General features: G+C 71.4%; 52 protein-coding genes and 1 tRNA gene (1 of these 53 only partly in view). 24 read left to right on the top strand and 29 right to left on the bottom strand.

Features of this window, described 5'->3' with window-relative positions:
- Nucleotides 1-22 precede the first annotated feature (22 nt).
- From mshC to ACWD26_RS23480, 4 genes are all read right to left on the bottom strand, one after another.
- Complete coding sequence (gene mshC, locus ACWD26_RS23495) at nt 23-1,252, bottom strand: cysteine--1-D-myo-inosityl 2-amino-2-deoxy-alpha-D-glucopyranoside ligase (RefSeq protein ID WP_451273053.1); 1,230 nt, start codon at nt 1,250-1,252, stop codon at nt 23-25.
- 167 nt (nt 1,253-1,419) lie between these two features.
- On the bottom strand, nt 1,420-2,307 hold the full coding sequence (locus ACWD26_RS23490; protein ID WP_451273051.1) for an SCO1664 family protein: 888 nt from the start codon (nt 2,305-2,307) through the stop codon (nt 1,420-1,422).
- Complete coding sequence (locus ACWD26_RS23485; RefSeq protein ID WP_451273049.1) at nt 2,271-2,861, bottom strand: DUF3090 domain-containing protein; 591 nt, start codon at nt 2,859-2,861, stop codon at nt 2,271-2,273. Before ACWD26_RS23485 ends, ACWD26_RS23490 begins: the two co-directional genes overlap by 37 nt.
- A gap of 96 nt (nt 2,862-2,957) precedes the next feature.
- Complete coding sequence (locus ACWD26_RS23480) at nt 2,958-3,644, bottom strand: histidine phosphatase family protein (RefSeq protein WP_451273047.1); 687 nt, start codon at nt 3,642-3,644, stop codon at nt 2,958-2,960.
- Nucleotides 3,645-3,732: 88 nt separating this feature from the next.
- Here ACWD26_RS23480 and corA point away from each other — a divergent pair, with 88 nt between their 5' ends.
- Nucleotides 3,733-4,725 (top strand): magnesium/cobalt transporter CorA, encoded by a 993-nt coding sequence (gene corA, locus ACWD26_RS23475; RefSeq protein ID WP_451273045.1) that lies wholly within the window; start codon nt 3,733-3,735, stop codon nt 4,723-4,725.
- 87 nt (nt 4,726-4,812) lie between these two features.
- On the opposite strand, the gene ACWD26_RS23470 is transcribed toward corA, so the two are convergent.
- Both ACWD26_RS23470 and ACWD26_RS23465 read right to left on the bottom strand, forming a co-directional pair.
- Entirely contained in the window at nt 4,813-5,601 is a 789-nt protein-coding gene (locus tag ACWD26_RS23470; protein WP_451273043.1) for a ferritin-like domain-containing protein, read from the bottom strand.
- Nucleotides 5,602-5,859: 258 nt separating this feature from the next.
- Nucleotides 5,860-6,915, bottom strand: coding sequence for an LLM class F420-dependent oxidoreductase (locus ACWD26_RS23465; protein ID WP_451273041.1), 1,056 nt, complete (start codon nt 6,913-6,915; stop codon nt 5,860-5,862).
- Nucleotides 6,916-7,218: 303 nt separating this feature from the next.
- Here ACWD26_RS23465 and ACWD26_RS23460 point away from each other — a divergent pair, with 303 nt between their 5' ends.
- Complete coding sequence (locus ACWD26_RS23460; RefSeq protein ID WP_451273039.1) at nt 7,219-8,202, top strand: aldo/keto reductase; 984 nt, start codon at nt 7,219-7,221, stop codon at nt 8,200-8,202.
- Nucleotides 8,199-10,574 (top strand): helix-hairpin-helix domain-containing protein, encoded by a 2,376-nt coding sequence (locus ACWD26_RS23455; RefSeq protein ID WP_451273037.1) that lies wholly within the window; start codon nt 8,199-8,201, stop codon nt 10,572-10,574. The genes ACWD26_RS23460 and ACWD26_RS23455 overlap by 4 nt, the downstream gene beginning before the upstream one ends.
- A gap of 221 nt (nt 10,575-10,795) precedes the next feature.
- Here ACWD26_RS23455 and ACWD26_RS23450 read toward each other — a convergent pair whose 3' ends face one another.
- A complete protein-coding gene (locus ACWD26_RS23450) occupies nt 10,796-11,482 on the bottom strand; it encodes a hypothetical protein (protein WP_451273035.1) in 687 nt (228 codons plus the stop codon).
- Nucleotides 11,483-11,530: 48 nt separating this feature from the next.
- Here ACWD26_RS23450 and ACWD26_RS23445 point away from each other — a divergent pair, with 48 nt between their 5' ends.
- On the top strand, nt 11,531-11,719 hold the full coding sequence (locus ACWD26_RS23445; RefSeq protein WP_005485166.1) for a DUF5703 family protein: 189 nt from the start codon (nt 11,531-11,533) through the stop codon (nt 11,717-11,719).
- 70 nt (nt 11,720-11,789) lie between these two features.
- Here the strand turns inward: ACWD26_RS23445 and ACWD26_RS23440 are convergent, their stop codons facing one another.
- From ACWD26_RS23440 to ACWD26_RS23430, 3 genes are all read right to left on the bottom strand, one after another.
- Nucleotides 11,790-12,749, bottom strand: coding sequence for a chaplin family protein (locus tag ACWD26_RS23440; protein WP_451273033.1), 960 nt, complete (start codon nt 12,747-12,749; stop codon nt 11,790-11,792).
- A gap of 132 nt (nt 12,750-12,881) precedes the next feature.
- Entirely contained in the window at nt 12,882-13,115 is a 234-nt protein-coding gene (chpH, locus tag ACWD26_RS23435) for a chaplin ChpH (RefSeq protein WP_451273031.1), read from the bottom strand.
- A gap of 218 nt (nt 13,116-13,333) precedes the next feature.
- Nucleotides 13,334-14,659: a M20/M25/M40 family metallo-hydrolase gene (locus ACWD26_RS23430; protein ID WP_451273029.1), complete on the bottom strand. Its 1,326-nt coding sequence runs from the start codon at nt 14,657-14,659 to the stop codon at nt 13,334-13,336.
- A gap of 199 nt (nt 14,660-14,858) precedes the next feature.
- Here ACWD26_RS23430 and ACWD26_RS23425 point away from each other — a divergent pair.
- The 4 genes from ACWD26_RS23425 (at nt 14,859) to ACWD26_RS23410 (ending at nt 21,047) form a co-directional block, all read left to right on the top strand.
- Nucleotides 14,859-14,946, top strand: a tRNA-Leu gene (locus ACWD26_RS23425).
- Nucleotides 14,947-15,224: 278 nt separating this feature from the next.
- Nucleotides 15,225-19,091, top strand: a complete 3,867-nt coding sequence (locus ACWD26_RS23420; protein WP_451273027.1) for a Pls/PosA family non-ribosomal peptide synthetase — start codon at nt 15,225-15,227, stop codon at nt 19,089-19,091.
- Nucleotides 19,092-19,156: 65 nt separating this feature from the next.
- Entirely contained in the window at nt 19,157-20,545 is a 1,389-nt protein-coding gene (locus tag ACWD26_RS23415; protein ID WP_451273025.1) for a M1 family metallopeptidase, read from the top strand.
- Nucleotides 20,546-20,576: 31 nt separating this feature from the next.
- Entirely contained in the window at nt 20,577-21,047 is a 471-nt protein-coding gene (locus ACWD26_RS23410; protein ID WP_451273023.1) for a YchJ family protein, read from the top strand.
- Between the two features lie 24 nt (nt 21,048-21,071).
- Here ACWD26_RS23410 and ACWD26_RS23405 read toward each other — a convergent pair whose 3' ends face one another.
- Nucleotides 21,072-21,797: a FadR/GntR family transcriptional regulator gene (locus tag ACWD26_RS23405; protein ID WP_451273021.1), complete on the bottom strand. Its 726-nt coding sequence runs from the start codon at nt 21,795-21,797 to the stop codon at nt 21,072-21,074.
- 143 nt (nt 21,798-21,940) lie between these two features.
- On the opposite strand from ACWD26_RS23405, the gene ACWD26_RS23400 reads away from it, so the two are divergent.
- Nucleotides 21,941-22,459 (top strand): gluconokinase, encoded by a 519-nt coding sequence (locus tag ACWD26_RS23400; protein WP_451273019.1) that lies wholly within the window; start codon nt 21,941-21,943, stop codon nt 22,457-22,459.
- Nucleotides 22,460-22,557: 98 nt separating this feature from the next.
- Nucleotides 22,558-23,955, top strand: coding sequence for a GntP family permease (locus ACWD26_RS23395; RefSeq protein ID WP_451273017.1), 1,398 nt, complete (start codon nt 22,558-22,560; stop codon nt 23,953-23,955).
- Nucleotides 23,956-24,233: 278 nt separating this feature from the next.
- Here the strand turns inward: ACWD26_RS23395 and ACWD26_RS23390 are convergent, their stop codons facing one another.
- The 3 genes from ACWD26_RS23390 to ACWD26_RS23380 form a co-directional block, all read right to left on the bottom strand.
- Complete coding sequence (locus ACWD26_RS23390) at nt 24,234-24,857, bottom strand: cytochrome b/b6 domain-containing protein (protein WP_451273015.1); 624 nt, start codon at nt 24,855-24,857, stop codon at nt 24,234-24,236.
- On the bottom strand, nt 24,841-25,608 hold the full coding sequence (locus ACWD26_RS23385; RefSeq protein WP_451273013.1) for a molybdopterin-dependent oxidoreductase: 768 nt from the start codon (nt 25,606-25,608) through the stop codon (nt 24,841-24,843). Before ACWD26_RS23385 ends, ACWD26_RS23390 begins: the two co-directional genes overlap by 17 nt.
- 132 nt (nt 25,609-25,740) lie before the next feature.
- Nucleotides 25,741-27,396: an FAD-binding dehydrogenase gene (locus tag ACWD26_RS23380; protein ID WP_451273011.1), complete on the bottom strand. Its 1,656-nt coding sequence runs from the start codon at nt 27,394-27,396 to the stop codon at nt 25,741-25,743.
- A gap of 244 nt (nt 27,397-27,640) precedes the next feature.
- On the opposite strand from ACWD26_RS23380, the gene ACWD26_RS23375 reads away from it, so the two are divergent.
- From ACWD26_RS23375 to ACWD26_RS23340, 8 genes are all read left to right on the top strand, one after another.
- A complete protein-coding gene (locus tag ACWD26_RS23375; protein WP_451273009.1) occupies nt 27,641-28,537 on the top strand; it encodes a DMT family transporter in 897 nt (298 codons plus the stop codon).
- A 397-nt stretch (nt 28,538-28,934) separates the two neighbouring features.
- The gene (locus ACWD26_RS23370) at nt 28,935-29,450 is read left to right on the top strand and encodes an NUDIX hydrolase (protein ID WP_451273007.1); all 516 of its coding nucleotides are present in this window, start codon (nt 28,935-28,937) and stop codon (nt 29,448-29,450) included.
- Nucleotides 29,451-29,501: 51 nt separating this feature from the next.
- Nucleotides 29,502-29,894, top strand: coding sequence for a YidH family protein (locus ACWD26_RS23365; RefSeq protein ID WP_451273005.1), 393 nt, complete (start codon nt 29,502-29,504; stop codon nt 29,892-29,894).
- Nucleotides 29,891-30,274 (top strand): DUF202 domain-containing protein, encoded by a 384-nt coding sequence (locus tag ACWD26_RS23360; protein WP_451273003.1) that lies wholly within the window; start codon nt 29,891-29,893, stop codon nt 30,272-30,274. The genes ACWD26_RS23365 and ACWD26_RS23360 overlap by 4 nt, the downstream gene beginning before the upstream one ends.
- A 125-nt stretch (nt 30,275-30,399) precedes the next feature.
- Nucleotides 30,400-30,696, top strand: a complete 297-nt coding sequence (locus tag ACWD26_RS23355; protein WP_451273001.1) for a hypothetical protein — start codon at nt 30,400-30,402, stop codon at nt 30,694-30,696.
- 127 nt (nt 30,697-30,823) lie between these two features.
- Nucleotides 30,824-31,735 (top strand): MBL fold metallo-hydrolase, encoded by a 912-nt coding sequence (locus ACWD26_RS23350; protein ID WP_451272999.1) that lies wholly within the window; start codon nt 30,824-30,826, stop codon nt 31,733-31,735.
- Between the two features lie 159 nt (nt 31,736-31,894).
- The gene (locus ACWD26_RS23345) at nt 31,895-32,929 is read left to right on the top strand and encodes a phosphotransferase family protein (protein WP_451273186.1); all 1,035 of its coding nucleotides are present in this window, start codon (nt 31,895-31,897) and stop codon (nt 32,927-32,929) included.
- 6 nt (nt 32,930-32,935) lie between these two features.
- Nucleotides 32,936-34,159: an acyl-CoA dehydrogenase family protein gene (locus ACWD26_RS23340; protein WP_451272997.1), complete on the top strand. Its 1,224-nt coding sequence runs from the start codon at nt 32,936-32,938 to the stop codon at nt 34,157-34,159.
- Nucleotides 34,160-34,396: 237 nt separating this feature from the next.
- Here ACWD26_RS23340 and ACWD26_RS23335 read toward each other — a convergent pair whose 3' ends face one another.
- Both ACWD26_RS23335 and ACWD26_RS23330 read right to left on the bottom strand, forming a co-directional pair.
- The gene (locus tag ACWD26_RS23335) at nt 34,397-34,990 is read right to left on the bottom strand and encodes a TetR/AcrR family transcriptional regulator (RefSeq protein WP_451272995.1); all 594 of its coding nucleotides are present in this window, start codon (nt 34,988-34,990) and stop codon (nt 34,397-34,399) included.
- 138 nt (nt 34,991-35,128) lie between these two features.
- A complete protein-coding gene (locus ACWD26_RS23330; RefSeq protein ID WP_451272993.1) occupies nt 35,129-35,890 on the bottom strand; it encodes an SDR family oxidoreductase in 762 nt (253 codons plus the stop codon).
- 216 nt (nt 35,891-36,106) lie between these two features.
- Here ACWD26_RS23330 and ACWD26_RS23325 point away from each other — a divergent pair, with 216 nt between their 5' ends.
- Both ACWD26_RS23325 and ACWD26_RS23320 read left to right on the top strand, forming a co-directional pair.
- Nucleotides 36,107-37,366 carry an exo-beta-N-acetylmuramidase NamZ family protein gene (locus ACWD26_RS23325; protein ID WP_451272991.1) on the top strand — a complete coding sequence of 420 codons (1,260 nt, stop codon included), beginning with the start codon at nt 36,107-36,109 and terminating at the stop codon, nt 37,364-37,366.
- A gap of 124 nt (nt 37,367-37,490) precedes the next feature.
- Nucleotides 37,491-38,810: a serine-threonine protein kinase gene (locus ACWD26_RS23320; protein ID WP_451272989.1), complete on the top strand. Its 1,320-nt coding sequence runs from the start codon at nt 37,491-37,493 to the stop codon at nt 38,808-38,810.
- Between the two features lie 20 nt (nt 38,811-38,830).
- On the opposite strand, the gene ACWD26_RS23315 is transcribed toward ACWD26_RS23320, so the two are convergent.
- Nucleotides 38,831-41,644: a penicillin acylase family protein gene (locus ACWD26_RS23315; RefSeq protein WP_451272987.1), complete on the bottom strand. Its 2,814-nt coding sequence runs from the start codon at nt 41,642-41,644 to the stop codon at nt 38,831-38,833.
- 345 nt (nt 41,645-41,989) lie between these two features.
- On the opposite strand from ACWD26_RS23315, the gene ACWD26_RS23310 reads away from it, so the two are divergent.
- A complete protein-coding gene (locus ACWD26_RS23310; RefSeq protein WP_451272985.1) occupies nt 41,990-42,592 on the top strand; it encodes a hypothetical protein in 603 nt (200 codons plus the stop codon).
- A 92-nt stretch (nt 42,593-42,684) separates the two neighbouring features.
- Here the strand turns inward: ACWD26_RS23310 and ACWD26_RS23305 are convergent, their stop codons facing one another.
- Both ACWD26_RS23305 and ACWD26_RS23300 read right to left on the bottom strand, forming a co-directional pair.
- Nucleotides 42,685-43,206 carry a hypothetical protein gene (locus ACWD26_RS23305; protein ID WP_451272983.1) on the bottom strand — a complete coding sequence of 174 codons (522 nt, stop codon included), beginning with the start codon at nt 43,204-43,206 and terminating at the stop codon, nt 42,685-42,687.
- Between the two features lie 121 nt (nt 43,207-43,327).
- Nucleotides 43,328-44,032 (bottom strand): hypothetical protein, encoded by a 705-nt coding sequence (locus ACWD26_RS23300; protein ID WP_451272981.1) that lies wholly within the window; start codon nt 44,030-44,032, stop codon nt 43,328-43,330.
- A 165-nt stretch (nt 44,033-44,197) separates the two neighbouring features.
- On the opposite strand from ACWD26_RS23300, the gene ACWD26_RS23295 reads away from it, so the two are divergent.
- Nucleotides 44,198-45,274 (top strand): RNA ligase (ATP), encoded by a 1,077-nt coding sequence (locus ACWD26_RS23295; protein WP_451272979.1) that lies wholly within the window; start codon nt 44,198-44,200, stop codon nt 45,272-45,274.
- Between the two features lie 62 nt (nt 45,275-45,336).
- Here ACWD26_RS23295 and soxR read toward each other — a convergent pair whose 3' ends face one another.
- Complete coding sequence (soxR, locus tag ACWD26_RS23290) at nt 45,337-45,843, bottom strand: redox-sensitive transcriptional activator SoxR (RefSeq protein WP_451272977.1); 507 nt, start codon at nt 45,841-45,843, stop codon at nt 45,337-45,339.
- Between the two features lie 154 nt (nt 45,844-45,997).
- On the opposite strand from soxR, the gene ACWD26_RS23285 reads away from it, so the two are divergent.
- Nucleotides 45,998-46,459, top strand: coding sequence for a MaoC family dehydratase (locus tag ACWD26_RS23285; protein ID WP_451272975.1), 462 nt, complete (start codon nt 45,998-46,000; stop codon nt 46,457-46,459).
- 105 nt (nt 46,460-46,564) lie between these two features.
- Here the strand turns inward: ACWD26_RS23285 and ACWD26_RS23280 are convergent, their stop codons facing one another.
- From ACWD26_RS23280 to ACWD26_RS23260, 5 genes are all read right to left on the bottom strand, one after another.
- Complete coding sequence (locus tag ACWD26_RS23280) at nt 46,565-47,269, bottom strand: polysaccharide deacetylase family protein (protein ID WP_451272973.1); 705 nt, start codon at nt 47,267-47,269, stop codon at nt 46,565-46,567.
- Nucleotides 47,266-47,970, bottom strand: a complete 705-nt coding sequence (locus tag ACWD26_RS23275) for a glycoside hydrolase family 11 protein (RefSeq protein ID WP_451272971.1) — start codon at nt 47,968-47,970, stop codon at nt 47,266-47,268. Before ACWD26_RS23275 ends, ACWD26_RS23280 begins: the two co-directional genes overlap by 4 nt.
- Before the next feature lie 204 nt (nt 47,971-48,174).
- Nucleotides 48,175-48,801 (bottom strand): TetR/AcrR family transcriptional regulator, encoded by a 627-nt coding sequence (locus ACWD26_RS23270; RefSeq protein ID WP_451272969.1) that lies wholly within the window; start codon nt 48,799-48,801, stop codon nt 48,175-48,177.
- Between the two features lie 113 nt (nt 48,802-48,914).
- A complete protein-coding gene (locus ACWD26_RS23265) occupies nt 48,915-49,202 on the bottom strand; it encodes a YiaA/YiaB family inner membrane protein (protein ID WP_451272967.1) in 288 nt (95 codons plus the stop codon).
- 79 nt (nt 49,203-49,281) lie between these two features.
- Nucleotides 49,282-50,433, bottom strand: a complete 1,152-nt coding sequence (locus ACWD26_RS23260) for an acyl-CoA dehydrogenase family protein (protein WP_451272965.1) — start codon at nt 50,431-50,433, stop codon at nt 49,282-49,284.
- 82 nt (nt 50,434-50,515) lie between these two features.
- Here ACWD26_RS23260 and ACWD26_RS23255 point away from each other — a divergent pair, with 82 nt between their 5' ends.
- On the top strand, nt 50,516-51,154 hold the full coding sequence (locus tag ACWD26_RS23255) for a TetR/AcrR family transcriptional regulator (protein ID WP_451272963.1): 639 nt from the start codon (nt 50,516-50,518) through the stop codon (nt 51,152-51,154).
- A 137-nt stretch (nt 51,155-51,291) separates the two neighbouring features.
- On the opposite strand, the gene ACWD26_RS23250 is transcribed toward ACWD26_RS23255, so the two are convergent.
- The 4 genes from ACWD26_RS23250 to ACWD26_RS23235 form a co-directional block, all read right to left on the bottom strand.
- The gene (locus ACWD26_RS23250; RefSeq protein ID WP_451272961.1) at nt 51,292-52,611 is read right to left on the bottom strand and encodes an MFS transporter; all 1,320 of its coding nucleotides are present in this window, start codon (nt 52,609-52,611) and stop codon (nt 51,292-51,294) included.
- Between the two features lie 168 nt (nt 52,612-52,779).
- Complete coding sequence (locus ACWD26_RS23245; protein WP_451272959.1) at nt 52,780-53,865, bottom strand: Zn-dependent alcohol dehydrogenase; 1,086 nt, start codon at nt 53,863-53,865, stop codon at nt 52,780-52,782.
- A gap of 46 nt (nt 53,866-53,911) precedes the next feature.
- Nucleotides 53,912-55,300 carry an aldehyde dehydrogenase family protein gene (locus tag ACWD26_RS23240; RefSeq protein ID WP_451272957.1) on the bottom strand — a complete coding sequence of 463 codons (1,389 nt, stop codon included), beginning with the start codon at nt 55,298-55,300 and terminating at the stop codon, nt 53,912-53,914.
- A gap of 163 nt (nt 55,301-55,463) precedes the next feature.
- Nucleotides 55,464-55,944: the 3' portion of a DUF3574 domain-containing protein gene (locus ACWD26_RS23235; protein ID WP_451272955.1), read on the bottom strand. Its footprint extends 8 nt past the window's final position; 481 of the gene's 489 nt are visible here — the last part of the coding sequence; the start codon falls outside the window, past its right edge; the stop codon is at nt 55,464-55,466.

Raw genomic sequence — 55,944 nt, 5'->3', positions numbered from 1 at the left:
TGGCCGGGCTGCTTCGGTCGCTTCACAGGGCCACGCCGAGGAGGGCGTCGACGGCCCGCGTCACCACGCCGGGCGCGCCCTCGTCCGTACCGCCCCGCTCCTGCTGGAGCGCGGCCCAGCGGTCTACCGCGGCGAGCGCGGTGGGCGCGTCGAGGTCGTTGGCGAGGGCCTCGCGGAGCTCCTCGACGACGGTGTCGGCGGGCGGTCCGTCGGGCCGGGAGACCGCGGCACGCCACCGGTCCAGGCGTGCGACGGCGTCCTGGAGCACCTCGTCGGTCCACTCCCAGTCGGCCCGGTAGTGGTGCGCGAGGAGCGCGAGCCGTATGGCGGCCGGGTCCACCCCGTCACGGCGCAGCTTGGAGACGAAGACCAGGTTGCCCTTGGACTTCGACATCTTCTCGCCGTGCAGCGCGACCATACCGGCGTGGACGTACGCCTTGGCCATGGGGAACTCGCCGGTCAGTGCCTGCGCGTGGGATGCGCCCATCTCGTGGTGCGGGAAGGCGAGGTCGGAGCCGCCGCCCTGCACGTCGAAGCCCATGCCGAGGTGGTCGAGGGCGATGGCGACGCACTCGATGTGCCAGCCGGGCCGGCCGCGGCCGAGGGAGCCGCCGTCCCAGCTGGGCTCGCCGTCACGGGCGGCCATCCACAGCATCGGGTCGAGCGGGTTCTTCTTCCCGGCCCGGTCCGGGTCGCCGCCGCGCTCGGCGGAGAGCAGCCGCATCGTGGCCGCGTCGAGGCGCGAGACCTTGCCGAAGTCGGGGTCGGACTCGACGGAGAAGTAGATGTCCCCTTCGAGCTCGTACGCGGCGCCGGAGTCCCGGAGGCGCTCGACGAGCGGGACGATGCCGGGGATGGCCTCGACCGCGCCGATGTACTGGCGCGGCGGGAGCATCCGCAGGGCGGTCATGTCCTCGCGGAAGAGGGCGGTCTCCTTCTCGGCGAGGGCCACCCAGTCGATGTCGTCGCGGGCGGCCCGCTCCAGCAGGGGGTCGTCGACGTCCGTCACGTTCTGGACGTAGTGAACCTGCCGCTTGGTGTCGAGCCACACACGCTGTACGAGGTCGAACGCGTTGTAGGTCGCCGCGTGACCCATATGGGTCGCGTCGTACGGGGTGATGCCGCAGACGTAGATACGGGCGACGGGACCGGGGTCGAGGGTGACGAGCCCATCGGTCGCGGTGTCGTGGATCCGAAGGTCGCGGCCCTTGCCAGGCAGGGCGGGGACCTCAGAAGCGGGCCAGGCATGCATGCCACGAGCCTAACCCGATCGCTGCGCGGCCAAGCGGGGTCCCTCCGGGGAGCGGCCGGGCGCCTATTGACTCGGGGGTACGCCTCGTCGTGCGGCAGCGGCTGGTATGTGGTGATCGCGCAGTTCCCCGCGCCCCTTATGGGGCGCGGCGCCGGCCAGGGGTGCCCTCAGACCGGTGGCCAGGGGATCGCCGGCCAGTCCCCGCTCGGCTCCGGGTGCCGTCCGCTCGTCAGCAGCGCGACAACCCGCTCCCGCGTGGCATCCAGCTCCGCCGCGGTGATCAACACCGACAGCTTCGCCGCCAACGCCCCGCCTTCGCCGAGCGCATCCCGCAACCGTCCCAGCACCTCGACGGCCTCACCCGTGAGCGGCTCGCCCGCCCACCCCCACAGCAGCGTCCGCAGCTTGTTCTCGACGTTGAAGGTGACGCCGTGGTCGATGCCGTACAACCGCCCCTCGGCCGCCGGCAGCAGGTGTCCGCCCTTGCGATCGGCGTTGTTGACGACCGCGTCGAGGACGGCGAGCCGCCGCAGCCGCTGATCGTCGGCGTGCACGAGGAGCGCGGTCTCCCCGTCCCCGACCTCCGCGAACCCGACGGCCTTCCAGCCCTCGCCCGCCTCCTCGCCCTCCACGAGCGCCAGCAGTTCGGACCCGGGCACGCCCTCGATCCACAACTGGCACATGCCCTCCCCGTACGGCCCGTCCCGCAGCACGGTGGGCGGCACGAGCCCCCACCCGGTCGCCTCGGACACCTCGTACGCGGCGACCTCGCGCTGCGCGAGTGTCCCGTCGGGGAAGTCCCACAGGGGCCGCTCCCCGGCGACGGGCTTGTACACGCAGGCGACCTCCCGGCCCTCGTACGAGACCGTGCAGTACAGCACCGCGTTGGAGGCTTCCCGCACCCGCCCGCGCACGGTCAGCTCACCCTCGGCCAGCAACCGGACCAGCGAGGCGGCCGACGGCTGAGCGGCCGACGGCTGGGCGGGGGACGACGGGTCGGCGGAGGCGGAGGAGGAGGTCACGCCCCGCGCCGGTATCCGTTCTGGCGCGGACATACGTGTCCCTCCGGGTCGAGCGGCAGGCTGCACAGCGGGCACGGCGGGCGCCCCGCGTTGACGACATCGAGGGCGCGCTTGGCGAAGGCCCGGGCCTGGGTGCCGGTGAGGCGGACGCGGAGCATCGGCGGGCCGTTCTCCTCGTCCTGGAGCATCCGCTCCTCCGCCTCGGCGAGGTCCTCCTCGGAGTCGGCGTCCAGCTCCACCAGGGCCTGGGCCTCGACGATCATCCGTTCTTCGTCGCCGTCCCAGGCCAGCGCCATGGTGCCGACCCGGAACTCCTCCTCGACGGGGGTCTCCAGCGGTGCCGTGTCCGACACCTCGGTGGGCGCGACCGCCGGCACGGCGGCACTGCCGCCGCTACGCCGCACGACCTCGTCGAGCAGCTCGTCCATGCGCTCGGCGAGCGCCGCGACCTGGGTCTTCTCCAGGGCCACGCTGGTGACGCGCTGCCCCGAGGAGGCCTGCAGGAAGAAGGTCCGGCGCCCGGGCAGCCCGACCGTACCGGCCACGAAGCGGTCCGGGGGGTCGTAGAGGAACACCTGACGGGACACGTCCTGTCTCCATTGGAATCGACGTCGGGACCGGCCGCGTCGGCTGCTGACTTCTTCAGCGCCGCCGCGACCGCTTCACCCTACTGCGGTTGACGATCACGGTGCTCCCGCACCGCCCCCGACGGTCGCGTCACCGCTCGGGGGTTCCTCGCGCGGCGCCAGGGAGGAGAAGTCCCCGGTGTCGCCGAGGCGGACGAGAAACGGCCTGAGTCGTGTGTAACGGATCGCGGTGATGGAACACGGTTCGACAGAGATCCGCTGGAAGAGGTCCAGATGAAGTCCGAGTGCGTCCGCGACGAGCGACTTGATGATGTCGCCGTGCGAGCACATCACATACACGGCGTCGGCCCCGTGCTCGCGCTCCACGCGCGCGTTCCACTCCCGTACCGCCTCCGCGGCCCGGTGCTGCATGGCCCGCATCGACTCCCCGCCGGGGAACGCGGCCGCCGTCGGATGCGCCTGTACGACCTCCATCAGCGGCTCGTCCTTCAGCTCGCCGAGCTTGCGGCCGGACCAGTCGCCGTAGTCGCACTCGCCGATGCGTTCGTCGGTGTGCGGGCTCAGCTCCGGCCGGGCGTCGAGGAGCGGGCGCATCGTTTCCCGGCAGCGCTGGAGCGGGCTGGTGACGACCTCGGCGATCGGCAGTCCGGCGAGGCGGCCGGGCAGCGCCGCGGCCTGCGCGGTGCCTCGCTCGTCGAGCGCGACCCCGGGCGTCCACCCGGCGAGCACTCCCTCGGTGTTGGCGGTGGAACGTCCGTGCCGGACAAGGATCAACGTGGGCATGCGGCCCAGCCTAGACGCCCGCCCGACGGCCGCTCCCGGCCTGTGGACAAGGCCCCTGTGGACAAAGGCCCTGCGAAAGGAACTCTCTGTGATCGTCGACTGTGCCGTCTACCACGACGGGCACCGCACCGAGGGCCCCGACGACCTCTCCGACGCCCTGGCCGCCGCGCGCGCCTCCGGCGGTTTCGTGTGGATCGGTCTGCATGAGCCGTCGGAGAAGGAGTTCGCCCTCGTCACCGAGGAGTTCGCGCTGCATCCACTGGCGGTGGAGGACGCCCTGAAGGCCCACCAGCGGCCCAAGCTCGAGGTGTACGACGACTCGCTTTTCATGGTTCTCAAGCCGGTCGTGTACGAGCCGGCCGGCGACACCGTCACCACCGGCGAGGTCATGGTCTTCCTCGGCCACGCCTTCGTCGTGACCGTCCGCCACGGCGAAGGCTCGCCCCTGGGCCTCGTACGCCGCCGCCTGGAGCAGGAGCCCGAACTGCTCGGCAAGGGGCCCACATCGGTGCTGTACGCGATCACCGACGCCACCGTGGACCACTACCTGGACGTGGCGACCGAACTCCAGACCGACCTGGAGGAACTGGAGGCGGAGGTCTTCTCCCCCGACGTCGGCGGTTCCCGGAACACGGCCTCGCGGATCTACACCTTCAAACGCCAGGTCCTGGAGTTCCGCCGGGCCACCGGCCCCCTGGCCGCACCGCTCGTCCGGCTCTCCGGCACCGGCAACTCCACCACGGTGCCCTTCGTCGACGACAAGGCGCAGCCTTTCTTCCGTGACGTCAACGACCACCTCACCCGTGTCAACGAGTCCGTCGAGGGCCTGGACCGGCTGGTCTCCGACATCCTCTCGGCGCACCTGGCGCAGATGAGCGTCCGCCAGAACGACGACATGCGGAAGATCTCCGCCTGGGCCGCCATGGCCGCGATCCCGACGATGGCCGCCGGGGTCTACGGCATGAACTTCGAGCACATGCCCGAACTGCGCTGGGTGTGGTCGTACCCGGCGCTGATGGCGCTGATGGCCGTGACGGAGATCCTGGTCTACCGGCTCTTCAAGCGCCGGGGCTGGCTGTAGCGCGCACGTGTACGCACGAGCTCGCCTCCGTACGCGCGCGTGGACGAACGCGGTGCCCACGCGCGCGTACGGGCGCGGCGGGCGCCGTCAGGCGAACTCGGGGGCCGCCGTCGCCGGCCCGCCCAGTGCGTCGCGGCGTTCCGGCATCTCCAGCGTGACCATGCGGCGCCAGCCGAAGACCCGCTCGTAGGCGTACACCGCGCGGATACCGGCGGCGAGGACGGCCCCCTTGGCCTTCGGCCAGCCCAGGATGCGCCCCATGCGATCCATCACGGCGAGGCTGACGTCCCGGTAGATGCCGATCTCCGAGAGGGCGCACTCGCGCAGGGTCTTCTGGATGAGACGGCCGTGTCCGGCGGCCGCGAACCGCAGCAGCTCCTCATGGGTGTAGGCGAGGTGGTTGTCCTCGTCGTCGGAGATCATCCGGACGGCCTTGCCGATCTCGGGGTGGTCCGCGAAGTACTTGCGGAGCATGACCATCTGGTCGGCTGCACGCTGTTCGGTGACCCGGCTGTGGGACAGGTAGACGATGATGTCCCGCACCGTGAGTGCCTGGTCGGCCTTGAGTTTCTCGTGCGCGAGGCCGATGCCCGCGCGCTCCAGGAGCCTCGTGTAGTCGGTCTCGGGCGGGACCTCGACGGGCTGGAGGCCGCGCTTCTTCATCAGGGCGTTGAAGATCCGCCCGTGCTTGTCCTCGTCGGCGCCATGACGTGTGATCTTGGGCGCGAGCGCGCGCTCGCTCTGCGGGACGAGCGCGGCGATGCGCGCGTTCTCCCAGCCGCCTTGCGTCTCCCCGCTGGCGGCGATGGAGCAGAACAGTCGGAACGACTCGTCGTTGTCGATGATTTCCTGGAACAGACTCTTGGCCGAAAGCATCTGAGGCACCTCTCTGCAGGGTTCCCGCAGAAAACGAGTCAAATGGGGTACCAGAAGCCAGGCAACAGCTGTGTCGGACAAATCTGCCGAACGAAGGACACCGGGGGCGGCGCCGGCGCGTAACCGAGCGGGCCGTGGCGCGTTGTCCCGGTGACGGCCGTGGCGGGGAGGACCCCCGAGCCCCCACCACGGCCGTAGTGCTTTCCGGCTCCGCTGTTCGGCGGTTCGCGTCCCCGCCCGCCTGTTGAGCCGTTCGGGTTACGCCAGCCCGGCCAGCTCCATGGCCTCCGAGCCGGCCCTGAGCGAGGCGATCCGCTCATCCAGCGTGAAGCCCGCCGGGGCGAGGGTGAGGGTGGTGACGCCGGCCTCGGCGTAGGCCTTCATCCGGTCGGCGATGCGCTCCACGGAACCGAGCAGCGTCGTCTGGTCGATCAGCTCGTGCGGGATGGCGGCCGCGGCACCGGCCTTGTCGCCGGCCAGGTACTTGTCCTGGATCTCGGCGGCCTCCTTCTCGTAACCCATGCGCTGGGCCAGCTGGTTGTAGAAGTTCTGCTTGCGGCTGCCCATGCCGCCGACGTACAGCGCCGTGTACGGGCGGAAGGTGTCGGCGAGCGTCGTGACGTCCTTGTCGTCGCCGACGGCGAGGGGCAGCGTCGGGCAGATGTCGAACCCGTCGAGGCTCTTGCCCGCCTTCTCGCGCCCCGCCCGCAGGTACTTGACGGCGGTGTCCTCCAGGTGCGCGGCCGAGGGGAAGATCAGCAGGGCGCCGTCGGCGATCTCACCGGTCTGCTCCAGGTTCTTGGGGCCGATCGCGGCGATGTACAGCGGGATGTGCTCACGTGTGGGGTGCACGGTCAGCTTCAGCGGCTTGCCGGGGCCGCCGGGCAGCGGCAGCGTCCAGTGCTCGCCGTCGTGCGACAGGCGCTCGCGCGTCATCGCCTTGCGGACGATCTCGACGTACTCGCGGGTGCGGGCCAGGGGCTTGTCGAACTTGACCCCGTACCAGCCCTCGGAGACCTGCGGCCCGGAGACACCGAGGCCGAGCCGGAAGCGCCCGCCGGAGAGCGAGTCCAGCGTCGCGGCGGTCATCGCGGTCATCGCGGGCTGCCGGGCCGGGATCTGGAAGATGGCCGAGCCCACGTCGATGCGGTCGGTCTTGGCGGCGACCCAGCTGAGCACCGTCGCCGCGTCCGAGCCGTAGGCCTCGGCGGCCCAGCACACGGCGTATCCCAGCCGGTCGGCCTCCTGGGCCACGGCGAGATTGTCCGCGTCCATTCCGGCGCCCCAGTAGCCGAGGTTGATGCCGAGCTTCATATAGACCCACCTTCCCCTTACCGATCAGTAACGTCTTTGTGGCGCCGACCCTACCTTTGCGCTCCGCTGGGAGAGACGGACGGACTCGGGGGCTGGGGTTGTTCGGCGGGTGCGGGTGGGTCGTGGTTGCGCGCGCAGTTCCCCGCGCCCCTTGAAAGCATGGGGCGCGTCCGGAGTCTTTCAGGGGCGCGGGGAACTGCGCGACCAGCCCCCACTCAGCCGCGGTCGACGAACGCGCCCCCGGAGAAATCGGTTTTCCACAGGCCCCCACGAGGCGAACCTCGGCCAGTAATGTCGGCGTTCATGGAGCAGAGGCATCTCGGCCGTACCGGCCTGCGCGTGTCCCGGATCGGGCTCGGCACCCTGACGTGGGGCCGCGACACGGACGAGCATGACGCCGCGGACATGTTGAAGGCGTTCTGGGAGGCAGGCGGCACCCTCGTCGACACGGCGGACGTGTACGGGGACGGCGAGGCCGAATATCTGCTCGGACAACTGATGGACGGACTCGTGCCCCGCCGCGACCTGGTCATCTCCACGAAGGCCGGCAGCATCCCCGACCCCGACCGCCGCTTCGACGGCTCCCGGGGCCATCTGCTCGCCGCCCTGGACGCCTCCCTCGCCCGCCTCGGCACGGACCACGTCGACCTCTGGCACATCCACGCCTACGACCCCGAGACCCCGCTGGACGAAACGCTCCAGGCGCTCGACCTGGCCGTCAGCAGCGGCCGGGCCCGTTACGCGGGTGTCTCCAACTTCTGCGGCTGGCAGCTCGCGAAGGCGGCCACCTGGCAGCTCGCGGCCCCCGGGATACGCACCCGTCTGGCCAGTACGCAGATGGAGTACTCGTTGCTGCAGCGCGGCGTCGAGCGAGAGGTGCTGCCCGCCGCACTGGACCTGGGCGTCGGCCTGCTCCCCTCCTCACCGCTGGGCCGCGGGGTGCTCACCGCCAAGTACCGCCACATCACGCCCCCGGACTCGCGGGGCGGCTCGGAACACATGGCACCCTTCGTCGCGCCCTACCTCGACGACACGGCGACCAGCATCGTGGACGCCGTGCAGACCGCGGCGGACGGCCTCGCGGTGACCCCGCTCCAGGTGGCCCTCGCCTGGGTGCGCGACCGGCCCGGCGTGGTCGCGCCCATCGTCGGCGCGCGCAACGCGCTGCAGCTCACGGGGGCATTGTCAGTGGAGAGCCTTAGTCTTCCTGACGAGATCTGCCGGGCCCTCGACGACGTGTCGGCGCCCGTGCACCGCTATCCCGATCACGACTGGAGCACGCTGTGAGCACGGAGCCCGCGACCACGGAGAAGGACGAGCCGGGGGGACGGGGCGACGGGACGCCCGCCGACGGCGCCGACGCGCCCGGCACCGCACCCGACGACCGGTCCGCCGCTCTCGCGGCGTCGCCGGAGGGCGGGGCCGTCGCGGCAGCCGGCGGGGGCGGCGGCGACGACACGGCGGGAGCCGGTGAGGGCGGCGACACGGCGGGAGTCGGCGGTGGCGGCGGTCCGGAGGCCTCCGCCGGTGCCGCGGGCGGCGAAGCGGGCGCAGGCGATGGTGAGTCGGCGGCGGTGGACGGCGAGTCGGCGGGGACCACCGAAGGCGGCGCCACCGAAGCCACGCCCGAAGTCTCCGAGGCTCAGGCCGAGTTGGCGGCTCAGCGGCTGGAGCGGGAGCGGATCGAGCGGCGGAAGGCGGAGAAGAAGACGCCGATCACGAGCGGGGCCAAGCTCAGCGGGACGGCCGCCGATCTGCTGGCCGCCGTACGGGCCATGGAGGGCGGGCAGAAGCCCACGGCCACCGCCTTCAGCGAGCCGGAGCCCGCTCCGCGTCGGCAGGCGCCGGAGCCGGTGCGGCGACCGCGGCCCCCGGCTGCCGTGCCCGGCGCGGCGGCTCCCTCGGGCGAGACCGTCGACGCGGTGCGCGCGGTGCTGACCGAGGGCGGCGCCCCCGAGGCGCTGGTGCCGCAGGTGGCCGAGGCGCTCGGCGAGGGTGCGGGCGCCCGACTGCGCGAGGATCCCTGGCAGTTGCTGCGTGTGCCGGGGGTGCGGCCGGAGCAGGCCGACGGGTTCGCGCGGGCGCTGCTCGGCGCGGAGTGCCGCCCGGACGACGAGCGGCGGGGCCGGGCAGTCACCGTATGGCTCCTGGAACAGGCGGCCGTCGCCGGGCACACGGCGCTGGAGGCTCCGGCCCTCGCCGCCGCGCTCGCCCAGCGGTCCGTGCCCGACCCCGACGAGGCCGTCCAGAGCACCGTCGCCGAGGGCGAGGCCCTGGTCTTCCAGGACGCCCTCGACGACGCCCCGCCCGCCGCCGCGCCCACCGGCACCGGACCCGACAACACCGCCGACGAGGCGGAGGAGGAGCGGCCGGTCCGGGTCCTCATCGGTCTGGAGCGTTACGCCCTCGCCGAGGAGAGCCTCGCCGACGGGCTCGCCCGCGTGGTGAACTCGCTGCCCAAGGAGGACCCGACGGACTGGGCCTCGGCGGCCGCGTCGGCGCCGCGTTCCGCCGCGGAGCTGATCCGCGCCGTCGCCGCACACGGACTCGTGCTGCACACCGGCGGCGAGGCGGCCCGCGCGGAACCGGCCGCGCTGCTCACCGCCGCGCGGGCGCTCGGACTGCGGGCGTACGCGGCGACGCACAGCGCGGACGGGAGGCGACGGTTCGCGTCCCAGCTGGGCGCCCCCGAAGGCGACGACCCCGTCGTGACGACCCTCGCCGGGCTGCTGTCCGGCGCCGAGGGGCCCGGCCGGGACGTGGACGGCGCGCTCGACCTGGACCTGCTCGTGGTCCTGGACGCGCCCCAGGTGGACGTCGAGACCGCCGCCCTGCTCGCCGAGTCGCTGCCCGACGGGGCCCGGCTGGTCCTCAGCGGCGATCCGGGGGTGCTGTGGTCCGCCGGGCCGGGGCGGGTCTTCGCGGACCTGCTCGCCGCCCGCGCCTGCCCGCAGGTCGCCTCGCGGACACCCGACCCCGGCCCGGTCGGTGAACTCGTCTCCGGGATCGGCATCGGGGAGCTGAACCAGGTCGACGCGCCCGGCAAGGAGGTCGTGATCGTGCCGGTGCGGGACGCGGGTGAGGCGGTGCACCGGACGGCGCAGCTCGTCGTGGACTCGGTGCCGAGAGCGTTCAAGATCTCCGCCGAGCAGGTGCAGGTGATCACTCCCGGGCATGGCGGCGCGGCTGGTACGCGTGCGCTGAACACCGCGCTCAAGGAGCGGCTGAACCCCGGCCCGGGCCGCTTCGGGGGGTTCGACCCGGGCGACCGTGTGGCCTACTCGCCCGCGCCGGGCCGTACGGCCCCCGGCCGCGTGGTGAAGGCCGACGCCGAAGGGCTGCACCTGGAGTGCGCCGGCGTGGCCGTGGTCGTACCGAAGGAGCGGGTCGAGCAGACCGTGCGGCACGGGTGGGCCCTGACCGCGCACCAGGCCGTGGGCCACCGGTGGCCGGCGGTGGTGGTGGTACTCCCGGGCGACGCGGCGCAGGCGCTCACCCGACCCTGGGTCTACACGGCCTTCGGCCGCGCCGAGCGTCACCTGTCCGTCGTCCACGGCGTGGAGCAGGCCCTGCCCCGGGCAGTCGCCGAGGTTCTGGCCAGGCCGCGCACCACCCGTCTGCCGGCGCTGTTGAAGGCCCAGGTGCCGTCGGCCGATTGACAGTGCCGCGGCGTGCGGCTGGCAGGGCGGTTGACGCGCCCGGACACGCCCCTGGATCGGCCCGCAGGGCCGTCTCAGGGGCGCGGGGAACTGCGCGACCAGCGACGCCCCACCCGCAGCCGCCGATCCAGCAGCCGCCGATCCAGCAGTCGCCGCTCCAGCAGTCGCCCCGACCCACTAGGCGCCCCAACCCAGCAGGCACCCCAGCCCAAAGCGCCGCGCTAGCGGTCCGCGTCCAGCGGTTCCAAGTCCTCGTCCTCCTCGAGATCCGGTTCGAGCGTGAGGTCGTCGTCGAGGTCGTCGTCCTCCGCGTCGTCGTCGAAGACCGCGCTGACATCGAACCGGCAGACGACCCTCTGCTCATCGACCTGCTCGAAGGGGGCCGCCAGCCATTCACCGGGCTCGGCCGTGTCGTCCGCGGCGGTGACCCAGAGCGTGGAGTCGCCCTCCTCCAGGCCGAACTCCTTGTGCCGGGAGGCGATCTCGTCCGGTTCGAACTCCCCGAACAGCAGACCCAGCGCCCCGTGCACCGTGTCGGCCGCGACGGAGGCGGACGGCTCCTCGGCCGCTTCCACCCGCTGGGCCTGCGCCAGCAGCCGCTGCGGCTCGACCACCGTGTAGTCCCGGCGGATCAGCACACTGAGCGCGCTGGGCTCCTCGGGGCCGGTGTACGGCGGCATGTCCTCGGTGCCGGGGATCTCGAAGGGAGTGACCTCGTCGTAGCGGTCGTAGAGCAGTTCGTCGTACTCCTCGGCGGCCGCGGCCAGCTCGTTGAACGCCTCGTAGACGGCCGGGTCGTCCTCACCCGACCGGCGTTCGACCGCGGCCAGGTGGCGGTCGAGCGCGGTCTTGACCGCCTCGGCGGCGGCGCGTACCTCGGCAGCGGTGGACTGCGCAGCATCAGACATAGTGCAGACGCTATCCGTACAGGGCCCCAGCCCGCACAATAGATACCGATGCCGGAATACGAATTTGTCGACGTGTACGTACCGCGCGGGGTCTCCCGCAAGGACGCCACACGCCTGCTGACGGACCATGCCGAGTACGGACACTGGGAGTTGGACCGACTGAGCCTGCTGCGTGATGGCAGCCGCAGGGTGCGGTTGCGCCGACGGATCATCCGCCAGGTGCGAGCCACGTGGTGAGTGGGCGGAACGGAACGGAGCGGGCCCCGCTGGTGCGGGGCCCGCTCCGTTCCGTGTGCGCCGGGCCCGGTTACAGAGCGGCGGCGCGTGCCTTGCGGTAGATCAGGGCGCCCCCGAGGAGCGTCCCCGCGCCGACCGACAGTGCCAGGCCGAGTGGCACCTCGGCACCGGTCTGGGCGAGCTGCGCGACACCGGCGGGCTGGGTGACGGTCTGCGTACCCGGGGTGTTGGTGTCACCGCCGGGGACCTCGCCGCCGGGCTTCCCGGCCTGACCCGGCTGTCCCGGCTTCGCGGGCTGCTGCGGCGAGGCCTCCTCGGAGTCGCCCGGCGGGTTCTGGTGGCCACCACCCGGGTGCTCGTGCGCCCCTCCGCCGCCCGAGTTCCCGCAGTCGTTGCCCGTGACCCCGTTGCCGACACCGACCACGTTGACGCTGTTGCCGCACACGTTGACCGGCACATCGACCGGAACCTGCACGTGGTTGCCGGAGGCCACACCCGGTGAGTTGCCGGTGTGACCGTCGGCGTGGGAACCGCCGTACGAGCCGGAGCCACCGCCGTGGTGGTCGCCGCCTCCGCCGTTGGAACAGTCGTTGCCCACGGCCGTGTTGCCGACGCCGATGACGTTGACGCTGTTGCCGCACACGTTGACCGGCGCGTTCACCGGGGCCTGCACGACGTTGCCGGAGCCCACGCCCGGTGAGTCACCGGCGTGACCGCGGGCCTGGGAGCCCCCGTGCGACGAACCGTGGCCGTCGTCGCCGTAACCGCCGTGCGCGTGCTTGCCCCCACCACCGTTGGAACACTTGTTGCCCGCCGCCGGGTTGAGCAGTCCGACCACGTTGACGGTGTTGCCGCAGACGTTGACCTCGGCCTCCACCGGCGCCTGCACGGTGTTGCCGGACAGCACGCCGGGCGAGTTGGTGGCGGAGCCCTGCGCGCCGGAGTCGGCGTGGGCGTAACCGCCCGCCGCGGCGAGGACGCCGGATGCGGCCGCCATCGTCATGAGGCCTTTGCGGGTGACCTGTCGCATTGCTGAATTACCTGCCTTAGCCCTATGTTCTGATCTTCTGTACCTTGTCGGGAGACCGATCGGCCCCGAAGTGCATGGCGCGCACTCCGGGGCCGACGGTTATTTCAGACCCTCACCGGGTGAGGCCCAACGTCACTTGTTGATGCAGGTGTTGCCGAAGGCAGGGTTCAGCAGCCCGATCACCGAGATCGTGTTGCCGCACACGTTCACGGGGACGTGAACCGGCACCTGAGCGACGTTGCCGGACGCGACACCCGGGGAGTGGACGGCGGCACCCTGGGCGCCGGCGTCGGCGACAGCCAGGCCCGCACCCGCGAGAACCAGGCCACCGGTGGCAGCCGCAGTGGCGACGACCTTCTTGATCATTGTTCCTCCTTGTTGGCAATGCGACCCCAGGTAGCGAGTCGCATCACCTGTAACGAGGAGGGAGTAATCGAGCTACGAGCTTATGGTCCGATTCACCCAACCCGGTTGACCTCCGCACGCGCTGCCGAATAGAGGAGTTTCGTTTCAGCACACAATTCCGGACAGAACAAAGGCGGTTCAGCACCGGTCGGGGTCCATCAGGGACCCGTCGCGGAACGTCAGGACGCGTCGATGAAACGGTCGAGCACGCGCACGCCGAACTTCAGACCCTCCACCGGCACCCTTTCGTCGACGCCGTGGAACATGCCCGCGAAGTCCAGCCCCGGCGGCAGCTTGAGCGGCGCGAAGCCGAAGCCGCGGATGCCGAGGTCGTCGAAGGACTTGGCGTCCGTACCGCCGGAGAGCATGTACGGGACCGCCTTCGCCGCCGGGTCCTCGGCGAGCAGCGCGGACTGCATGGCGTCGACGAGCGCCCCGTCGAAGGAGGTCTCCAGCGCCTTGTCGGAGTGCACGTCCTCGCGCCGCACCTTGGGCCCGAGGATCTTGTCGAGGTCGGCGAGGAACTCCTCCTCGAACCCGGGCAGGAACCGCCCGTCGACGTGCGCGGTCGCCTCGCCCGGGATGACGTTGACCTTGTAGCCGGCGCCGAGCTGGGTGGGGTTGGCGGTGTTGCTGAGGGTCGCGCCGATGAGCTTGGCGATGCCGCCGAGCTTGGCGAGGGTGCCCTCCATGTTCTCCGGGTCCAGCTCGGTGCCGAGCGCGTCGCCGAGCTCGTCGAGGAAGGCCCGGGTGGTCTTGGTGACCCGCACCGGGAAGGTGTGGCGGCCGAGGCGTGCGACGGCCTCCGACAGCTCGGTGATGGCGTTGTCCCGGTGGATCATCGAGCCGTGGCCCGCCGTACCGGCCACGGTCAGCTTCATCCAGTGCATGCCCTTCTCGGCCGTCTGGATCAGATACAGCCGCCGCTGCTCGCTCACGGTGAACGAGAACCCGCCGACCTCGCTGATCGCCTCGGTGACGCCCTCGAAGAGATCCGCGTGGTTCTTGACGAGGTGCTTCGCCCCGTACGTGCCGCCGGCCTCCTCGTCCGCGAGGAAGGCGAGCACGATGTCGCGCGGGGGCCTGCGGCCGCTGCGCAGCCGGTCGCGGACGACCGCCAGGGTCATCGCGTCCATGTCCTTCATGTCGACCGCGCCCCGGCCCCACACACAGCCGTCCGCGACCTCGCCGGAGAAGGGGTGATGGGTCCAGTCCGTCGCGTTGGCCGGTACGACGTCGGTGTGGCCGTGGATGAGCAGCGCGGGCCGGGACGGGTCCTCGCCCGCGATCCGGGCCACCGTGGAGGCGCGCCCCGGGTGGGACTCGAAGATCTGCGGCTCCAGCCCCACCTCGGCGAGCTTCTCGGCGACGTACTCGGCGGCCTTGCGCTCACCCGGCCCCGAGTGGTCGCCGAAGTTGCTGGTGTCGATCTGGATCAGCTCACGGCAGAGGTCGACGACCTCGTCCTCGCCGGTCACGTGCCTGCCCGTGTCCGTCTCGCTCACGCTGCTTCCTCCCACTGTCGCTGCTGGTGGTTCCCCCTCATCCTCCTCCTGCCCCACCACTCGCCCCAAGACCGGGACCGGCCCGTCACAAGCCGTTCACGCCCGCCCGTCGTCGGCCCGGGGGGTGATCGAGGGCCCTCGAAAGCCTGGTAATGTTTCCTTCGTCGCCGCGAGGGAGACCCCGCACGACAGACACCTTGTCCGGGTGGCGGAATGGCAGACGCGCTAGCTTGAGGTGCTAGTGCCCTTTATCGGGCGTGGGGGTTCAAGTCCCCCCTCGGACACCAGTGGCGAAGGCCGCGACCATGAGGTCGCGGCCTTTGTGCGTTCACATGGGCGAAATGTGGGGGACGTCTCCCCTGGCGGGGAAAAGCCCAGGTCACGAACCTCGCTCCCACCCCTGCGGGCCGCCCGGCGGATGCCTCCGCTTGGCCGACACGACAGGCCGTAGTCACCCGAGCACTAGAGTGTGGGGCTTGTTCGCACCGGAACGGAAACATCCCCAGGCAGACCTGCGGGCCCGCCGGTGCCCCCGGACCGACCGGGTACAAGAGGCGAGGATCCGATGGCCGCCGTATACGAAAGTCCCGACCTCACGCTGCTCGACGGAGAGCTGACGGAGGGATTCGACGGGTCGGCGCGTTTCACCGCCGGTTCGGCGGCGCCACCCCGCACCCTGGTCGACATCTTCGAGGCGTCCGTACGGTCGTATCCGGACGAGCCCGCGTTGGACGACGGGACCCGTCGGCTGACCTACCGCGCGCTGGCGGTCGAGGTCGAGAACCTGCGGCAAAAGCTCGGTGCCGCCGGCGTGGGGCTCGGGGACCGGGTCGGGGTGCGGGTGCCGTCGGGCACCAACGACCTGTATGTCGCCATCCTCGCGGTGCTGGCCGCCGGGGCCGCCTATGTGCCCGTCGACGCCGAGGACCCCGACGAGCGGGCCGAGCTGGTGTTCGGGGAGGCGGGGGTGCGGACGGTCATCGGGGCCGGGCACCGGTTCACCGTCGACGGCGCGTCCGACTCCCCCGCCGCGCGGCCCGGGGTCGGGCACGACGCGTGGATCATCTTCACCTCCGGGTCCACGGGCAAGCCCAAGGGTGTGGCCGTGAGCCACCGCAGCGCCGCCGCGTTCGTGGACGCCGAGGCCGAGCTGTTCCTCACCGAGGAGCCGATCGGGCCCGGGGACCGGGTGATGGCCGGCCTCTCCGTGGCCTTCGACGCGTCCTGCGAGGAGATGTGGCTGGCCTGGCGGTACGGGGCCTGTCTGGTGCCGGTTCCGCGCTCGCAGGTCAGGAGCGGTGCCGATCTGGGGCCCTGGCTGGTCGAGCAGGAGATCACCGTCGTCTCGACCGTGCCGACGCTGGCCGCACTGTGGGAGCCCGAGACCCTCAACGACGTACGGCTGCTGATCTTCGGCGGTGAGGCCTGCCCGCCGGAGCTGGCGCAGCGGCTGGTGACCGAGGGGCGCGAGGTCTGGAACACGTACGGGCCGACCGAGGCGACCGTCGTCGCCTGTGCCTCGCTGATGAGTGGTGAGGAACCGATTCGGATCGGGCTGCCTCTCAACGGGTGGGAGCTGGCCGTCGTCGACGAGGCCGGGGAGCCCGTGCCGATGGGCGGCAGCGGACAGCTGGTGATCGGCGGGGTCGGGCTCGCGCGGTATCTCGACGCCGAGAAGGACGCGGAGAAGTACGCGCCGCTGGAGTCGCTGGGCTGGGAGCGCGCCTACCGCAGCGGTGACCTGGTGAAGGCCGAGCCGGAGGGACTGGTCTTCCTCGGGCGGGCCGACGAGCAGATCAAGCTCGGCGGCCGTCGCATCGAGCTGGGTGAGGTCGACGCCGCGTTGCAGGGCCTGCCCGGGGTCGCCGGCGCCGCGGCCGCCGTACGGACCGCGCGGAGCGGGAACCAGCTGCTCGTCGGGTATGTGGTGACCCAGGAGGGGTGGGACCAGGCGGCGGCCGTGGAGAGGCTGCGGGCCGAGCTGCCGGCCGCGTTGGTGCCGCTGCTGGCGCCGGTCGAGGAGCTGCCCACGCGCACGTCCGGGAAGGTCGACCGGGACGCGCTGCCGTGGCCGCTCAAGGACCTGGAGACCGGCGGGCCGGCCGAGCAGTTGTACGGCACCGAGGCGTGGCTCGCCGAGCAGTGGGCCGAGGTGCTGGGCATCCCGGTCGGCGGCGCCGGCGACGACTTCTTCGCGATCGGCGGCGGCAGTCTGGCAGCCGCGCAGCTGACGACCCGGCTGCGGACCCGGTATCCGAGCGTCGCGGTGGTGGACATCTACCAGCGGCCGACGCTGAGGAAGCTGGCCCGGTATCTGGAGGAGTCGGGCCAGGAGGACGGCCCCCGGCGGGCCGTGGCCCCCGTGCCCGTGCGGGCGCGGCTCGTCCAGCTCCTGCTGCTGGTGCCGCTGTTCACGCTGCTCGGTCTGCGGTGGGTGGTCCCGCTGGCCGCGCTGGGGAATCTGCTCGGGACGTACGCCTGGCTGCCGACCGCGCCCTGGTGGGCCGTGGCGGCCGGGGCGTTGCTGTTCTTCACCCCGCCCGGACGGCTGGCGATCGCGGCGGGCGGGGCACGGCTGCTGCTGCGCGGGGTCGAGCCGGGGCGGTACGCGCGCGGCGGGAGTGTGCATCTGCGGTTGTGGGCGGCCGAGCGGCTGGCCGAGTTCAGCGGGGCGACCTCGCTGACCGGGGTCTGGCTGGAGCGGTACGCGCGGGCGCTGGGCGCCAGGATCGGGGCCGATGTCGACCTGCACGCGCTGCCGCCGGTGACCGGGATGCTCAAGCTCGGGCGGGGTGCGGCCGTGGAGTCCGAGGTGGACCTCTCCGGGCACTGGCTGGACGGCGACCGGCTGGAGATCGGACCCGTGAAGGTGGGCGCCGGCGCGGTGGTCGGGACGCGGAGCATGCTGCTGCCGGGGGCCCGGGTCGGCAAGCGGGCCGAGGTGGCGCCCGGGTCGGCCGTCGCGGGTCAGGTGCCCACCGGGCAGCGCTGGGCCGGGGCGCCGGCGGTCAAGCTGGGCAAGGCGAAGCGGAACTGGCCCAAGGAGCGGCCGCGGAGCAGTCTGTTCTGGCGGGCCTCGTACGGCGTGACCGGGTTCGGGCTGACCGCGCTGCCGGTGCTCGCCGGGCTCGCCGCGCTGGCCGTGCTGAGCCTGTTCGTGGCCCCGGACGCCGGGCTCGGCGGGGCGCTGCGGGGTGCCGCGCTGGGGCTGGTGCCGGCCACGCTCGCGTTCGGGGCGGCGTACGCGCTGCTGCTGCTCGTGGCCGTACGGCTGCTGAGTCTCGGGCTGCGGGAGGGTACGCATCCCACGCACAGCCGGGTCGGGTGGCAGGCGTGGACGGTCACGCAGCTGATGGACCGGTCGCGGCAGACGCTGTTCCCGCTGTACGCCGGACTGGTGACGCCGGTGTGGCTGCGGCTGCTCGGGATGCGGATCGGGCGGGGCGCGGAGGTGTCGACCGTGCTCGCGCTGCCGAGTCTGACGACGGTCGGCGACGGGGCGTTCCTCGCGGACGACACGCTGACCGCGCCGTACGAGCTGGGTGGCGGCTGGCTGCGGATCGGGCGGGCGGAGATCGGGCGCCGGGCGTTCCTCGGGAACTCCGGGATGACCGCGCCGGGGCGTTCCGTGCCGGACGGCGGTCTGGTGGGGGTGCTGTCGGCGACGCCGAAGAAGGCGAAGAAGGGCAGCTCGTATCTGGGGCTGCCGCCGGTGAAGCTGCCCAGGTCGACGGCCGACGGGGATCAGAGCCTGACGTATGAGCCGCCCGCGCGGCTGCTGTGGGCGCGGGCCCTGGTGGAGTTGTTCCGGATCGTGCCGGTGTTCTGCTCGGCGGGCCTCGCGCTGCTGACGGTGGCGGCGCTGAGTGTGCTGGGCGGCTGGGCGTGGCTGCTGGGCGGGGTCGTGCTGCTGGGTGTCGGGGCGCTGGGATGTGTGCTCTCGATCGTCGCGAAGTGGCTGCTCGTGGGGCGGCACCGGAGCGGTGAGCATCCGCTGTGGAGCGGTTTCGTGTGGCGCAACGAGCTGGCGGACACCTTCGTGGAGGTGCTGGCCGTGCCGTGGCTGGCCGGGGCGGTGCCCGGTACGCCGGTGCTGAACGTGTGGCTGCGCGGGCTCGGGGCGAAGATCGGCCGGGGCGTGTGGGTGGAGAGCTACTGGCTGCCGGAAACGGACCTGGTGGTGCTCGGTGACGGGGCCGCGGTGAACCGGGGGTGCGTGCTCCAGACCCACCTCTTCCACGACCGGATCTTGCGGACGGATACTGTTGAACTCCGTGAGGGCGCCACCCTGGGCCCGGGCGGAATCGTCCTGCCCGGCAGTGTGGTCGGGGCCCGCACCACGCTGGGTCCGGCGTCGCTGGTCATGGCCGCGGAGTCCGTTCCCGACGACACCCGGTGGCTGGGCAACCCGATCGAGGCATGGCGCCGCTAGGCGCTGCTGCGGCGTCGGGAGACGATGGACGTCGTAGGAGCGCAGAGCGGGGAGCAGAAGCGGCAGTGGCGGTTCAGCAGTCAGTGGGTCCGGACCCGTACTTCCCGGCGAACGGTGACGCCCGTTACCGGGTACATCGGTACGAACTCGCCGTGGACTACCGGCCGGGGCCGAACCGGCTGTCGGGCACCGCGCGGCTCAACGCCATAGCGGGCCGGGCCGCGCTCACCGAGTTCCAGCTGAACCTCGCCGACTTCAAGATCGGACGCGTGCGCGTCGACGGCCGCGCGCCGCACTACACGCACCGGGGCGGCAGGCTGCGCATCCGGCCCGCGAAGCCGATCCGGCCGGGGGCCGCGTTCACGGTCGAGGTGCACTGGTCGGGCAATCCCAAGCCGGTGAACAGCCCCTGGGGCGGGCTCGGTTGGGAGGAGCTGACCGACGGGGCGCTGGTGGCGAGCCAGCCCGTCGGGGCGCCGTCCTGGTATCCGTGCAACGACCGGCCCGCCGACAAGGCCTCGTACCAGATCTCGGTCACGACGCCGTCCGCGTACCAGGTGGTGGCGGGCGGGCGGCTGCTCACCCGTACGGCGAAGGCGTCGACGACGACGTGGGTGTACGAGCAGTCGGCGCCGACATCGAGCTATCTGGTCGGTCTGTCGATCGGCAGGTACCAGACGGTACTGCTGGGCGACCCCAGGCCCGGTGGTGTGCCGCAGCACGGGCACATCCCGGCCCATCTGCTCACCGAGTTCTCGCGGGACTTCGCGCGTCAACCCGCCATGATGGAGTTGTTCGAGGATCTGTTCGGGCCGTATCCCTTCGGGGAGTACGCGGTGGTGGTGACCGAGGAGGAGCTCGATGTCCCGGTCGAGGCACAGGGCTTGTCGCTGTTCGGTGCCAACCACGTGGACGGGGCGCGGGGTTGGGAGCGGCTGGTCGCGCACGAGCTGGCGCACCAGTGGTTCGGCAACAGTGTGTCCATCGCCGACTGGCGGCACATCTGGCTGAACGAGGGGTTCGCCAAGTACGCGGAGTGGCTGTGGTCGGAGCGCTCCGGTGGCCGTACGGCGCATCAACTGGCCGCCGCCGCGCACCGGAAGCTCGCCGCGCTCCCCCAGGATCTGCGGCTGGCCGACCCGGGCCGCAAGCTGATGTTCGACGACCGGCTCTACGAGCGCGGTGGCCTCGCCGTGCACGCCGTCCGCTGCGCCCTCGGCGACGACGCGTTCTTCCGTATGCTGCGCGGCTGGGCGACCGTCCACCGCGGTGGCGCCGTCACGACGACGGCCTTCACCGCACACGCGGCGCGGTACGCGGACGGGCCGCTGGACGACCTGTTCACGGCGTGGCTGCGCGAGGCCGCGCTGCCGCCGCTGCCGTCACCTTCGCCGCAGAGCCCCGGGTTCCCCGCGCGGCCGTCGTATCCGCCGTCGAACGCGGGGTCCGCGTAGGGTCCGGGCGGGGGCGGGCACAATGGCTGTCATGTCGTCGCGCCGCAGCGGTTCCAAGGCCAGGTCGAAGAGTTCGGTGAAGAGCTCGGTGAAGGGCTCTTCGACGGGTTCCTCGCGAGCCTCCTCCCAGGCCCCTCGCACCTGCCCGTGCGGCCTCCCCGCGGCGTACGAGGCCTGCTGCGGCCGTTTCCACTCCGGCACCGCCGCCGCGCCGACCGCCGAGGCGCTGATGCGGTCGCGCTACAGCGCCTTCGTCGTGCGCGACGAGGCCTACCTGCTGCGGACCTGGCATCCCCGGACCCGGCCGTCCACCGTCGACTTCGACACGACCATGCGCTGGACCGGCCTCGACATCCTCGACACCCGCGACGGCACGGCCTTCCACACCACCGGCACGGTCACCTTCCGCGCCTCGTACCGGGGCGGCTCGATGCATGAGCGCAGCCGGTTCGAGCGGGTGGACGGGGCCTGGGTCTATGTGGACGGGGAGTTCCTGGAGTAGGGCCCCTCTCCGGAGGACCCCCGGTCAGCCGGAGGCCGAGGAGTGGCCGTTGGGGGCCAGGATGTCCAGTTCCTGGAGGGCGCCCACGGTGATTTCCCGGGTGAGTCGTTCGGCCCGGGGGGCGTCGTGTTCCCGGATCGCCTCGGCCACCTGGACGTGGAGGGTCACGGCGGCGGGGTCGGGGTCGTCGAACATGACGGCGTGGTGGGTACGACCGGCGAGGACCTCCTCGACGACGTCGCCGAGGCGGGCGAACATCTCGTTGCCGGAGGCGTTGAGGATCAGGCGGTGGAAGGCGACGTCGTGGTGGAGGTAGCCCTCCAGCTTGTGGCCGCGTGAGTGGGCGACCATGCCGATCGCGCACTCGGTGAGTTCGGCGCACTGCTCGGCCGTGGCGTTGTGGGCGGCGAGGCCCGCCGCGATCGGTTCGACGGCCGAGCGCAGGACCGTGAGGGAGCGCAGTTGCCGGGGGCGGTCGGCGCCGGCCAGCCGCCAGCGGATGACCTGGGGGTCGTAGACGTTCCACTCGACGGACGGGCGGACGATCACGCCGACCCGGCGGCGGGACTCGACCAGGTGCATGGACTCCAGTACGCGGACCGCCTCGCGCATCACCGAGCGGGACACCTCGAAGGTCTGGGCGAGTTCGTCCGTGCGCAGCACGCTCCCCGGCGGGTACTCGCCCGCCGTGATCGCCGGTCCGAGGGTCTCCAGTACTCGGCCGTGCAGCCCCCGGCCCGGTGTGGTCATGGGGATCAGGGTACGAGGATGGGGGAGCCGAGAAAAAGTCAGATTTATTTGGGTCAGGGGCTTGAATTCATCGTATCTAATGAGTTTCAGTGTCGTCGACGTCAGGTGACGTCTCGGATGTCGACGAAGACGGTGAGGTAGCGATGCGTACCCCCCATGTCGTCGTGGTGATGGGCGTGGCAGGCACCGGGAAGACCACCATCGGTCCCCTGCTCGCGGCCCGGCTCGGCGTTCCGTACGCCGAGGGCGACGACTTCCATCCCCTGGCCAACATCGCCAAGATGTCGGCCGGGACACCGCTGGACGACGCGGACCGGGGGCCGTGGCTGGACGCCATCGGCGCGTGGGCCCACGACCGGACCGGACTCGGCGGTGTGGTCAGCTGCTCGGCGCTCAAGCGCGCCTACCGGGACCGGTTGCGGGCGGCCGCGCCCGGGCTCGTCTTCGTGCACCTCGTCGGCGACCGTGCGCTCATCGAGGACCGGATGTCGCATCGGCAGGGGCACTTCATGCCGACGGCGCTGCTCGACTCGCAGTTCGCCACGCTGCAGCCGCTGGAGGCTGACGAGGCGGGCGTCGCGGTCGACGTCTCGGGCGAGCCCGAGGAGATCGCCGGGCGGGCGGTCGCCGCGCTGCGGGAGTTCGACCTGACGTCGTCGTAGACGTCCCCGTAGGCGTCGTCGGACCCTCCGCGTCTTCCCTCTGCCTTCCCTGCCCCTCCCCTCCCCTCCCCTCCCCTCCCCACAAGGATTCCTTCACCGTGACCAGACTCAATGTCGAGCTGCTGGCAGCGGATCCCGTCGAGCCGATCACCTCGGCGGGACACGCTCATCTGGGCATCGCCGTACTGGCGGGCATCGCCGTCATCGTCGTACTCATCACCAGGTTCAAGGTGCACGCCTTCCTGGCGCTGACCATCGGCTCGCTCGCGCTCGGCGCGTTCGCCGGGGCGCCGCTGGACAAGGCGATCACCAGCTTCACCACCGGGCTCGGGTCCACCGTGGCCGGGGTGGGTGTCCTCATCGCGCTGGGTGCGATCCTCGGGAAGCTGCTGGCGGACTCCGGGGGCGCCGACCAGATCGTCGACACGATTCTGGCGAGGGCCGGCGGGCGGGCGATGCCGTGGGCGATGGTGCTGATCGCCTCCGTGATCGGGCTGCCGTTGTTCTTCGAGGTCGGGATCGTGCTGCTGATCCCGGTGGTGCTGATGGTCGCCAAGCGCGGGAACTACTCGCTGATGCGCATCGGCATCCCGGCCCTCGCCGGCCTGTCCGTCATGCACGGGCTGATCCCGCCGCACCCCGGTCCGCTGGTCGCGATCGACGCGGTGAAGGCCAACCTGGGCGTGACGCTGGCGCTGGGGCTGGTCGTCGCGATACCGACCGTGGTCATCGCCGGGCCGCTGTTCTCGAAGTACGCGGCGCGCTGGGTGGACGTTCCGGTGCCCGAGCGGATGATCCCTGTGCGGGCCACGGAGGAGCTGGAGAAGCGGCCCGGGTTCGGCGCGACCATCGCGACCGTGCTGCTGCCGGTGGTGCTGATGCTGGCCAAGGCGCTCGTGGACATCGTCGTGGACGATCCCGAGAACATGGTGCAGCGGGTCTTCGACGTGGTCGGCTCACCGCTGATCGCGCTGCTCGCGGCGGTGCTCGTGGGCATGTTCACGCTCGGCCGGGCGGCCGGGTTCAGCAAGGGGCGGCTGTCGTCCACGGTCGAGACGTCCCTCGCGCCGATCGCGGGCATCCTGCTGATCGTCGGTGCCGGTGGCGGGTTCAAGCAGACGTTGATCGACTCCGGGGTCGGGCAGATGATCCTTGAGATCTCCGAGGACTGGTCGATCCCCGCGCTCGTCCTGGCCTGGCTGATCGCGGTGGCGATCCGGCTGGCGACGGGATCGGCGACGGTCGCCACGATCTCGGCGGCGGGGCTAGTGGCGCCGCTCGCCGCGGACATGTCGACGACCCACACGGCCCTCCTCGTCCTGGCCATCGGCGCCGGCTCGCTCTTCTTCAGCCACGTCAACGACGCCGGGTTCTGGATGGTGAAGGAGTACTTCGGCATGAGCGTCGGCCAGACCATCAAGACCTGGTCGGTGATGGAGACGATCATCTCGGTGGTCGCGGGGGCGATCGTGCTGCTGTTGTCGCTGGTGATCTAGGGCTGGCGGGCGAGCAGAGGGGCCGGCCTGGGGGCCAGGATTTCAGGACAGCCCGAGGCACGAAGCCGGCGCTTCCGCCTGCCGCTCAGCCGGGCAGCGGTGGCAGCCGGGCGCCCAGCGGGCGCCCACCGGGCCGGGTCTCCGCCGCCAGGGTTTCAGGAGAGCCTGAGGGACGGAGCCAGCGCTTCCGCCTGGTGCTCAGCCGGGGGTGGCCGGGCGGCGGTCCTGGTGCGGCTCCCGGCCGGGCGCTCACCGGGTGGCTGGTGGGCGGCTTCGTGTTACGGCCGCCACAGGGGGTGTTCGCGGTCTGCCCAAGCTCTGCTCACCAGGCCCGTGCGGAGGCCGCGTCGGGACTCCGGATCCCCCAGGGCCATGCCGATGTGGCCGGCCAGGACGATGCCGATCGTCAACGCCAGCCAGTCGTGGACGAAGGTCGCGCTGGTGCGCCACATCAGGGGGGTGAGGTGGGTGAACCACATCATCAGGCCCGTGGCGAGCATCACGAGGGTGGCGCCGGCGATCCAGGCGGCGTAGAGCTTCTGGCCGGCGTTGAACTTGGCGGCGGGGCGCGGGCCGGGTGCGCGGCGGCGGGCGGCGCGGAGCCAGAGGCGGTCGTGCGGGCCCCAGCGGTTCAGACGGCCGACGTCCGCGCGGAAGGCGTGGGAGACCAGGCCCGCCAGGACCGGGAGCGGCAGCAGCAGGCCGGCCCACTTGTGGACCGTCACCACCAGGGCCCGGCGGCCGACCAGTTCGGCGAGGGCGGGGAGGTAGAGACAGGCCGCCGTCGCCACGCAGATGCCCATCAGCGCGGCCGTCGTGCGGTGGATCCAGCGTTCGGCGGGGGTGAAGCGCCGGACACGGGGCTCGGCCCGGACCGGTGGCGTCTCAAGTCGTTGGTTCATCGTCCCGCCCGTTCGATCGGCCCACCCACGCGTCGATGTCGTAGCCCCGCTCCTCCCAGTAGCCGGGCTCGACCTTCTCCGTGACCTCGATGCCGGAGAGCCACTTGGCCGACTTGTAGAAGTACATGGGGGCGACATACAACCGCACCGGGCCGCCGTGGTTGTGGCTGATGTCCTTGTCCTGCATGCGCAGGGCCACCAGGACGTCCGCGCGGCGGGCCTGCTCCAGGGTGAGGCTCTCGCTGTACGCCCCGTCGAAGCAGGTGAAGCGGACCGCGCCCGCCGAGGAGCGCACCCCGGCCGCGTCGAGCAGTACGGAGAGGCGTACGCCCTCGAACGGGGTGTCCGGGACGCGCCAGCCCGTGACGCACTGGACGTCCTTGACCATCCGGGTCTGTGGGAGTGCCCGCAGGTCGGCGAGGGTGTACGACGCCGGCTTGTCGACCAGGCCGCCGACGGTGAGGCGGTAGTTCTTCGCGGTCTTGCGGGGGACGGACGACGTCACCGAGTAGTAGCGGAAGCCGCCGCCGTTGGGGAGCAGGCCGGTCAGGCCGGTGGGGTCCTTCTGGGCGGCCTCGCCGAGGAACGCCTCCATGCCACGCTGGAGGACGGGCGCGGCGACCACGCCGAGGGCACCGAGTCCGAGGGTGCCGAGAAGGACGCGGCGGCCGATGGGGGCGCCGCGCTCCGGTTCCCCCTCGTCGGGGTGGTCCGGCGGTGCTTCCCTCGCTTCGGGATGTTCAGGGTTCACCCACTGATTCGAACATCCGCCACCCCTGTCGGGCCAGGGATCGCGGATGTCCGTCAGAGTTCCGTCAGAATTCCGTGACCACCGGCAGAATTCCGTGACCACCGGCCCCTCGGGGTGGTCGCACCGCTCGGGTCAGCGGACCGCCTTCGCCGCCGCCCGACCCGCCGTACGACCGGAGAACAGACAGCCGCCGAGGAACGTGCCCTCCAGGGAGCGGTAGCCGTGGACGCCACCGCCGCCGAAGCCGGCCGCCTCGCCGGCCGCGTACACGCCCTCCAGCGGGTCGCCGCCCTCGGTGAGGACGCGGGAGGAGAGGTCGGTCTCCAGGCCGCCGAGGGTCTTGCGGGTCAGGATGTTGAGGCGGACGGCGATCAGCGGACCCGCCTTGGGGTCGAGGATGCGGTGCGGGGTGGCGGTGCGGATGAGCTTGTCGCCGAGGTAGTTGCGGGCGCCCCGGATCGCCATGACCTGGAGGTCCTTGGTGAAGGGGTTGGCGACCTCGCGGTCCCGGGAGACGATCTCGCGGCGCAGTTCGGCCTCGTCGATCAGCGGTTCCTTGGTGAGCGCGTTCATGCCCCGGACCAGGGAGCCGAGGTCCTTCTCCACGACGAAGTCGACGCCGTGGTCCATGAAGGCCTTCACCGGGCCGGGGACGTCCGCACGGGCCCGGATGAACACGTCCTTGATGGACTTGCCGGTCAGGTCGGGGTTCTGCTCGGAGCCGGAGAGCGCGAACTCCTTGCCGATGATCTTCTGGTCGAGCACGAACCACGTGTAGTCGTAGCCGGTCCTCATGATGTGTTCCAGCGTGCCGAGGGTGTCGAAGCCGGGGAACAGCGGGACCGGGAGCCGCTTGCCACGGGCGTCCAGCCAGAGCGAGGACGGGCCGGGCAGGACGCGGATGCCGTGGTTCTCCCAGATGGGGTTCCAGTTCTGGATGCCCTCGGTGTAGTGCCACATGCGGTCGCGGTTGATGAGGTGCGCGCCCGTCTCCTCGGCGATGGCGAGCATCTTGCCGTCGACGTGCGCGGGCACGCCGGAGATCATCTTTTCCGGGGGGTTGCCGAGGCGCTCGGGCCAGTTGGCGCGGACGAGGTCGTGGTTGCCGCCGATGCCGCCGGAGGTGACGATCACGGCCTGGGCCTTCAGTTCGAAGGCGCCGGTGACGTTGCGGCTGCTGGCCTGGCCGCGTTCGATCTTCGAGGGCTCGAGGATCTCGCCGGTGACGGTGTCCACGGCCCCGGCGCTGCGGGAAAGCCCGGTCACGCGGTGCCGGAACTTCAGCTGGACCAGCCCCCGCGCCACACCGTCCCGCACCCGCCGCTCGAACGGCGCGACGAGCCCGGGGCCGGTGCCCCAGGTGATGTGGAAGCGGGGGACGGAGTTGCCGTGCCCGTTGGCGTCGTAGCCGCCGCGCTCGGCCCAGCCGACCACCGGGAAGAACCGGACGCCCTGCCGGTACAGCCAGGACCGCTTCTCACCGGCCGCGAAGTCGACGTACGCCTCGGCCCACTTGCGCGGCCAGTGGTCCTCCTCGCGGTCGAAGGCGGCCGTGCCCATCCAGTCCTGGAGGGCGAGGGCGTGGCTGTCCTTGATCCGCAGACGGCGTTGCTCGGGCGAGTCGACGAAGAAGAGTCCGCCGAAGGACCAGTGCGCCTGGCCGCCGATCGACTGCTCCGGCTCCTGGTCGAGGAGGATCACCTTGCGACCGGCGTCGACGAGCTCCGCGGTCGCCGCGAGCCCGGCGAGGCCCGCCCCGATCACGATCACATCTGCGTCGTACGACATGGAGGACGTCCTCTCGGGAACGGGTCAGGCCAGCGGGAGCGTGCCGAAGCAGGCCAGGCACGACCCCCGCTTTGTTACTGGCCGGTCAGCAGCTTTGTGGCATCAGATCCTTCGGCACGGAAGTGACCTAGTCAACTGCCCGGATGTGTCTCCTCTTACGGACAGCCCATGGCGAAGTGGCTAGAGTCCCGTGGACAGACATCTTGTCCGTTATGTCCCCTGTCGATCATCCGAGGTATCCAGCGTGTCGGTTCTCGTCCTGATCCTCGCCGTGGGCGCCGCCTGCTGTCTGGGCTTCGGTTTCGTGCTCCAGCAGCAGGCCGCCGCGCACGCCCCGCTGGGCGACTTCCTCTCGCCCCGGCTGCTCCTCGACCTGATCCGTGTGCCGCGCTGGCTCGGCGGGATCGGGCTGATGGTGTGCGGCATGGCCCTCGGCGCGGTCGCGCTCAGCCACGGCGAGGTGACCCTCGTGGAACCGCTCCTCGCCACCAACCTCCTCTTCGCGCTCGCCCTCTCCCGCCGGCAGACCCGGCAGCCGCTGGGCCGCCAGGGCTGGGCGGGGCTGGTGCTGCTCGCGGGCGGTGTCACCGCCTTCATCGTCGCGGGGCGCCCGGAGGGCGGTGCGGCGGTCGGCGGCCCGGTCCGGCAGTGGCTGATCATCGGCGTCATGCTGGGGCTCGCGCTCCTGCTCACGGCGTACGCGAAGCGGTCCCGGCTCAGCGCCGCGCCGGTGCTCCTGGCGGTCGCGGCCGGGCTGCTCTACGGCGTCCAGGACGCGCTCACCCGGGTCAGCGGGCAGCGGTTCGCCGAGGCCGGGTGGGGCGGGCTGTTCACCACATGGCAGCCGTACGGGGTGGTGCTTCTCGGGGTGACCGGGCTGCTGCTCGTGCAGAGCGCGTTCGAGACGGCGCCGCTGCGGATGTCGCTGCCCGCGCTGACCGCCGCGCAGCCGCTGGCGGGGATCGTGTGCGGGGTGGGGTTCCTGGGGGACCGGCTGCGGATGGACGCGGGGGCGCTCGCGTGGGAGGCGGCCGGGCTGGCGGGGGTCGTCGTCGGGGTGGTGCTGCTCGGCATGCATCCGGCCATGCCGTGCGGCTCCGCCGGGGGGACGCGGGAGAGGGCGGGGGTGGGGGTGGCGTAGCGAGTGCGGGGTGGCTCCGCCGGGGGACGCGGGAGAGCTCGGGGGTTGCGGGTGGCGTAGCGAGTGCGGGGTGGCTCCGCCGGGGGGACGCGGGAGAGCTCGGGGATACGGGTGGCGTGGCGAGTGCGGGGTGGCTCCGCCGGGGGGACGCGGGAGAGCTCGGGGATACGGGTGGCGTGGCGGGTGCGGCTGAGTGGGGCTTCTCGCGCAGTTCCCCGCGCCCCTCAAAAGCCCGGGGACGCGGGAGAGCTCGGGGATACGGGTGGCGTGGCGGGTGCGGCTGAGTGGGGCTTCTCGCGCAGTTCCCCGCGCCCCTCAAAAGCCGGGGCTGCGCCCCCGGCTCTTCACCTCGCGGCCGGGCCACACGCTCGGCGCACTCCCCTGCTTGGATGGGGCCATGAGCGCCGCCGACGAGATCCTCGACATCGTGGACGAGAGCGACCAGGTCATCGGGCAGGCCCCGCGTGGGGAGGTGTACGCGCGCGGGATGCGTCATCGGGCCGTGTTCGTGCTGGCGCGGGACGCCGAGGGGCGGATCTTCGTGCATCGTCGTACGGCGACGAAGCTGATCTTCCCGTCGCTGTACGACATGTTCGTGGGCGGGGTCGTCGGGGCGGGCGAGTCCTACGACGCCGCGGCGCTCCGCGAGGCCGAGGAGGAACTGGGCGTCTCCGGGCTGCCCCGGCCCGCCCCGCTCTTCAAGTTCCTGTACGACGACGGCGCCGGACGGACGTGGTGGTCGGCCGTGTACGAGGTCCGCTGCGCGCTGCCGGTGAACCCGCAGGCGGAGGAGGTCGCCTGGCACGGGTTCCTGACGGAGGCCGAGGTGGAGCGGCGGCTGGGCGAGTGGGAGTGGGTGCCGGACGGGCTGGCGGCCTACGAGCGGCTGAGGGCACACGGGACCGAGGGGTGAGGCACGGGGAGGGCGACCTGCGCCCCGAAGCCGACCGGTAATGTCCTGCGCGTGATCGAATTTGTACGAAACGTCCGGCTGTGGTTCGTCCCCGGGGAAGTCCGGAAGGACGGCCGGACGCCGGACTATCGGTTCTCCCTGGCCAACGAGCGGACGTTCCTGGCCTGGCTGCGCACCTCGCTCGCGCTCGTCGGCGGCGGTTTCGCGGTGGACCAGTTCCTGCCGGACCTCCGCTGGGGCTGGCGCGTCGGCCTCGCCCTCGCCCTGCTGGCCGCCGGGGTGCTGTGCGCGTTGCGCGCGGTCAACCACTGGGTGCGCTGCGAGCGGGCGATGCGGCGCGGGGAGGATCTGCCGGTGTCCCGCTTCCCGGCGCTGCTCAGCCTGGTCGTCGCCGTCGTCGCCGTCGCCATGGTCGCGGTCGTCCTGCTCGGGTGGGAGGGGTGAGCCCCGCGCCCCCGGGACCGCCCACGCCCCCGGGACCGCCCACGCCGCCGGCACCACCCCCGGCGCACGACGGCCCTCCCGACCGTGACCCCGGCCTCCAACCCGAGCGCACCCGGCTCGCGTGGCGGCGTACGACCCTCACGGGCGCCGTGATCGCCGTGCTCGCCGCGAAGTCCGCGCTGCACGGGGGGCCTTCGACGGCCGGGGTGGTGGCCGCCGCCCTGTGCGCGGTGCTCTGGCTGGGCTTCCTGGCACTCGCCCACCGCCGTATCCGCGCCCTCGCGACCGCTCGCCCGCCCGCCCTCGCACCCCGGACGGCCGCGGCGGCGGTCCTGTGCACGGTCGCCCTCGCGGTGTGCGGCGCGGCGCTGGTGTTCTGACGCGCGAGCGAGCAGACCGAAGCAGGGGCAGGCCTTGGCACGCGCATGGGGTTTCCAAAAGGAACAACTGGGGTTTCTGTGACTAGCCTGGATATGTCACCCCCGCACCACCGAAGGTGAGCACGATGACCACCCTGCACCAGGAACACCCCGTCCACGACCACGCCCACGGCCCGGCCTGCGGACACACCGCGGTGCCGCACGGCGACCACACCGACTACGCGCACGACGGCCATCTGCACCGTGAGCACTCCGGGCACTGGGACGAGTGCGAGCCGAGCGGGCACACCGCGCACGACGCACACGCCCACGAGCACGGCGAGGACTGCGGGCACCGGGCGGTCACACACGGGGACCACGTGGACTATGTGCATGACGGTCACCGGCACGCCGCGCACGACGGCCACTGGGACGACCACTGAGGGCCGGCGGCGGGCGGTAGCACCACCGCCCGCGCCGTTTCCGTCCACCCCGGATTCCACCGGATCGTCGCCGACTGGCAGGCTCTGACCACCAGGTGGCGACGAATCCGGGGATGAAGGGGTCAGCATGACCGCAGGAGAGCCGTACACCGTCGAGTTGGCGAGCGATGTGTACGCGTATGTGCAGCCCGACGGCGGGTGGTGTCTGAACAACTCCGGCTTCGTGAGCGACGGGACCACGACCCTGCTCGTGGACACGGCGGCGACGGAGCGCCGGACCCGCGCACTGGGCGCCGCGCTCGACGCCACCGGCGTCCCGAGGCCCCGCTTCCTCGTCAACACCCACCACCACGGGGACCACACCTACGGCAACGGCTTCTTCACGCCGGCCGCCACCCTCGTCTCGCACTCGGCCTGCCGCCGCGAGGCCCTGGCCGGCGGGCAGCACCTCCATCTGCTGTGGCCGCAGACCGACTTCGGGGACGTCGCCATCCAGGGCGCGGACCTGACGTACGACGACCGGATGACCGTCCACGTCGGCGACATCGAGGCCCAGGTCATCCACCCCGGCATCTCGCACACGGTCGGCGACTCGGTGGTCTGGCTGCCGCACCGGCGGGTGCTGTTCGCGGGGGACCTCGTCTTCGAGGGCGGTACGCCGTTCTTCCTGATGGGCTCGCTGAGCGGTTCGCTGCGGGCGCTGGCGCTGCTGCGCGAGCTGGGCGCCGAGACCGTCGTACCGGGGCACGGGCCGGTGACCGACCCGTCGGCGTTCGACAAGGCGGAGCGGTACATGCGGTTCGTGGCCGAGGTCGCCGAGAAGTCGCACGCGGCGGGGCTCACCCCGCTGGAGGCGGCGCGGAAGACCGATCTCGGGGAGTACGCGGCGCTGCCGGAGAGCGAGCGGCTGGTGGCGAACCTGCACCGGGCCTACGCCGAGCTGGACGGGCACCCCGAGGGTGAGGGCGTGGACCCGTTCGCCGGGTTCATGGACATGGCGACCATCAACGGCGGGGAGATGATGACCTGCCACGCGTGACACGGCGCGCGCGGCAGCCCGTGGCGGCCGTTGCGGGATCCGGCCTCGTCCGGCCGGATCCCGTCGAGACTCCGATCACTTTGGCGTTGCCCACTGGACGACATACCGACCGGTCGGCATCATGAGTCGGGTCCCGGTAAACCGCGCGTAGGAGCGATGATGCACCCAGACCACCCGCCAGGTCTCGATCCCGACCGGCTCCGCGCCCTGCTCGACGCCGAGCGGCCCGGACTCGTGGGCGGCCCGCTCACCGGCCGGCTGATCGAGGGCGGGCGGTCGAACCTGACGTACGAGGTCACGGACGGCACCGCCAAGTGGGTCGTACGGCGGCCGCCGCTGGGCCATGTGCTCGCGACCGCGCACGACATGAGGCGCGAGCACCGTGTGATCAGCGCACTGCACCCGACGGACGTGCCCGTGCCGCGTCCTGTGCTGCTCTGCGAGGACGAGGAGGTGCTCGGCGCGCCCTTCTACGTCATGGACTTCGTCGAGGGCACCCCGTACCGCACCGCCGAGCAGCTGGCCCCGCTGGGCCCGGAGCGCACCCGGGCCGCCGTGCTGGGCCTGGTCGACACCCTGGTCGAACTGCACGCGGTGGACCCGGCCGAGGTGGGCCTCGCCGACTTCGGGCGCCCGGAGGGCTTCCTGGACCGGCAACTGCGGCGCTGGGGCAAGCAGTTGGACGCGTCCCGCAACCGCGAGCTGACCGGCATCGACGAGCTGCACGCGGCCCTCGGGCGACAGCTGCCGCACTCCCCCGCCCCCACGGTCGTGCACGGCGACTACCGGCTCGACAACGTACTGCTGGGCGACGACGACCGGATCAAGGCCATCCTCGACTGGGAGATGTCCACGCTCGGCGATCCGCTCACCGACCTGGGCCTGCTGGTGATGTACAGCGTGCCGCTCGCCATGCCCGACTCGCCCGTCTCCACGACCGCGGCGGCCGCCGGGCACCCCGATCCGGCCGAGATCGTCGAGCGGTACGCGGCGCGCTCGGGCCGGGACGTCTCCTCGGTGTCCTGGTACACGGCGTTCGCGTGGTTCAAGCTCGCCGTGATCCTTGAGGGCATCCACTACCGGTACACACTCGGCCAGACGGTCGGCCGCGGCTTCGACCGCATCGGCGACCTGGTCCCCGTCTTCATCGAACACGGCCTGACGACTCTCCGCGCCGGCACCCAGGAAGGCTGACCCAGCATGGACTTCGCATTCGACGCCCGTACGGAGGAGCTGCGCGCCAGGCTCCTCGCCTTCATGGACGAGTACGTCTACCCGGCGGAAGCCGTGGCCGAGGAGCAGCGGGCCGAGCTCGCCTCGCCGTGGGACACACCGGCCGTGGTGGAGGAGCTGAAGGCCGAGGCCCGCAGGCAGGGCCTGTGGAACCTCTTCCTGCCCGACTCCGAGTACGGTGCCGGGCTCACCAACCTCCAGTACGCGCCGCTCGCCGAGATCACCGGGCGGTCCCCGCAGCTGGCGCCGACCGCGCTGAACTGCGCGGCGCCCGACACGGGCAACATGGAGGTGCTGACCCAGTTCGGCGACGAGGCGCAGAAGAAGCAGTGGCTTCAGCCGCTGCTCGCCGGTGAGATCCGGTCGGCCTTCGCGATGACCGAGCCGGAGGTGGCCTCGTCGGACGCCACCAACATCACCACGCTGATCGAGCGAGCCCCCGACGGCACGGACGAGTACGTCGTCAACGGCCGCAAGTGGTACATCTCCGGGGCCATGAACCCGGACTGCCAGATCTTCATCGTGATGGGCAAGACGGATCCGGGTGCGGCCGATGTCCGTCGTCAGCAGTCGATGGTCCTCGTCCCGCGTGACACTCCGGGTGTCACGGTGAAGCGGGCGATGCGGGTCTTCGGGTACGAGGACCACTACCACGGCGGCCACGCCGAGGTGATCTTCGACGGTGCGCGGGTGCCGACGTCGAACCTGATCGGCGAGGAGGGCGGCGGTTTCGCCATCGCGCAGGCGCGGCTCGGCCCCGGCCGTATCCACCACTGCATGAGGCTCATCGGGATGGCCGAGCGGGCGATCGAGCTGATGTGCCGGCGGGCGGTGGCGCGCGAGGCCTTCGGCAGGGCGCTGGCCCAGCAGGGGGTCGTGCACAACTGGATCGCCGACGCGCGGGTCGCCGTGGAGCAGTTGCGGCTGCTCGTGCTGAAGACGGCGTGGATGATGGACACGGTGGGCAACAAGGGTGCCCACACCGAGATCCAGGCGATCAAGATCGCGACGCCTCGGACGGTCGTGGACATCATCGACCGGGCGATCCAGTTGCACGGTGCGGGGGGTGTGAGTCAGGACTTCCCGCTGGCCGAGCTGTACGCGGGGGCGCGGACGCTGATGATCGCGGACGGGCCGGACGAGGTGCATCAGCGGTCGTTGGCTCGGCGGGAGCTGAAGCGGTACGTGTGAGGCCGGGCGCCTTATAGCTCGGGGATGCGCGTTTCGTCGGCGGGTGCGGGTGCGTGGGGCTTCTCGCGCAGTTCCCCGCGCCCCTTTCGGGCCTCCGGCCCTCAGGGCAAAAAGCACGGGGCGCAGCCCCTGCTTTTTGAGGGGCGCGGGGAACTGCGCGACCAGCCCCCACGCACCCGCACCCGCCAACCCACAGGCACCCCCGAGCTATTGGGCGCCCAGGACCTGAACGCACCCCTACGGCCGCAGCGCGCGCAGCAGCAGGTCCGCCAAATGGTCCGCGACCTCCTGGGGGGTCATCGGGCCGCCCGGGCGGTACCAGGTCGACAGGTGGTGGACCGAGCCGAAGTGGTAGTCGACGACCAGGTCGGCCGGGGTCGCCTTGGAGAAGACGCCCGACTCCTGGCCCTCTTCGATGAGCGCGCGGAAGCGTTCGTGGTAGCGGCGGCGTTCCGCGCGGACCTGCTTGTTCTTCTCTGGGCTCAGATGGTGCATGGAGCGGAAGAAGATCATCGCGTCGTCGAGGTTGTCGATCGTGGTGACGACGACGTCCGCGGCGGCCCCCCGCAGCCGCTCCTCCACCGGCGCGTCGGCGTCCGCGAACGCGTCCAGCCGCTCCTGCTGGATGCGCAGCACACGCGCGTACACCTCGTGCAGCAGGTCGTCCTTGGAGCCGAAGTAGTGGTACAGCGCGCCCTTGGTGACACCGGCCGCCTCGACGATCTCCTGCACGGAGGTGCGATCGTAGCCCTGCTCGGCGAAGAGCCGGGTGGCGGCGGCCAGCAGCCGCTGCGGGACGGGAGTACCGTCACCGTCCGTCGTCCTGGGCACTGCCGCCACCTGCCTTCCGAGGTTCTGTTGTCGCCTACTGGTCGTCCGCCGGCGCCGATCGGTTCCATCCGGCCGGAATCGGGCGCTCCCGTCGGAGGATCATCGCATTCTCGGTCCCCCGTCCGCCGGGCAGGGCGATCAGCCGGTCGTCTCCCACTTCTGCTGGATGTGGTTCATGTTCGTCAGCCAGCGGTCGGGGTCGGCGGCCCGCGCCTGGTAGAAACCTGCCACCTCGGGGTGCGGCAGGATCAGGAAACGGTCCTTCTCCATGCCTTCGAAGAGCGCGTCGGCCACGTCCTCCGGGTCGATCGCGGTCGGTGCGAGCACCAGGTCGCCCGCGCTGCCGGAGGCGGTGAGCATGTCGGTGCGCACTCCCTGCGGGCAGATCGCGTGGACCTTGACGCCCCGGTGCCGGTAGGTGAGGGACAACCATTCGGCGAAGGCGTACGCCCCGTGCTTGGTGACGCTGTAGGGGGCCGCGCCGATCATCGTCAGCAGGCCCGCCGCCGAGACCGTGGAGACGAAACGCCCGCTGCCCCGCTCCAGCCACGCCGGCAGCAGTTCGTGCGCCGCCCGCACATGCGCCATCACGTTCACGTCCCAGGCGAGCGCCCAGACCTTCTCGTCGGCCGCTTCCGTCCCTCCCGAGGCGAGCCCGGCGTTCGCGCAGTACACGTCCACGGTCCCGCCCAGCGCGTCACGCGCCGTGGAGACGATCGCCGAGGCGTCCCCGGGGACGGGGATCCCGCCGATCTCGTCGGCCACGGCCTTCGCCCGGTCGCCGTCGAGGTCGTTCACCACGACCCGGGCACCCTCGGCCGCGAACCGCCGGGCCAGGGCCGCCCCGATCCCACCCCCGGCCCCTGTGACGACGACTCCCGCACCACGTACGACATCCACGACCGGTCTCCTTCGACACGACGTACCACGATCGACTCACTCCGCGCCCAGACTAACCGGTCGGTATGTCGCCGAGAAGGGTGCCACCGGCTTTTCATGGGTGCGGGGGCGACCGCGCGACCAGCCACAACCGCGCCGCGGATTACAAACCACCCGCGGAAGCGCTTAGCTTGCCTGTACGCCGCTTCCCGCACCCGCGATCCGGAGGTCACCCCCATGCGCCTCTCCCGCCGCACGTTCCTCGCCGCCTCCACCGCGGTGACCGCCTCCACCGCCGCCACAGCCGGCCTCACCGCCGCTCCCCCGGCCGAGGCGGCCCGCCCGGGGCAACGGCTCCGCACCGGCTTCGAGCGCCTCGCACAGGACGGCTACAAGCTTCTCGGCGGCCAGAAAGTCGGCATCGTCACCAACCCCACCGGCGTCACCGGAGAGGCCCGCCACATCGTCGACGTGATGCACGTCGACGACCGCGTGGACCTCAGGGCCGTCTTCGGCCCCGAGCACGGCTTCCGGGGCACCGCCCAGGCCGGCGGCTCCGAGGGCCGCCACGACGACCCGGCGACGGGACTGCCCGTCTACGACACCTACCTCAAGAGCGGCCGGGCCCTCGCGGACATCTTCACCGCCTCCGGAGTGGACACGGTCGTCTTCGACATCCAGGACGTCGGCGCCCGCTTCTACACGTACATCTGGACGCTGTACGACTGCATGGAGGCCGCCCAGTCGGCCGGGAAGCGGTTCGTTGTGCTCGACCGGCCGAACCCGGTGACCGGGCGCAGCGCCCAAGGGCCCGTCCTGCACAAGGAGTTCGCGACGTTCGTCGGGCGGCAGCCCGTCTCGCAGGCGCACGGGATGACGGTGGCGGAGCTGGCGCGGTTGTTCAACGGGGAGTTCCTCACCACGCCCGTACCGCTGGAGACCGTGCTGATGTCGGGGTGGAAGCGGTCGCGGTTCTACGACGACTCGGGGCTGCCCTGGGTGCCGCCGAGCCCGAACATGCCGACGCCGGACACGGCGCTCGTGTACTCCGGGACCTGTCTCTTCGAGGGGACGAACCTGTCGGAGGGGCGCGGCACCACGCGGCCTTTCGAACTGCTCGGCGCGGACGGCGTGGACCGGCGGTGGGCGGAAGCGGTGAACGAGCTCGGGCTGCCGGGCGCCCACTTCAGGGAGGCGTACTTCGCGCCGACGTTCTCCAAGTTCCAGGGCAAGACCATCGGGGGTGTGCAGATCCATGTCCACGACCGGGCGGCGTACGACCCCGTGCGCACCGGGATCGGTCTCCTCGTCACCGCCAGGAAGGTGTGGAGCGGCTTCGCCTGGCGTCCGGACAACTGGATCGACAAGCTGACCGGGTCGGCGCGGGTGCGGACGATGATCGACGCGGGTGCGGACACGGACGAGGTCGTGGCGGGCTGGCAGGAGGAACTGGCCGCGTTCCGCGCGGTGCGCGCGGAGTACCTGCTGTACCGGTAGCCGCCCAGCCGGTAGCCGCCCCGCCGGTAGCGAGGGCATACGTACGTGACGTATGGCCATCCGTCGCCGTTGGCAGGACCATGCGCCTGAGCGCATCTCCAACGGGGGCCGAAGGGGGCTCGTCATGGCGGATCCGGAAATGAGCGTGACTCCCTACTGGGAGCTGACCTTCGACGCGGACGGGGACGTGGACACCGGTCAGCGGGACCGCCTGCTGGAGGGGGTCGGCAGGCGCGGGGTCGTGGATCTGGTCGTCTTCGCGCACGGCTGGAACAGCGACCGGTCCGGCGCGACCCGGCTCTACAGTCGCTTCCTCGCTCCCTTCCCGACGCTCGCGCCGAAGGCGAAGCTGGGGTACGTGGGGGTGCTGTGGCCCTCGATGCGGTTCTCGGACGAGCCGATCCCGGACTTCAAGCCGGTCCCTGCCGTGGCGCCCAGCCGTCCCGCGCTGGACAAGCACACCCGGCACGCGCTCCTCGAGGTCTTCCCCGGACGGGCCACCGTCGTCGAACAACTGGCGCGGCTGCTCGACCAACGCCCGGACGAGGGTGCCTCGTTGGAGGAGTTCGGGCGGCTCGTACGGCTGCTGGTGGAGGTGCCGCCGCAGGGGCCGCAGGGCGCGTTCACCGCGGACACGATCGCGGAGGGGGTGCCGGAGGGCACGCCCGGGATGCTGTGCGGGGACGCGGTGACGGTGTGCGCGGACTTCGCGGCGGCACTGGCGGAGGTCGAGACCGCGGGGGTGATGACCGGGGCCGCCGTCACCCCGCCCCAGGCCTGGGACGGCGCTCATGAACTCCTGCGCCAGGCCACGTACTTCGCGATGAAACGCCGGGCGGGGACGGTCGGCGAGCGGGGGCTGGGGCGGCTGCTCGGGCAGCTCGCCCGGACGGCGCCGAAGGTACGTGTGCACCTCGTCGGGCACAGCTTCGGGGCCCGCCTGGTGTCGTTCGCGCTGCGCGGTCTGCCGGAGGGCGTGCGCACGGTGAAGTCGGTGACGCTCCTTCAGGCTGCCTTCTCGCACTACGCGTTCGCCGCCCGGCTCCCGCACGACAGCCGCGCGAGCGGTGTGCTGAACGGCCAACAGAAGCGGATCGACGGCCCGTTGGTGTGCTGCCACTCCAAGCACGACTCGGCGCTCGGCACCATCTACCCGCTGGCCTCCCGGATGGCGGGCGACGCGCGAACGGTGCTCGGTCTGAGCGTGAACAGTCTCCTGGGCGCCAAGTGGGGCGCACTCGGTTACGGCGGCATCCAGGCCGTCGCGGGCACCCGGTCGTTCAGGCTCGCCGACGCCCTCAAGGCCCATCTGCCCTCGTCCGGCTGCGTGAACGTCGACGCCGCGGCGGTGGTGAGACGCGGCGGCGCGCCGTCCGGCGCCCACAGCGACATCTGCCACGAGGAGCTGGCCCGGGTGGTGCTGGCGGCGGGCCGAGTCGTCTGAGACCGGCCCGCCGCCTGCCGTCACCTGTGCGAGGTGAACTCCACGACCTGCTGGTAGGTCGGGCGGTTCTGCCAGCTGATCTTGTTGTGCTTGATGCCTCCCAGGGTCTGCTGGATGATCGAGTCGGCGCACCACTGGTCGCCGGCCGAGCAGTTCGCGTCGCCCGGGTAGACCTGCGCGGCGGTCTTGCCGGCGGCCTCCTTGAGGGTGTTGATCAGGAGGGTGCGGCAGGCGCTGAGGCTGCCGCCGCCGCAGTACTCGTTCGCCAGCGGGCCCCGCACCGTCTCACCCAGCACCGAGCGGAGGTCCTTGTCGACGTAGCTCCACCAGCCGTACTGGAAGGAGCTGCCGGCGTGGGAGCCGGTCGGGCCGTGCGCGGCCGACGGGGACTCGTCGATGGGGAGGTTGGCGGTGATGGCGGTGTACAGGTCGGTGCCGAGGCCGGGTTCGAACTGGGCCTTCACCAGCAGGGGCCACCAGGCGTCCAGGATGCGGATCGCCTCGGCGTTGGCGTAGGTCTTGGAACCGGCGGCCGTCTCCGTCCGCTTCGAGCCCGACGACACCCAGGTCTGCAGCTTGCTGACCGCCGCGGCTGCCGCGGAGTCGGTGACCGTGCTGCTGTTGATGACCTTGAGCAGGTCCGGCACGACGTCCTCGGCCCTGAGGTCGGCGAGGCCCGCCTCGGCCATGGCCTTGGTGAGCGAGGCCCTGGTGACGCCGCCGGCCGCGACCAGGCGCTTGACCCGGTCGTCGAGCAGATTGCCGCGGTGGACGGAGCCGTTGCCCCACGGGGCGGTGGTGTAGTCCTTGGCCTGCTTGTTGTTCCAGGAGATGTAGTACTCCTGGTCGATGGAGTTGGGGTGCTCGGCGGGCGGGGTGTAGTCGGCGGTGTTGGTGGCCGGGTTCCAGTTCCGCCACTCGTACGCCGCCTGAGCCCAGACCGGGAACTCGGGGTCGACGCCCGTGGCGCGCACCGGGTTGTCGCCGCTGTTGTAGTACGCGGTGTGTTCCGAGTCGGCGTAGAACCAGTTGAAGGTGTAGTTGATGTGCTGGACGGCCTTCTGGAAGTCCTGCGGGCCCTTGACGTAGTCGGGGTCGTTCAGCATCTGGAAGCCGATGATCGACTCGGCCTCGTTCAGGTACGACGAGCGCAGGGTGGTGTAGGCGACCTTCTTGCCGTCGACCGTGGCGCGGTGCGTGACGGGGCCGTACTTGGTGCGCCAGACCTGCATACGGTACGAGCCGGCCGAGGTGGAGTCGGCGGTGCTGGGCTTCCAGGCGTTGGTCTGCTCGACCTTCTCCATCGGCGTGCAGGTGCCGCGGTACAGGTAGTGGACGTCGTCCTGGCACAGCTCCACGGCGTAGGAGTCGATGATGTCCTGGCCGGAGGTGGTGGCGCTCCAGGCGTAGTCCTGGCCCCGGCCGAGTTCGACGTACATGCTCAGACCCGCGAAGGAGGCGCCGCGGGCACTGATGCCCGGGCCCTGGATCTCCTGGAGCATGAGGAGTTGGGGTGCGAAGTAGCCGGTCTGGGGGCCGAAGACGGCGATGGGGTGGCCGCTCGCGGTGTGCTCGCCGCTGACGACCAGGGCGTTGGACATGCCGCGCCGGGCGGAGCCGAGGGCGCTGCGGGTGGCCGCGGAGGAGACGCTCGTGGAGGCTGCCGTGGCCGCGCTGCCGGTGCGGTCGTGGACGAGCGGCTCCTCGGTGACCGTGCCGTCGTCGGGCAGGGCCATGCCCTTGGGGTCGGCGGGCTTGGTGGCGTACGGGAAGCTGCCGTCGTGGACGGTGAGGGCGGCCTCGGGGTCGTTGCGCTCGCGGAAGGACTCCCAGACCTCGGTGCCCTCGGTGACGCCGTACTTCTCCTGGGCGGCCAGCAGGGACAGGGCGTTGTTGACCTCGCCGCCGCCTCCGGAGCCGAAGAGGGCGCCGATGACGGAGGCCAGCGCGACCAGGTCGGTGGGCTTGAACTTCTCGATGGTGCCGGCGTTGGTGACGGAGTCCTTGTGGCCGGTCAGGACGTACTCGCCGGGGAAGTAGCGGCCGCTGTCGGAGGCGTCGATGTAGGCGTTGATGCCGGCGACGTAGGCGTTGACGTCGGCGAGGGCCAGCTGCCCGCGTTCGCCGTTCGCGGCCACCGCCTTGTCGATCTGGGCCTGCAGGTCGGCCTCGGTGTACGGGGCGTGGCGCCAGAACTCCTGTTCAAGGCCCTGGTTGGACGCGGCGCCGCCCGCGAACGGGGTCAGCTTGCCCCGTCCGACGTGCCGGAAGACGTCCATCAGCCACAGCCGGTCCTGGGCAGCGGCGTAGCCCGCGCCGAACTCGGTGCCGTAGCGGGTGGTTCCGGTGATGTGCGGGACGCCGGTCTTCTTGTCGCGGACGATCGTGACGTCGGTGCGGCCGGCCGGCTTCAGGGTGGAGGCGACCTGGTCGGAGGCGACGCCGAAGGAGGCGTCGTTGAAGAAGGTGTTGATGGTGGCGTTGGTGAGCCCGGAGTAGCCGGTCGCCAGGTTGTTGTAGGGCCCGAGTTGGTTGCTCGCGTTCTCCGGCATGGTGCCGAAGGCCTGGTTGAGGAGGATCTGGGCGAGGGTGGCGTTGCCGTTCTGGCCGGGCGGCAGGATGTCGGAGCACTGGCCGCCGCAGTGGTCCGTCACCGCTGCCGCCTCGACGGCCTCGGTGTCGGCGGCCGCAGCCGGGGCAGCCGGGGAAAGAGGCGACAAAAGACCGGCAACGAGTGCGCATATGGAGGCGGCCTTGAGGAACTCCGGGTATCTACGGGGAGTTCTCAGTCTGTCCGGTGCGTTGCGTGAGGTGCGTGGGGTGCGCCAGGGCATGGCAGCTCCTCCCGACGGGGGTGGGCCGGATGTTACCGCCGGTATCCCCGGCTTTGAAGATGAACGTGCGTCACGTTTTTGGGAACACCGCCACGGGACGGGTGACTCACAGCGTGAACAGGTACTCAGAAGTAGTCGTAAGCCCAAGAAGAAGTATCAAGAAGAAGCCAGAGACAGTCAGGCGTAGGCAGGAACGGTCCGTGAACGGCTCAGCAGACGACTTATGGAGGTCATCGGAAATCGGATGGAGCCGAATCGCGTGTCGATACGTCTATTCGGCGACGTCCCGACGACGACGCCGAAGTGACCGAAGTACAGGTGCAGGTGTGACGGAGGTGCAGGGCGATGGCCGGTTTCCGGAGTCTGGCAAGACAGGTGCGAGATCCCAGGTGCGACCTGGCACTGCGGCGTTATTCGCTGCGCAAGTGCCTTGAGAGGTTCGCCCCCTACGGGCATCGGGCGACCTGGGACCACTTGTGCTCCCGGGCCGGGTTCGGTCCCGAGGACCGCAACCCTGACCCAGCGCGGCTCGTGGCCGCACTGGAGGAGTTGGAGGAGGCCCGTTCCGTCTGGCTCGACTACGAGGTGCAGTTCGCGCAGCGCCGCAAGAAGGAGAAGCACGACGGGCTGCGCAGGCCGGGCAGTGTCGACGACTGGCACCGGCTGACCTGGGGCGGGTTCGGAGTCGCCTGGTGCGACGATCCGAAGGTCCATCCCCGGGAACCCCTGGCGGAGGTGCTGCGCCGGCTCATCGCCGCGCTGGAGCGCGAACCGGGCTCGACCTGCCCGGTGTGCGAGGGCGAGCGCCTCGTCTACATGTACGACCTGGCCCATGAACCGTCCTCGGGCCCGGTCTGCACGGAGTGCGGAATCGTGGTGCCGCGACCGGTACTCACACCCGAGGCCCTGGCGGAGTCCAGGCGCGGACGGCTGCTGGTCTCGGCCTAGCGCGGCGGGGGTGCGCCGGGGATGCCGCACCCCCGTGTATGTGCACGACCGGAGTGGGATGTCCAGCCCGACGTCCGCGTGCACCTCTACGGCTACGGCTTCTTGACGTCCGTGTGGATGGCGAGCTTGAACTCGGCGAGGGTGAGCGTCGTGGCCCGCTTGGTGTCCCCCGACCCACGCGCGGACACCTTCAGGCCCAGGGGCATGCCCTGGTGCACGAACATCTGCCAGACGTAGGTGCGGAACTGACCGCCCCGTGTGGGCGCGCTGTCCGTGGTGCCCGTCGAGTCGTACTTCTTCTTGGTCATGTTCAGGGGATCCCGCACGAAGCGGACCCGGTACTCCAGCGTCCTGGGGTCCGCCTCCCAGAACACCATCGCGGACAGCACACCCCAGCCGTCGTGGCTGGGCCAGATCAGTCCGGAGCGCGGATCGGGGAACTTCGACGCCGTGTCGCCGCCGTTCGCCGGGTCGTGCATCTTCCAGGGGTCGTAGGACTCCTCGGTCTTCTCGTACGGGAAGCGCACCAGGTGGTAGCCGTCCGAGTCGTAGGCGATCCTCTGGACGCCCGAGTGTGCCTTCTCCCACTTCAGCGAACATACGACGACGCTCATCGACGTCTCCCTCCCCTTGCCGGAGGGCGCGCCGCGATGCCCCCTCCGTGTTCATGACACAGTGTCGGTGGGAGCGGTCGCGCGGGGGAACGAGACTCGCCGGGGGCGCTGATTCACAGGTTCACCACAGGTGGTCCCACCGCTCCGCCTCGGGCAGGACGAGCAACCCGGTGCGCGCGGCGAGACCGTGGTCGTGGGGCTCGATCCGGGCCGGGGCCTCCTGGAGCAGCCATGCCTGGAGTTCGGACACGGCCACGGCCTCGAAGGCGGTACTGCTCCAGTAGAAGGGCAGTTCGTCGCGGAGCAGGTCGTCGATCCACATGTCGGCGCAGTACCTCAGATGCGCGTCGGCCACAGACCCCGGCAGCCACCGGTCCAGCAGCGGCACGACCGTCCCGAGAATCGCCGCGCAGACCTCGAAGACCTCGTTGACCGGCCGCGGCGGCTCGGGCGCCACCAGGACGTCATCCCACCAGGCGTACAGGAAACGCTCGACGGCCGCGGCCTGCTCGGCCGGCCACGAGCGCCAGCCCACCTGGCTCAGCCCGTGCTCCTTCCAGCCGAGCGGCTCCATCGTGCCGTCCGCGACCGCACGCGCCCACGGGGGCAGCAGACGACGCATGGCGGCGGCGTGGTCGGCGAAGTGGTTGGACACCTCGAAGACGTACATCGTCAGTACGTCGAGCGGAACGGGCACGGACGGCGTGCGCAGGTACGCGGTCTCCTCCGGCATGTGGCAACGGCCACAACCGGTCTCGTGGGGGCTCGTGAAGCCGTCGAAGACCGTGTCGATGTCGGCGAGGGCTGCCTCGAGGGCGGGTGACAACAAGAGGGTGCGTCCCGTCAGGACTCCGTACCGGGTGGTGTTCCGTCTGTCCGTCCACCGGCCGAAGATCGCGACTCTACCAGCCGCAAATATGTTCGCTCCACCCCTTTCCCGTACGGACAGTGGGGGGCGATGAAACCGAACTGAGCACCCGAGGAGTGCCCGATGTCGACGCTGCGCGTCACCGCCGAAGTGCTGACGATCCACGAACACCCGAACGCCGACGCGCTCGAACTGGCCCAGGTGGGCCTGTACCGAGCCGTCGTCGCCAAGGGCGCGTACCGCACCGGTGACACCGCCGTCTACATCCCGGAGCAGTCGGTGCTCCCGGCCGCCCTGATCGAGGAGCTGGGGCTGACCGGACGGCTGGCGGGCGGCAAGTCGGACCGGGTGAAGGCGGTACGGCTGCGAGGTGAGCTGTCGCAGGGCATCGTCTGCCGCCCGCGGGCGCTCGCGGACGTGGACCTGACGGCCGCCGTCACGGACGGCACGGACTTCGCCGAACGGCTCGGCATCGTGAAGTGGGTGCCTCCGATCCCGCCGACGATGAGCGGCGAGGTCGAGTCGGCGCCGGATCTGCTGCCCTGGGGCGACATCGAGAACATCCAGCGCTACCCCGACATCTTCACACCCGGCGAGCCGGTCGTCCTGACGGAGAAGCTGCACGGAACGGCCTGCCTGATGACGTACTTCGCCGAGGACGGCCGCGTCCAGGTGTCCTCGAAGGGCTTCGGTGCGAAGTCCCTCGCGCTGAAGGAGGACCCGCGCAACCTGTACTGGCGTGCCGTCCGCGGCCACGGGGTCCCCGAGGCCGCGTCGAGGCTCGCCGAGCGGCTCGGGGCGCGCCGGGTCGGGATCTTCGGCGAGGTGTACGGCGCCGGGGTGCAGGACCTGACGTACGGTGCCGACGGCCGTCGCGACACGCTCGGTTACGCCGTGTTCGACGTCTCCGTCGAGGTCGACGGCCAGGTGCGCCGGCTGGACACCGCGGAGCTGTGCGAGCTGCTCGACGGCGAACTGCCGCTGGTGCCGCGGCTGTACGAGGGCCCGTACGCCGTCGAGCGGGTCCTGGAGGTGGCCACCGGCCGGGAAACGGTCTCGGGGCGCGATCTGCATCTGCGCGAGGGGGTCGTGATCCGCCCGGCCGTCGAGCGGTACAGCCCGGTGACCGGCGGGCGGGCCATCGCCAAGGCGATCAGCCCGGCGTATCTGACCCGCAAGGGCGGCACCGAGTACGAGTGAGACCCAGGCTCCCCACGGGATCTTCGGGGGACCCGTGGGGCCCGGAGCCCGGGAGCCGCCGCTCAGCGGCAGCTTCCGGGCTCCTCCTGTTCCACCGCCTGCCCGGACGGCTGCCGGCGCTCGACCATGAGGCGGGAGCCGCTCTGCCGTTCACCGAAGACGTCGTCGGGGTTGGAGAGCACACAGGTGGCCAGGGACAGACAGCCGCAGCCGATGCAGTCGGTGAGGTGGTCGCGCAGCCGGTTGAGCTGTTTGATCCGTTCGTCCAGTTCGGACCGCCAGACCTCGGAGAGATGCGCCCAGTCCTCGCGGGTGGGCGTCCGCTCCTCGGGCAGCTCGGCGAGCGCCTCGCGGATCGTGGCGAGCGGGATGCCGACGCGCTGCGCGGCCCGGACGAAGGCGACGCGACGCAGGGTGTCACGGCTGTAGCGGCGTTGGTTGCCCGTGGTGCGGCGGCTGCTGATCAGCCCCTTGGACTCGTAGAAGTGCAGGGCGGAGACGGCTGCGCCGCTACGGGCCGACAGCTGGCCGACGGTCAACTCGTGGATCTTCTCGGGGATCTGGGGCACCCCTCCGAGCCTACCCACACCCGGTGACGTCGCGGTCCGTTGACAGGGGCCGCGCGGCCGACCATGCTAAGCAGTTGCTTAGACCTGTGGAATCGACATGCTGGACATGGTTGACACGGATGCGACAGGCATCCGGGATGCGGGAGGCCGGGACATGGCAGAGCCGAGGATCTTCACGTCCGCCGAGGAACTCAAGGCGGCGGTGGGCGAGCAGCTGAGCCACAGCGACTGGCTGGAGGTCGACCAGAAGCGGATCGACCTGTTCGCCGAGGCGACCGGCGACCATCAGTGGATCCACGTCGACCCCGAGAAGGCCGCGGCCGGCCCGTTCGGCACGACCATCGCCCACGGCTATCTGACCCTGTCGCTGCTGCCTCTCCTGGTCCCCCAGGTCCTCAAGGTCGACAACGTCAAGATGGGCGTCAACTACGGCACCAACAAGGTCCGTTTCCCCGCGCCGGTGCCGGTCGGTTCCCGGGTGCGCGCCACGGCGACCCTCCAGGAGGTCACGGAGGCCGGCGGCGGCGTGCAGGTCACGGCCGCGGTCGTCGTGGAACGCGAGGGCGGGGACAAGCCGGTGTGCGTGGCGGAGTCGGTGTCCCGGTACTACTTCTGAGACCCGGCGGGCCCTGGTCCCGAGTCCCGGCGAAGGGGGCGGCGCGTGATCTGTCCGTTGCCGCCACCCCCGCCGGGACCGCTCACACGGGCCCGCCGGGACCGCTCACGCGGGAGCCACGGCTCGGCCGGTCTGCGGTGAGATCATCCCGGAGCACAGACCACGGGCGGCCAGCGCCTGGGCGATGCGCGGGATCGCGGCGAGCGTGTTGGCGGACCAGTCGTGCATGAGCATGATCTGGCCGCCTGTGAGCCGGGCGGCGGCCTGCACGATCGCGTCGCTGCCGGCGCCGTTCCAGTCCCGCGAGTCGACGTCCCAGATGATCTGGGTCAGTCCGTACCTGGCCGCGACCGCCCGCACCGTCGCGTTGGTCTCGCCGTACGGGGGACGGAAGAGCTTCGGTGTGCCGCCGCCCGCGCCCGCTATGGCCTGCTGGGTCCGGGCGATCTCCGAGTCGATCTGCGCCTGGCTCAGCCGGGTCAGGTGCGGGTGGGTGTAGCTGTGGTTGGCCACCCACATGCCGGCGGCGACCTGCGCCCGGACCAGGGAGGGGTTGGCGGCGGCGTACTGGCCCTGGTTGAACATGGTGGCCCGGAGCCCGTTCTGCCGGAGCGCGTTGAGCAGGGCCGACGTGTTGCCGGACGGGCCGTCGTCGAACGTCAGCCCGACATAGCCGGTGCAGGCGGCGGCCCGCGCCGGGGCGGCAGCGGCGGCCGTGAGCGCGAGAGGGACGACACTGGCCAATGCCGTCGCGACGACGGCCAACCGCTTTCCCAGGCGACGGAAGCGGCGGCTCGGTCCGGTGCTCACGGGGCCACCGTGATGGAGGAGTTGCCGCTGCTCCGGTAGCCCTCCGTGGCCATGATCATGTAGTACCGGAAGCTGCCGAGGGGCATGCCGGCACGGGCCCAGGCGTCGAAGTGGTTGCCGGTGGTGATGCTGCCGCCCGTCCGCTTCGACTGGCGGACGCTCCAGTACTGGTCGAAGGTACGGGTGCCCTCGACGGACGGGGCGTTGTACCGGGTCGTCTTGTAGATGTCGTACGTGCCGCCGTCGCTGGTGACCGTGCCCTTGTGCGTTCCCGTGGGCCGGTAGGTGCCCCAGTTGTCGACGATGTAGTACTCGATGAGCGGACTGGCGGTCCAGCCGTAGAGGGTCAGGTAGGCGTTGCCGGACGGATTGAACGAGCCCGAGTACCTCACGGTCCTGCGGGAGCCGTTGCTCCAGCCCTTGCCCGCGACGAAGTTCCCGGTGTTGCTCCAGGAGGTCCGGTAACTGCCGCCGGAGGACAGGGTCATGGAGACCGTGCCGGGGGCGTCGGTCCAGAACGAGTAGTAGAAGCCGTTGTCGGTGCCGGTCCGGTTGGTGGTGACGACCGTGTCCGCGTGGGCGGTGCCGGGCAGGGCCACCGCGGTGGCGGCGGCCAGCCCGGTCGCGCACAGACCGGTCATGAAGAGCCTGCGGCTCGGAGGTGGGGTGGGGATGGGTGCGGATGCGGGTGCGTCGTTCATACGCGCGCTGCCTCCTCGGGCTCGTGGGGTTCGCCCTGTCACCCGGGAGTGTTGGCCTGCTCCTGTCAACTGTCAATGGTTTCGGCATTGATCCCGAAACATTCGCGAGCTACACCAGCGATAACCCGTCAAGGGCTCCGGCAGGAGGATCAGGGGCCGGACCCCGATCCTCGAATGTTTCGAAGAAGGAGCCGATCGCCACGGTCACTTCTTCGCGTTCACCATGCGCAGCACGAGGTCCGCGTAGAGGGCTCCGACCTCGTCGGGGGTGCGGGGGCCGTTGACGTTGAACCAGCGGGCCACGTCGATGCAGAGGGAGAGGATGGCGATGGTGGTGCCGCGGACGTCGGGGACGTCGAAGTCGCCGGTGGCGACGCCGTCCTCGATGATGCCGCGCACGGCCGCGTCGTTCTGGCGGCGGAGGGTGACGATCTCGGCGCGGGCGTCGGGGCCGAGGGCGTCGAGCTCGTACTGGACTACGCGGGCGACGGTGTGCTGCCCGGCGTGCCAGCGGACGAAGGAGCGTACGGCCTCGGCGAGGCGGTCGGCCGGGGTGCCCTCACCCTCGGCCGCCGTGCGCAGCACGTCGAGCGCCTTCTCGTGGCCGATGCGGCTGATCCGGTGGAGCAGCTCTTCCTTGGTCTTGTAGTGGATGTACAGCGCGGCGGGGCTCATGCCCGCGCGGCTCGCGATGTCACGGGTCGTCGTGGCGTGATAGCCGCGCTCGGCGAAGGCCTCCACGGCGGCCACCAGCAGCCGCCGGGCCGCGTCCGGGTTGACCTCGCCCCACGGCTGCGGTTCGCCGCCGGCCGTCTCCTCCGCCGTACTCATCGCTCGTTCGCCCCTTCCGATGGCTGGGCACCACCATACCGCCGAAAGGTGAGCGAGCGCTTAGAAGCCCCGCTCAGGGCTGTGCGGCCCAGCTCCGTGCGGGGCCGGGGCTGTCAGAGCTTCTCGAAGGGGTCGTGCTCCGCGAGGAGCTTCTCCAGCCTGGCCTGGTCGACCCGGCTGACGATCTGCCCGGCCTCCTGGCGGTCGCGGATCACTTTGGCGAGGGTGAAGGACGACGTCACCAGGTAGAGGACAGCGATGGCCAGGAAGGAACGGACCCAGACATTGGCGTCCAGGTTGTAGATGCCGACGGTGGTGGCTGCCATGGCGACGATGAAGGAGGCGACGGCCTGGCCGTAGAAGGCCGCCGTGCTCTGCTGCTTGACCGGTGTCTCACTCATGGGGACATGGTTCGGCAGATGTGGCCGGGACCACATCCGTTCGGATACTCAGATCCGCGCCGGGGCGGGCCCGGTGTACTCAGAACGCCGACACGCCGGTCAGCGCGCGCCCGATGAGCAGTTTCTGGATCTGGCTGGTGCCCTCGTAGAGGGTCATCACGCGGGCGTCGCGCAGGAGTTTGCCGGCCGGGTACTCGTCGATGTAGCCGTAGCCGCCGAAGACCTGGAGGGCGTTGTTCGCGGCGCGGACGGCGGCCTCGGAGGCGAAGAGCTTGGCCTTGCTCGCCTCGGTGGCGAAGGGCTGTCCCCGGTCGACGAGGTCGGCGACGCGCCAGGTGAGCAGCCGCGCGGCGTCGACGTCGACCGCGATGTCGCTGATGAGCTCCTGGACGAGCTGGTGATGGGCGATGGTTCTGCCGAACTGCTCGCGCTCGGTGGCGTACCGGACCGCCGCGTCCAGCGCGGCCTGGGCGATGCCCACGCAGCCGGCCGCGACCGACATCCGGCCCTTGGCGAGCGCGGACATGGCGACGGTGAAGCCCTTGCCCTCCGGGCCGAGCAGGGCGGAGGCGGGGACACGGACGCCCTCCAGGACCAGTTCGGCGGTGGCCTGGCCGCGCAGGCCGAGCTTGCCGTGGATCGTGCGGCGGGTCAGGCCGGGGGTGTCGGTGGGGACGAGGAAGGCCGAGATGCCCTGGTGGCCGGGGGCGTCGGTGGAGCAGGCGAAGAGGAGGACGACATCGGCCCAGGTGCCGTTCGTGATGAACATCTTGGTGCCGTCGATGACGTAGTCGTCACCGTCGCGGACCGCGCGGGTGGCGAGGTTGCCCGCGTCGGAGCCGGTGCCGGGTTCGGTGAGGCCGAAGCAGCCGACGTACTCCCCCGCCGTGAGCCCCGGCAGCCAGCGGCGCTTGTGCTCCTCGTCGCCCCAGGCCGCGATCGTCTTCGCGACCAGGCCGAGGGAGACGGAGACGATGCCGCGCACGGAGGAGTCTCCCCGGCCGAGCTCCTCGGTGACCAGGCAGTACGCGAGGTGGTCGCCGCCGGAGCCGCCGTACTCCTCGTCGACGGTGAGCCCCAGGAAGCCGACCTCGCCGAGCTTCTTTACGACGGACCGGTCGACGTTCTCGGCGCGGTCCCAGGCGATGACGTGCGGGGCGATCTCGCGCTCCACGAAGTCCCGCGCGAGCCGGCGTACGGCGGTCTGCTCCTCGCTGAGCTCCAGGTTCATGCCACCTCGCCCTTCGACCCTGTCTCTTTAAACCTTAAATTACCACTGCTAGTTTTATCTCCGCAGCCCTACTATGTGCGCCATGGCCCGACCGCGCAAGCCCCTGTTGAGCACCGACCGCATCGTGGAGACGGCACGGGAGTTGGTGGACGCGGAGGGGCTCGCGGCCCTCTCGACGCGGCGGCTCGCGGCCGAGCTGGGGGTGAGCGGGCCCTCCCTCTACAACCACTTCCGGACCATGGACCAGATCCTGGAGGCCGTCGCCGACTCGGTGAGCGAGCGGGTCGACCTGTCGATGTTCGAGGACGGACGGCACTGGCGGACCGCGCTGCACGACTGGGCCGTCTCGTATCGGGCCGCCCTGCGCGACCACCCCAACATCGTGCCGATCCTCGCGCGGGGGCCCGGGCGGCGGCCGGCGGGGCTCCGGGTGGCCGACGTGGTGTTCGGCGCCATGGTCGAGGCGGGGTGGCCCGCCGCGCAGGCCACGTCCATCGGGGCGTTGATGCGGTACTTCATCATGGGGTCCGCGATCGGCTCGTTCGCCGGGGGGTTCGTGGACGACGAGAGCGCGTACGACCCGGCCGACTATCCGCATCTCGGGCAGGCCCATCTGCTGGCGGACCAGCAGGAGAAGGTGGACGAGCGGGCGTTCGAGGTGGGATTGAGGGCGTTGCTGGACGGGTTGGAGCAGCAGTACGCGCAGGTCGGGCCCCGATAGGGGCGCGCGGAACCACGCGACCAGCCACGAACGCGCCCAGGAGGCGGTGCCCGGCGCCGGAGCGCGGCCCCGGACGAGGTTCCGGAACCGCGCCCAGGGCCGCCCGCGCGAGGGCTGGGGCTGGGGCCGGAGAGGAGCTAACCCTCCGCCCGTGAACTCGCCCTCCCCGCGAGGATCTTGATCGACACGAGGGCGATCACCGAGAGGCCGATGATGTAGGCGGACACCGACAGGGACGTGCCGGTGGCCTCCAGGAGGAGGACCATCAGGAACGGGGCGAGGCCGCCGCCGAGGACCGCCGCGATCTGGTAGCCGAGGGACGCGCCCGTGTACCGCATCTCGGGGGTGAACAGCTCGGCGAAGAGGGCGGCTTGGGGCCCGTACATGATGCTGAGGAAGCAGCTGGCGACGAACGTGCCGACGGCGAGCCACAGCAGGGAGCCGGTGTCGATGAGCAGGAACAGCGGGACGGCCCACAGGGCGATGCCGGCCGCGCCGAACGCGTAGATCCGGATGCGGCCGACGCGGTCGGAGAGGGCCGCGGCGGCGGGGATGAGGATCAGCTGGGTGAGGCTGACGCAGAGGGAGACCGCGAGGACCGCGCCGCGCTTCATGTCGAGTTCGCGGGTGGTGTAGTCGAGGACACCGGTGATGAGGATGTAGAAGGTCGCGGTGTTCACGGCGAAGGAGCCGCCGGCCAGGAAGACCGTGCCGAGATGACCGCGCAGGATCGTCCTGAGCGGGGAGCTCTTCTCGCCCTTCTCCTTCTCCGCCAACGCCCGTTCAGCCGCCCGGAATTCGGGGGTCTCCTCGACATGGCGGTGGATGTACCAGGCGAGGCCGAGCACGAACAGGCCGACCAGGAAGGGCACGCGCCAGCCCCAGGCGGAGAAGGCCGAGTCGCTGGTGGCGGCGCCCACGACGAGGAACATCGTGTTGGCGCTCACCACACCGATGGGGACGCCGAGTTGGACGAAGCTGCCGTACACCCCGCGCTTGCCCTCGGGGGCGTACTCGGTGGCCAGCAGCATCGCGCCGCCCCACTGGGCGCCGACTGCGACGCCCTGGGCGACACGGAGGAGGACGAGCAGGATCGGAGCGGCGATCCCGATCGTCTGGTACGTGGGGAGGAGACCGATGCCGGTGGTGGCCAGGCCCATCAGGGTGAGGGCGAGGACCAGCATGGGCTTGCGGCCGCGTTTGTCGCCGAGGTGACCGGCGACGACTCCGCCGACGGGACGGGCGAGGAAGCCCACGGCGAAGGTGGCGAACGCCGCGAGGACCCCGGCGGAGGGGCTGCCCGCCGGGAAGTAGAGGTCGCCCAGGACGAGGGCCGCGGCTATGCCGAAGACGAAGTAGTCGTACCACTCCACGGCCGAGGCGAGCGCCGCGGCGGTGGCGACCTTGCGGTGGCTCGGGGGGCGGGCGGTGGTGACGGGAGCGGGAGCGGTGTCCATACGTGCACACTCCGGTGGGTGCGGGGACGTTCCCGGGAACGTACTGACCGGACGGTATGTAGGTCAACGGTCGTGCACGATGAGTTCGCGTGGAGGTGGGGCGGGGCGGGTTCTTCGGCTGCGGGTGCGTGAGAACCGCGCGAGCGACCACGGATCACCCGCACCGAATCAGAACGTCACCAGTGCCCGGCCGCCCTTGCCCGCGCGCATGTTGTCGAAGGCCGCCGGGATGCCGTCCAGGGAGATGCGGTCGGTCACCAGGACACCGAGGTCCAGGCGCCCCCCACGGATGTGGTCCGCGAGGACCGGGACGTCGCGGGCCGGGTCGGAGTTGCCGTAGACGCAGCCGGAGAGGGTGCGGCCCCAGTGGAAGAGTTCCAGCGCGTTGAAGGTGACCTGCTGGTCCTTGCCGCCGATGCCGACGACCGTGGTGCGGCCGCCGCGCCGGGTCGACTCCCAGGCCGCCCGGATGGTGACCGCGCGGCCGACACACTCCACGGCGACGTCCACGCCCTGCTTGCCGGTCAGGGCCCGGATCTCGCGGGCGGTGTTCTCGGAGGCGACGACGTACTCGGTGGCCCCCGCCGCACGGGCCGGCTCATCCTTCGCCGGGGAGACGTCCACGGCGACGATCCGCGACGCCCCCGCGATCCGCGCCGCCTGCAGCGCGGCCAGCCCGACCCCGCCCGCCCCGAACACGGCGACGGTCTCGCCCTCCCGGACCCGCGCCGAGTGGTGGACCGCGCCGTAGCCGGTGAGGACGGCGCAGCCGAGCAGGGCCGCGTCGGCGAGCGGGACGCCGTCCGGGGCGGGGAGCACACAGCCGGCGGCCACGACCGTCTCCTCCGCGAACGCGGCCACGTTCAGACCGGGGTGGAGGTCGACGCCGTCGCAGGCGCGCCGGGCGTACACGTTCCCGGTGCCGAGCAGCGCGTTCGCGCACAGCCACACCTCGCCGAGCGAGCAGGCGTGACAACTGCCACAGGAAGGCGCCCAGTTGAGGACGACACCGTCACCGGGCGAGACATGGGTGACCCCGTCGCCGACCGCGAGGACCGTCCCCGCGCCCTCGTGGCCGAGCACGGCGGGCACCGGCACCAGCATCGTGCCGTCGGACAGCGACAGGTCGGAGTGGCAGACGCCGGTGGCGGCGAGCCGCACCCGGACCTGGCCGGGCCCGGGGTCCGGCAGCTCGATCTCGGTGATCTCCAACGCAGCACCGACGGCGGGCAGTACGGCAGCGCGAACGGCCATGGGGACTCTCCTACTGAGGCTACGACTACGACTCGCCTGGCAACGGTCAGAACTGAAGGGACTTGGTCTGCAGGTACTCGGTCAGACCGTGCGCGCCGAGTTCGCGGCCCACGCCCGACTGCTTGTAACCGCCGAACGGGGCCAGCGGGTTGAAGCGGCCGCCGTTGATGTCGACCTGGCCGGTGTCCATGCGGCGGGCGAAGGCGACGGCCTCGGTGTCGTCGCCGGCCCAGACGGCGCCGGCCAGTCCGTAGACCGTGCCGTTGGCGATCCGCAGGGCGTCGTCCTCGTCCTCGTAGCGGAGGATCGACAGGACCGGACCGAAGATCTCCTCCTGGGCGATGGTCATCTCCGGAGTCACGTCGGCGAAGACGGTGGGGCTGACGAAGTAGCCCTGCTCACGCGGGGATTCGGGGCCACCGGCGATCAGGCGGGCGCCCTCCGCCACGCCCTTCTCGATGTAACCCCGCACCCGCTCCCGCTGCTTGGCGTTGACGAGCGGGCCGATGCGGTCGCCGTACTGCGCGGCGGCCTCGGCGGCCAGCTCGACGGCCTCGTCGTACTGGGAGGTGTGGACGAGCATGCGGGTCCAGGCGCTGCACGTCTGGCCCGAGTTGGACATGACGTTCGCGACACCGACGCCGACCGCCTTGGCCAGGTCGGCGCTCGGGAGGATCACGTTGGCCGACTTGCCGCCGAGTTCCAGGGCGACCTTCTTGACGGCGGCGCCGGCGGTCGCGGCGATGCGCCGGCCCACCGCCGTGGAACCGGTGAAGGAGACCAGGTCGACGCCGTCGTGCTCGGCGAGGGCCTGCCCCGCGACCGGGCCGAGTCCGGTGACCAGGTTGAACACCCCTGCGGGTACGCCCGCCTCGTGCACGGCCTCCGCGAAGAGCTGCGCGGTCAGCGGAGTGTCCTCGGCGGGCTTCAGCACGACCGTGCAGCCCGCGGCGAGGGCGGGGGCCACCTTGGCGACGATCTGGTGGAGCGGGTAGTTCCAGGGGGTGATCGCCCCGACGACACCGATGGGCTCGTGGTGGATGGTCGAGTTGCCGACCTTCTCCTCGAAGGCGTGCTTCGCGGCCAGTTCGGCGTACGAGCCGGCGACCGCGACCGGCAGGTCCGCGTGCACCCTCCGGGAGAACGGCAGCGGCGAGCCGAGTTCCGCCGTCACCGTCTCGGCGATCTCCTCGCGGCGCGCGGCGAGCGCGTCACGCAGCGCGCCGATGATCGCGCCCCGCTCGGCGGGCGGGGTCGCGGCCCAGCCGGGGAGGGCGGCGCGGGCGGCGCGTACGGCGGCGTCGACGTCCTCGGCGGTGCCCGCGGGGACCCGGCCGATCACCTGCTCGTCGGCCGGGTTCACGACCTCGATGGTGTCGGTCCCGGCGGCGGGCCGCCAGGTACCGCCGATGTACATGCCGTCGTGTGCCTTCATCGTGCTGCCTCCCGGGCGGGCCGTGTCGTCCGCCCCAAAAACTAGCCCTGATAGTTTTCCGGCACCAGAGCATCGGGCAGTGAGCCAGGACTCGTCACAGGACGCGTCACATGGCTCGTCACAGGACGCACCACATGACTCGCCGCCGGACTCGTCACCGGCCTCAGAAGTCGACCCGCGTGCCGTCGTCGACCCGGGCCACCGCCTCCTGGGCGAACTCCTTGCGGTAATCGGCCCGGATCTCCTCGATCTTCCGGTCGCTCGCGGTGGCAGCCGACACCGGATACAGCAGGATCAGCTCGTACGACCGTTCCTTCTCGATGGTCCCGCTCGCGTCCCGCCACTGCCCGTGCCCCTCCTGCACGGTCAGCCCGTCCGGGAAGCCCGGCGTGACCTCCCGGTCGACGAAGTCCGTGAACTGCTCGTCGGTGACGGCCGGACCACCGTCGGGCCGCTCGGTGCCGAAGAAGAGCCGGGTCTCGACGTACGGCGTCCCGCGGGCCGGGGCGGCCACGGAACCGGTGGTACCGGCCTCACCAGGGGAGGCGTCCTCGGTGAACGCCGCGTACGCGGTCGGGGCGCCGACGGCCAGCAGACAGACGGCGGCGGCCACTGGGGCCCGGGTACGGGTGGAGTCGAAGCGC

This window comes from Streptomyces sp. NPDC002787 (genome assembly GCF_053592095.1).
The sequence above is the reverse complement of the archived record's forward strand: the minus strand, read 5'-3'. Positions and strand labels throughout refer to the sequence as shown.

What these genes read in the sequence shown, in the direction of transcription:
- mshC (WP_451273053.1), bottom strand. Translation starts at nt 1,252, where the DNA reads ATGCATGCCTGGCCCGCTTCTGAGGTCCCCGCCCTGCCTGGCAAGGGC.
- ACWD26_RS23490 (WP_451273051.1), bottom strand. Translation starts at nt 2,307, where the DNA reads ATGTCCGCGCCAGAACGGATACCGGCGCGGGGCGTGACCTCCTCCTCC.
- ACWD26_RS23480 (WP_451273047.1), bottom strand. Translation starts at nt 3,644, where the DNA reads ATGCCCACGTTGATCCTTGTCCGGCACGGACGTTCCACCGCCAACACC.
- ACWD26_RS23470 (WP_451273043.1), bottom strand. Translation starts at nt 5,601, where the DNA reads ATGCTTTCGGCCAAGAGTCTGTTCCAGGAAATCATCGACAACGACGAG.
- ACWD26_RS23465 (WP_451273041.1), bottom strand. Translation starts at nt 6,915, where the DNA reads ATGAAGCTCGGCATCAACCTCGGCTACTGGGGCGCCGGAATGGACGCG.
- ACWD26_RS23460 (WP_451273039.1), top strand. Translation starts at nt 7,219, where the DNA reads ATGGAGCAGAGGCATCTCGGCCGTACCGGCCTGCGCGTGTCCCGGATC.
- ACWD26_RS23450 (WP_451273035.1), bottom strand. Translation starts at nt 11,482, where the DNA reads ATGTCTGATGCTGCGCAGTCCACCGCTGCCGAGGTACGCGCCGCCGCC.
- ACWD26_RS23445 (WP_005485166.1), top strand. Translation starts at nt 11,531, where the DNA reads ATGCCGGAATACGAATTTGTCGACGTGTACGTACCGCGCGGGGTCTCC.
- ACWD26_RS23440 (WP_451273033.1), bottom strand. Translation starts at nt 12,749, where the DNA reads ATGCGACAGGTCACCCGCAAAGGCCTCATGACGATGGCGGCCGCATCC.
- chpH (WP_451273031.1), bottom strand. Translation starts at nt 13,115, where the DNA reads ATGATCAAGAAGGTCGTCGCCACTGCGGCTGCCACCGGTGGCCTGGTT.
- ACWD26_RS23420 (WP_451273027.1), top strand. Translation starts at nt 15,225, where the DNA reads ATGGCCGCCGTATACGAAAGTCCCGACCTCACGCTGCTCGACGGAGAG.
- ACWD26_RS23410 (WP_451273023.1), top strand. Translation starts at nt 20,577, where the DNA reads ATGTCGTCGCGCCGCAGCGGTTCCAAGGCCAGGTCGAAGAGTTCGGTG.
- ACWD26_RS23405 (WP_451273021.1), bottom strand. Translation starts at nt 21,797, where the DNA reads ATGACCACACCGGGCCGGGGGCTGCACGGCCGAGTACTGGAGACCCTC.
- ACWD26_RS23400 (WP_451273019.1), top strand. Translation starts at nt 21,941, where the DNA reads ATGCGTACCCCCCATGTCGTCGTGGTGATGGGCGTGGCAGGCACCGGG.
- ACWD26_RS23390 (WP_451273015.1), bottom strand. Translation starts at nt 24,857, where the DNA reads ATGAACCAACGACTTGAGACGCCACCGGTCCGGGCCGAGCCCCGTGTC.
- ACWD26_RS23380 (WP_451273011.1), bottom strand. Translation starts at nt 27,396, where the DNA reads ATGTCGTACGACGCAGATGTGATCGTGATCGGGGCGGGCCTCGCCGGG.
- ACWD26_RS23370 (WP_451273007.1), top strand. Translation starts at nt 28,935, where the DNA reads ATGAGCGCCGCCGACGAGATCCTCGACATCGTGGACGAGAGCGACCAG.
- ACWD26_RS23355 (WP_451273001.1), top strand. Translation starts at nt 30,400, where the DNA reads ATGACCACCCTGCACCAGGAACACCCCGTCCACGACCACGCCCACGGC.
- ACWD26_RS23350 (WP_451272999.1), top strand. Translation starts at nt 30,824, where the DNA reads ATGACCGCAGGAGAGCCGTACACCGTCGAGTTGGCGAGCGATGTGTAC.
- ACWD26_RS23345 (WP_451273186.1), top strand. Translation starts at nt 31,895, where the DNA reads ATGCACCCAGACCACCCGCCAGGTCTCGATCCCGACCGGCTCCGCGCC.
- ACWD26_RS23340 (WP_451272997.1), top strand. Translation starts at nt 32,936, where the DNA reads ATGGACTTCGCATTCGACGCCCGTACGGAGGAGCTGCGCGCCAGGCTC.
- ACWD26_RS23325 (WP_451272991.1), top strand. Translation starts at nt 36,107, where the DNA reads ATGCGCCTCTCCCGCCGCACGTTCCTCGCCGCCTCCACCGCGGTGACC.
- ACWD26_RS23320 (WP_451272989.1), top strand. Translation starts at nt 37,491, where the DNA reads ATGGCGGATCCGGAAATGAGCGTGACTCCCTACTGGGAGCTGACCTTC.
- ACWD26_RS23315 (WP_451272987.1), bottom strand. Translation starts at nt 41,644, where the DNA reads ATGCCCTGGCGCACCCCACGCACCTCACGCAACGCACCGGACAGACTG.
- ACWD26_RS23310 (WP_451272985.1), top strand. Translation starts at nt 41,990, where the DNA reads ATGGCCGGTTTCCGGAGTCTGGCAAGACAGGTGCGAGATCCCAGGTGC.
- ACWD26_RS23305 (WP_451272983.1), bottom strand. Translation starts at nt 43,206, where the DNA reads ATGAGCGTCGTCGTATGTTCGCTGAAGTGGGAGAAGGCACACTCGGGC.
- ACWD26_RS23295 (WP_451272979.1), top strand. Translation starts at nt 44,198, where the DNA reads ATGTCGACGCTGCGCGTCACCGCCGAAGTGCTGACGATCCACGAACAC.
- ACWD26_RS23285 (WP_451272975.1), top strand. Translation starts at nt 45,998, where the DNA reads ATGGCAGAGCCGAGGATCTTCACGTCCGCCGAGGAACTCAAGGCGGCG.
- ACWD26_RS23275 (WP_451272971.1), bottom strand. Translation starts at nt 47,970, where the DNA reads ATGAACGACGCACCCGCATCCGCACCCATCCCCACCCCACCTCCGAGC.
- ACWD26_RS23270 (WP_451272969.1), bottom strand. Translation starts at nt 48,801, where the DNA reads ATGAGTACGGCGGAGGAGACGGCCGGCGGCGAACCGCAGCCGTGGGGC.
- ACWD26_RS23265 (WP_451272967.1), bottom strand. Translation starts at nt 49,202, where the DNA reads ATGAGTGAGACACCGGTCAAGCAGCAGAGCACGGCGGCCTTCTACGGC.
- ACWD26_RS23260 (WP_451272965.1), bottom strand. Translation starts at nt 50,433, where the DNA reads ATGAACCTGGAGCTCAGCGAGGAGCAGACCGCCGTACGCCGGCTCGCG.
- ACWD26_RS23255 (WP_451272963.1), top strand. Translation starts at nt 50,516, where the DNA reads ATGGCCCGACCGCGCAAGCCCCTGTTGAGCACCGACCGCATCGTGGAG.
- ACWD26_RS23250 (WP_451272961.1), bottom strand. Translation starts at nt 52,611, where the DNA reads ATGGACACCGCTCCCGCTCCCGTCACCACCGCCCGCCCCCCGAGCCAC.
- ACWD26_RS23245 (WP_451272959.1), bottom strand. Translation starts at nt 53,865, where the DNA reads ATGGCCGTTCGCGCTGCCGTACTGCCCGCCGTCGGTGCTGCGTTGGAG.
- ACWD26_RS23240 (WP_451272957.1), bottom strand. Translation starts at nt 55,300, where the DNA reads ATGAAGGCACACGACGGCATGTACATCGGCGGTACCTGGCGGCCCGCC.